Source organism: Oscillatoria sp. CS-180 (assembly GCF_028330965.1).
Lineage (GTDB): Bacteria > Cyanobacteriota > Cyanobacteriia > Phormidesmidales > Phormidesmidaceae > Halomicronema.
The window spans coordinates 57,672-114,631 of record NZ_JAQMUB010000032.1; the positions used below are offsets into that span (position 1 = coordinate 57,672).

General features: G+C 49.4%; 55 protein-coding genes, 1 tRNA gene and 1 pseudogene (2 of these 57 cut by a window edge). 31 read left to right on the forward strand and 26 right to left on the reverse strand.

Annotation, left to right across the window (positions count from 1 at the left end; genetic code table 11):
• On the reverse strand, nucleotides 1–920 hold the 5' portion of the coding sequence (locus tag PN498_RS07185) for an SPFH domain-containing protein (RefSeq protein ID WP_272062042.1). The gene continues 49 nt to the left of window position 1, outside the view; only the first 920 of its 969 coding nucleotides appear in the window; the start codon lies at nucleotides 918–920; its stop codon lies beyond the left edge, outside the window.
• A 66-nt stretch (nucleotides 921–986) separates the two neighbouring features.
• Nucleotides 987–1,409: an NfeD family protein gene (locus tag PN498_RS07190; RefSeq protein WP_272062043.1), complete on the reverse strand. Its 423-nt coding sequence runs from the start codon at nucleotides 1,407–1,409 to the stop codon at nucleotides 987–989.
• A gap of 376 nt (nucleotides 1,410–1,785) precedes the next feature.
• On the opposite strand from PN498_RS07190, the gene PN498_RS07195 reads away from it, so the two are divergent.
• The 7 genes and pseudogenes from PN498_RS07195 to corA all read left to right on the forward strand — a co-directional run bounded on the left by PN498_RS07195 (nucleotide 1,786) and on the right by corA (nucleotide 8,792).
• Entirely contained in the window at nucleotides 1,786–3,582 is a 1,797-nt protein-coding gene (locus PN498_RS07195; protein WP_272062044.1) for a PP2C family protein-serine/threonine phosphatase, read from the forward strand.
• Between the two features lie 116 nt (nucleotides 3,583–3,698).
• Nucleotides 3,699–4,406: a hypothetical protein gene (locus tag PN498_RS07200; RefSeq protein WP_272062045.1), complete on the forward strand. Its 708-nt coding sequence runs from the start codon at nucleotides 3,699–3,701 to the stop codon at nucleotides 4,404–4,406.
• 88 nt (nucleotides 4,407–4,494) lie between these two features.
• Nucleotides 4,495–4,734 carry a hypothetical protein gene (locus PN498_RS07205; protein WP_272062046.1) on the forward strand — a complete coding sequence of 80 codons (240 nt, stop codon included), beginning with the start codon at nucleotides 4,495–4,497 and terminating at the stop codon, nucleotides 4,732–4,734.
• Between the two features lie 141 nt (nucleotides 4,735–4,875).
• A pseudogene (locus PN498_RS28570) lies at nucleotides 4,876–4,986 on the forward strand (HNH endonuclease); the annotation flags it as partial.
• Between the two features lie 205 nt (nucleotides 4,987–5,191).
• Nucleotides 5,192–6,784 carry a carotenoid isomerase gene (gene crtH, locus PN498_RS07215; protein ID WP_272062047.1) on the forward strand — a complete coding sequence of 531 codons (1,593 nt, stop codon included), beginning with the start codon at nucleotides 5,192–5,194 and terminating at the stop codon, nucleotides 6,782–6,784.
• Nucleotides 6,785–7,015: 231 nt separating this feature from the next.
• On the forward strand, nucleotides 7,016–7,477 hold the full coding sequence (locus tag PN498_RS07220; protein ID WP_272062048.1) for a hypothetical protein: 462 nt from the start codon (nucleotides 7,016–7,018) through the stop codon (nucleotides 7,475–7,477).
• A gap of 175 nt (nucleotides 7,478–7,652) precedes the next feature.
• Nucleotides 7,653–8,792, forward strand: a complete 1,140-nt coding sequence (gene corA, locus PN498_RS07225; protein WP_272062049.1) for a magnesium/cobalt transporter CorA — start codon at nucleotides 7,653–7,655, stop codon at nucleotides 8,790–8,792.
• 6 nt (nucleotides 8,793–8,798) lie between these two features.
• On the opposite strand, the gene PN498_RS07230 is transcribed toward corA, so the two are convergent.
• The gene (locus PN498_RS07230) at nucleotides 8,799–9,593 is read right to left on the reverse strand and encodes a Uma2 family endonuclease (protein WP_272062050.1); all 795 of its coding nucleotides are present in this window, start codon (nucleotides 9,591–9,593) and stop codon (nucleotides 8,799–8,801) included.
• 172 nt (nucleotides 9,594–9,765) lie between these two features.
• Here PN498_RS07230 and PN498_RS07235 point away from each other — a divergent pair, with 172 nt between their 5' ends.
• The 4 genes from PN498_RS07235 (at nucleotide 9,766) to PN498_RS07250 (ending at nucleotide 13,347) form a co-directional block, all read left to right on the forward strand.
• Entirely contained in the window at nucleotides 9,766–10,644 is an 879-nt protein-coding gene (locus PN498_RS07235; RefSeq protein ID WP_272062051.1) for a bile acid:sodium symporter family protein, read from the forward strand.
• A gap of 238 nt (nucleotides 10,645–10,882) precedes the next feature.
• Complete coding sequence (locus PN498_RS07240; RefSeq protein WP_272062052.1) at nucleotides 10,883–11,320, forward strand: potassium channel family protein; 438 nt, start codon at nucleotides 10,883–10,885, stop codon at nucleotides 11,318–11,320.
• 49 nt (nucleotides 11,321–11,369) lie between these two features.
• Nucleotides 11,370–12,872, forward strand: coding sequence for a TrkH family potassium uptake protein (locus PN498_RS07245; RefSeq protein ID WP_272062053.1), 1,503 nt, complete (start codon nucleotides 11,370–11,372; stop codon nucleotides 12,870–12,872).
• 238 nt (nucleotides 12,873–13,110) lie between these two features.
• Entirely contained in the window at nucleotides 13,111–13,347 is a 237-nt protein-coding gene (locus PN498_RS07250; RefSeq protein ID WP_272062054.1) for a hypothetical protein, read from the forward strand.
• Between the two features lie 552 nt (nucleotides 13,348–13,899).
• Here PN498_RS07250 and PN498_RS07255 read toward each other — a convergent pair.
• Nucleotides 13,900–14,190: a YkvA family protein gene (locus PN498_RS07255; RefSeq protein ID WP_272062055.1), complete on the reverse strand. Its 291-nt coding sequence runs from the start codon at nucleotides 14,188–14,190 to the stop codon at nucleotides 13,900–13,902.
• Between the two features lie 464 nt (nucleotides 14,191–14,654).
• Here PN498_RS07255 and PN498_RS07260 point away from each other — a divergent pair, with 464 nt between their 5' ends.
• The 7 genes from PN498_RS07260 (at nucleotide 14,655) to def (ending at nucleotide 20,566) form a co-directional block, all read left to right on the forward strand.
• Complete coding sequence (locus tag PN498_RS07260; RefSeq protein ID WP_334312229.1) at nucleotides 14,655–15,293, forward strand: hypothetical protein; 639 nt, start codon at nucleotides 14,655–14,657, stop codon at nucleotides 15,291–15,293.
• A gap of 51 nt (nucleotides 15,294–15,344) precedes the next feature.
• Entirely contained in the window at nucleotides 15,345–16,229 is an 885-nt protein-coding gene (locus tag PN498_RS07265) for a hypothetical protein (protein WP_272062056.1), read from the forward strand.
• A 69-nt stretch (nucleotides 16,230–16,298) separates the two neighbouring features.
• On the forward strand, nucleotides 16,299–17,174 hold the full coding sequence (locus tag PN498_RS07270) for a zinc metalloprotease HtpX (RefSeq protein WP_272062057.1): 876 nt from the start codon (nucleotides 16,299–16,301) through the stop codon (nucleotides 17,172–17,174).
• Between the two features lie 784 nt (nucleotides 17,175–17,958).
• Nucleotides 17,959–18,897 (forward strand): sirohydrochlorin chelatase, encoded by a 939-nt coding sequence (locus tag PN498_RS07275; protein ID WP_272062058.1) that lies wholly within the window; start codon nucleotides 17,959–17,961, stop codon nucleotides 18,895–18,897.
• Between the two features lie 24 nt (nucleotides 18,898–18,921).
• Nucleotides 18,922–19,056, forward strand: a complete 135-nt coding sequence (locus PN498_RS07280) for a hypothetical protein (RefSeq protein WP_272062059.1) — start codon at nucleotides 18,922–18,924, stop codon at nucleotides 19,054–19,056.
• Nucleotides 19,057–19,080: 24 nt separating this feature from the next.
• The gene (cobA, locus tag PN498_RS07285; RefSeq protein WP_272062060.1) at nucleotides 19,081–19,968 is read left to right on the forward strand and encodes a uroporphyrinogen-III C-methyltransferase; all 888 of its coding nucleotides are present in this window, start codon (nucleotides 19,081–19,083) and stop codon (nucleotides 19,966–19,968) included.
• Between the two features lie 31 nt (nucleotides 19,969–19,999).
• Entirely contained in the window at nucleotides 20,000–20,566 is a 567-nt protein-coding gene (gene def / locus PN498_RS07290) for a peptide deformylase (protein WP_272062061.1), read from the forward strand.
• Nucleotides 20,567–20,885: 319 nt separating this feature from the next.
• Here the strand turns inward: def and PN498_RS07300 are convergent, their stop codons facing one another.
• Nucleotides 20,886–21,023, reverse strand: a complete 138-nt coding sequence (locus tag PN498_RS07300) for a hypothetical protein (protein ID WP_272062062.1) — start codon at nucleotides 21,021–21,023, stop codon at nucleotides 20,886–20,888.
• A 259-nt stretch (nucleotides 21,024–21,282) separates the two neighbouring features.
• Here PN498_RS07300 and PN498_RS07305 point away from each other — a divergent pair.
• Nucleotides 21,283–21,365, forward strand: a tRNA-Leu gene (locus tag PN498_RS07305).
• Nucleotides 21,366–21,441: 76 nt separating this feature from the next.
• On the opposite strand, the gene PN498_RS07310 is transcribed toward PN498_RS07305, so the two are convergent.
• Nucleotides 21,442–22,830, reverse strand: coding sequence for an alkaline phosphatase family protein (locus PN498_RS07310; RefSeq protein ID WP_272062063.1), 1,389 nt, complete (start codon nucleotides 22,828–22,830; stop codon nucleotides 21,442–21,444).
• Between the two features lie 77 nt (nucleotides 22,831–22,907).
• Between PN498_RS07310 and PN498_RS07315 the strand changes: the two genes are divergently transcribed.
• A complete protein-coding gene (locus PN498_RS07315; protein WP_272062064.1) occupies nucleotides 22,908–23,300 on the forward strand; it encodes a HEPN domain-containing protein in 393 nt (130 codons plus the stop codon).
• The gene (locus tag PN498_RS07320; protein WP_272062065.1) at nucleotides 23,254–23,622 is read left to right on the forward strand and encodes a nucleotidyltransferase domain-containing protein; all 369 of its coding nucleotides are present in this window, start codon (nucleotides 23,254–23,256) and stop codon (nucleotides 23,620–23,622) included. The genes PN498_RS07315 and PN498_RS07320 overlap by 47 nt, the downstream gene beginning before the upstream one ends.
• Nucleotides 23,623–23,712: 90 nt before the next feature.
• Here the strand turns inward: PN498_RS07320 and PN498_RS07325 are convergent, their stop codons facing one another.
• Both PN498_RS07325 and PN498_RS07330 read right to left on the reverse strand, forming a co-directional pair.
• Nucleotides 23,713–25,143: an AAA-like domain-containing protein gene (locus PN498_RS07325; protein WP_272062066.1), complete on the reverse strand. Its 1,431-nt coding sequence runs from the start codon at nucleotides 25,141–25,143 to the stop codon at nucleotides 23,713–23,715.
• A complete protein-coding gene (locus PN498_RS07330) occupies nucleotides 25,136–26,491 on the reverse strand; it encodes an AAA-like domain-containing protein (RefSeq protein WP_272062067.1) in 1,356 nt (451 codons plus the stop codon). The genes PN498_RS07325 and PN498_RS07330 overlap by 8 nt, the downstream gene beginning before the upstream one ends.
• Nucleotides 26,492–27,005: 514 nt before the next feature.
• Between PN498_RS07330 and PN498_RS07335 the strand changes: the two genes are divergently transcribed.
• Nucleotides 27,006–28,346 (forward strand): 2Fe-2S iron-sulfur cluster-binding protein, encoded by a 1,341-nt coding sequence (locus PN498_RS07335; protein WP_272062068.1) that lies wholly within the window; start codon nucleotides 27,006–27,008, stop codon nucleotides 28,344–28,346.
• 231 nt (nucleotides 28,347–28,577) lie between these two features.
• Here the strand turns inward: PN498_RS07335 and rpsD are convergent, their stop codons facing one another.
• Together rpsD and rpsN are read right to left on the reverse strand one after the other, a co-directional pair.
• Nucleotides 28,578–29,186, reverse strand: a complete 609-nt coding sequence (gene rpsD, locus PN498_RS07340) for a 30S ribosomal protein S4 (protein WP_272062069.1) — start codon at nucleotides 29,184–29,186, stop codon at nucleotides 28,578–28,580.
• Between the two features lie 177 nt (nucleotides 29,187–29,363).
• Nucleotides 29,364–29,666, reverse strand: a complete 303-nt coding sequence (rpsN, locus tag PN498_RS07345) for a 30S ribosomal protein S14 (RefSeq protein WP_272062070.1) — start codon at nucleotides 29,664–29,666, stop codon at nucleotides 29,364–29,366.
• A 163-nt stretch (nucleotides 29,667–29,829) separates the two neighbouring features.
• Here rpsN and petL point away from each other — a divergent pair, with 163 nt between their 5' ends.
• A complete protein-coding gene (gene petL / locus PN498_RS07350; protein WP_272062071.1) occupies nucleotides 29,830–29,931 on the forward strand; it encodes a cytochrome b6-f complex subunit PetL in 102 nt (33 codons plus the stop codon).
• A 30-nt stretch (nucleotides 29,932–29,961) separates the two neighbouring features.
• Here petL and PN498_RS07355 read toward each other — a convergent pair whose 3' ends face one another.
• From PN498_RS07355 to PN498_RS07365, 3 genes are all read right to left on the reverse strand, one after another.
• Nucleotides 29,962–31,242 carry an O-antigen ligase family protein gene (locus tag PN498_RS07355; RefSeq protein WP_272062072.1) on the reverse strand — a complete coding sequence of 427 codons (1,281 nt, stop codon included), beginning with the start codon at nucleotides 31,240–31,242 and terminating at the stop codon, nucleotides 29,962–29,964.
• On the reverse strand, nucleotides 31,229–32,674 hold the full coding sequence (wbaP, locus tag PN498_RS07360) for an undecaprenyl-phosphate galactose phosphotransferase WbaP (protein WP_272062073.1): 1,446 nt from the start codon (nucleotides 32,672–32,674) through the stop codon (nucleotides 31,229–31,231). The genes PN498_RS07355 and wbaP overlap by 14 nt, the downstream gene beginning before the upstream one ends.
• Nucleotides 32,675–32,979: 305 nt before the next feature.
• Complete coding sequence (locus tag PN498_RS07365) at nucleotides 32,980–34,119, reverse strand: glycosyltransferase family 4 protein (protein WP_272062074.1); 1,140 nt, start codon at nucleotides 34,117–34,119, stop codon at nucleotides 32,980–32,982.
• A gap of 249 nt (nucleotides 34,120–34,368) precedes the next feature.
• Between PN498_RS07365 and PN498_RS07370 the strand changes: the two genes are divergently transcribed.
• Nucleotides 34,369–35,532 carry a DegT/DnrJ/EryC1/StrS family aminotransferase gene (locus PN498_RS07370; RefSeq protein WP_272062075.1) on the forward strand — a complete coding sequence of 388 codons (1,164 nt, stop codon included), beginning with the start codon at nucleotides 34,369–34,371 and terminating at the stop codon, nucleotides 35,530–35,532.
• Between the two features lie 91 nt (nucleotides 35,533–35,623).
• Here the strand turns inward: PN498_RS07370 and queG are convergent, their stop codons facing one another.
• The 5 genes from queG to PN498_RS07395 all read right to left on the reverse strand — a co-directional run bounded on the left by queG (nucleotide 35,624) and on the right by PN498_RS07395 (nucleotide 39,689).
• Entirely contained in the window at nucleotides 35,624–36,571 is a 948-nt protein-coding gene (gene queG, locus PN498_RS07375) for a tRNA epoxyqueuosine(34) reductase QueG (protein WP_272062076.1), read from the reverse strand.
• 27 nt (nucleotides 36,572–36,598) lie between these two features.
• Nucleotides 36,599–36,979 (reverse strand): hypothetical protein, encoded by a 381-nt coding sequence (locus PN498_RS07380; RefSeq protein ID WP_272062077.1) that lies wholly within the window; start codon nucleotides 36,977–36,979, stop codon nucleotides 36,599–36,601.
• Nucleotides 36,980–37,238: 259 nt separating this feature from the next.
• Entirely contained in the window at nucleotides 37,239–37,715 is a 477-nt protein-coding gene (ispF, locus tag PN498_RS07385; protein WP_272062078.1) for a 2-C-methyl-D-erythritol 2,4-cyclodiphosphate synthase, read from the reverse strand.
• Between the two features lie 228 nt (nucleotides 37,716–37,943).
• Nucleotides 37,944–38,657: a tRNA (guanosine(37)-N1)-methyltransferase TrmD gene (gene trmD, locus PN498_RS07390; RefSeq protein WP_272062079.1), complete on the reverse strand. Its 714-nt coding sequence runs from the start codon at nucleotides 38,655–38,657 to the stop codon at nucleotides 37,944–37,946.
• 321 nt (nucleotides 38,658–38,978) lie between these two features.
• Complete coding sequence (locus PN498_RS07395; protein ID WP_272062080.1) at nucleotides 38,979–39,689, reverse strand: RNA polymerase sigma factor; 711 nt, start codon at nucleotides 39,687–39,689, stop codon at nucleotides 38,979–38,981.
• 344 nt (nucleotides 39,690–40,033) lie between these two features.
• On the opposite strand from PN498_RS07395, the gene PN498_RS07400 reads away from it, so the two are divergent.
• On the forward strand, nucleotides 40,034–40,582 hold the full coding sequence (locus tag PN498_RS07400) for a glyoxalase-like domain protein (RefSeq protein WP_272062198.1): 549 nt from the start codon (nucleotides 40,034–40,036) through the stop codon (nucleotides 40,580–40,582).
• Between the two features lie 126 nt (nucleotides 40,583–40,708).
• Nucleotides 40,709–41,305 (forward strand): 5-formyltetrahydrofolate cyclo-ligase, encoded by a 597-nt coding sequence (locus tag PN498_RS07405; RefSeq protein ID WP_272062081.1) that lies wholly within the window; start codon nucleotides 40,709–40,711, stop codon nucleotides 41,303–41,305.
• Between the two features lie 108 nt (nucleotides 41,306–41,413).
• Here PN498_RS07405 and PN498_RS07410 read toward each other — a convergent pair whose 3' ends face one another.
• The 4 genes from PN498_RS07410 to PN498_RS07425 form a co-directional block, all read right to left on the reverse strand.
• Entirely contained in the window at nucleotides 41,414–43,189 is a 1,776-nt protein-coding gene (locus tag PN498_RS07410) for an NAD+ synthase (RefSeq protein WP_272062082.1), read from the reverse strand.
• A 189-nt stretch (nucleotides 43,190–43,378) separates the two neighbouring features.
• Complete coding sequence (locus tag PN498_RS07415; protein WP_272062083.1) at nucleotides 43,379–44,125, reverse strand: NUDIX hydrolase; 747 nt, start codon at nucleotides 44,123–44,125, stop codon at nucleotides 43,379–43,381.
• Nucleotides 44,086–44,703: a nicotinate-nucleotide adenylyltransferase gene (locus PN498_RS07420; protein ID WP_272062084.1), complete on the reverse strand. Its 618-nt coding sequence runs from the start codon at nucleotides 44,701–44,703 to the stop codon at nucleotides 44,086–44,088. The genes PN498_RS07415 and PN498_RS07420 overlap by 40 nt, the downstream gene beginning before the upstream one ends.
• 95 nt (nucleotides 44,704–44,798) lie before the next feature.
• On the reverse strand, nucleotides 44,799–46,160 hold the full coding sequence (locus tag PN498_RS07425; protein WP_272062085.1) for a nicotinate phosphoribosyltransferase: 1,362 nt from the start codon (nucleotides 46,158–46,160) through the stop codon (nucleotides 44,799–44,801).
• 355 nt (nucleotides 46,161–46,515) lie between these two features.
• Here PN498_RS07425 and PN498_RS07430 point away from each other — a divergent pair, with 355 nt between their 5' ends.
• Complete coding sequence (locus PN498_RS07430) at nucleotides 46,516–47,403, forward strand: 4-hydroxybenzoate solanesyltransferase (RefSeq protein WP_272062086.1); 888 nt, start codon at nucleotides 46,516–46,518, stop codon at nucleotides 47,401–47,403.
• Nucleotides 47,404–47,422: 19 nt separating this feature from the next.
• Here the strand turns inward: PN498_RS07430 and PN498_RS07435 are convergent, their stop codons facing one another.
• The 3 genes from PN498_RS07435 to PN498_RS07445 form a co-directional block, all read right to left on the reverse strand.
• Nucleotides 47,423–48,865, reverse strand: coding sequence for a hypothetical protein (locus PN498_RS07435; protein WP_272062087.1), 1,443 nt, complete (start codon nucleotides 48,863–48,865; stop codon nucleotides 47,423–47,425).
• A gap of 162 nt (nucleotides 48,866–49,027) precedes the next feature.
• The gene (locus tag PN498_RS07440) at nucleotides 49,028–49,780 is read right to left on the reverse strand and encodes a precorrin-2 C(20)-methyltransferase (protein WP_272062088.1); all 753 of its coding nucleotides are present in this window, start codon (nucleotides 49,778–49,780) and stop codon (nucleotides 49,028–49,030) included.
• 23 nt (nucleotides 49,781–49,803) lie between these two features.
• Entirely contained in the window at nucleotides 49,804–50,478 is a 675-nt protein-coding gene (locus PN498_RS07445) for an L-threonylcarbamoyladenylate synthase (RefSeq protein ID WP_272062089.1), read from the reverse strand.
• 84 nt (nucleotides 50,479–50,562) lie between these two features.
• Between PN498_RS07445 and larC the strand changes: the two genes are divergently transcribed.
• Together larC and PN498_RS07455 are read left to right on the forward strand one after the other, a co-directional pair.
• Nucleotides 50,563–51,909 (forward strand): nickel pincer cofactor biosynthesis protein LarC, encoded by a 1,347-nt coding sequence (gene larC / locus PN498_RS07450; RefSeq protein ID WP_272062090.1) that lies wholly within the window; start codon nucleotides 50,563–50,565, stop codon nucleotides 51,907–51,909.
• A 117-nt stretch (nucleotides 51,910–52,026) separates the two neighbouring features.
• The gene (locus PN498_RS07455) at nucleotides 52,027–53,097 is read left to right on the forward strand and encodes an S-layer homology domain-containing protein (protein ID WP_272062091.1); all 1,071 of its coding nucleotides are present in this window, start codon (nucleotides 52,027–52,029) and stop codon (nucleotides 53,095–53,097) included.
• A 181-nt stretch (nucleotides 53,098–53,278) separates the two neighbouring features.
• Here PN498_RS07455 and PN498_RS07460 read toward each other — a convergent pair whose 3' ends face one another.
• The gene (locus PN498_RS07460) at nucleotides 53,279–54,301 is read right to left on the reverse strand and encodes an adenosine deaminase (protein WP_272062092.1); all 1,023 of its coding nucleotides are present in this window, start codon (nucleotides 54,299–54,301) and stop codon (nucleotides 53,279–53,281) included.
• A 1,186-nt stretch (nucleotides 54,302–55,487) separates the two neighbouring features.
• Between PN498_RS07460 and PN498_RS07465 the strand changes: the two genes are divergently transcribed.
• Together PN498_RS07465 and PN498_RS07470 are read left to right on the forward strand one after the other, a co-directional pair.
• Nucleotides 55,488–56,327: an FAD binding domain-containing protein gene (locus tag PN498_RS07465; protein WP_272062093.1), complete on the forward strand. Its 840-nt coding sequence runs from the start codon at nucleotides 55,488–55,490 to the stop codon at nucleotides 56,325–56,327.
• 117 nt (nucleotides 56,328–56,444) lie between these two features.
• Nucleotides 56,445–56,960, forward strand: partial view of a molybdopterin-dependent oxidoreductase gene (locus PN498_RS07470; RefSeq protein ID WP_272062094.1) — the beginning only. Its footprint extends 2,244 nt past the window's final position; the window shows 516 of its 2,760 coding nt (coding positions 1–516); the start codon lies at nucleotides 56,445–56,447; its stop codon lies beyond the right edge, outside the window.

Below are 56,960 nucleotides of genomic sequence, written 5' to 3' on the forward strand. Positions count from 1 at the left end.
CCTTCTAGGGTTGCCGGAATGGCGCGGGGATCCATGAACATAATCTTGCTGCTGTCGCTAGCACCAATTTGCTGGCCCATTTCTAGGTAGTTTTGGGCGAGTAGATACTGGAGGGCGTCTTTGGCTTGAGGATCGGAGCGCAGTTTGTCCGCAATAATTGCCATCGCCTCAGAGGTGGCTTGTGCCCGCAACACAGCTTCCTGACGAAAGGCTTGAGCCTTTAGGACGATCGCTTTTTGCTGGGCCTCAGCATCAAGAATGGCGGCTTTTTTACCCGATTCGGCTGACAAGACTTCGGATTCTGCCTGTCCCCGAGCACTGTTCACGGCAGACTCTCGCTCTCCTTCGGAGGTTAAGATGGAAGCCCGCTTGCGTCGTTCTGCTGCCATTTGCAGTTCCATTGAATCCTGCACGGCTTTGGATGGCATGATGTCTCGCAGCTCGACCCGGGTCACTTTCACGCCCCAGGGATCAGTGGCAATATCCAACTCACGTAGCAGCGACTCGTTAATTTCGGATCGAGCCGTAAACGTTTCGTCTAACTCCAATTTGCCCATCTCAGATCGAATCTGAGTCAGGACTAGGTTGACCATGGCTGCCTGCAAGTTTTCGACCTTGTAGTAAGCCTTTTCAAGATCTACAATGCGCCAGTAAACGACAGCATCGACTGAAATCGAAACGTTGTCCCGCGTGATACAGGACTGGGGCGGAACATCCAGAACCCGTTCCCGCACGGTTTGCTTAAAAACAACCTTGTCCACAACGGGCACGATGAAGTTTAACCCTGGGGTCAATTTCTTACCGTTGTATCGACCCAGAGTCTCAACCAGAGCTTCATCGCTCTGGTTGACGATTTTGACCGCACTGGCAGCAACGCCACCGCCTAATGCCAGTACGAACAGAAAACTCAAGGGGTTCATATTGAAATCCTCTAAATTCGGATGAAATGTCGTAACGAATGAAACGTGAATTAACCCGCGATCGCCCTAGCGAATACTGTGTTCTGGCATGATGAGCAGCGTGGTTCCCCGTCGGCCAATGACGATAACAGGCTCATCTGCGCCAATGATGGCTTCACTATCTTCACAGCGGGCTTGCCAGGAATTGCCTTCGTATAGGACTCGTCCGGCTTGGCCGGGGGCGATCGCGGTTAGTGTTCTGGCTTCGGTTGAATCCGCCAGGATGTAAGGAGTTTGCTTAGGCACAAACCGCTTCAGTGCCCAAGTTGCCAACACAGACAGCACCATCCAGACACCAACTTGAATGCTGAACTGAGGCACGATCAACGCGACCACAGCAACGGCTAAGGCGCTCACACCCAAGGTCGCTTCAACAAAAGCAGTGGGCAAAAACAGCTCCATCAAACAGAGCACGGCACCAACAATCAGCCAAAACAGGGGAAGACTCATAGCCTACTAAACGAAAAAAACTGTGAAGTTGCTGAAAGATTACCCAATCGCTGACAGAAAGATCTTCAAATTCTAAGTTCTGCTTTCCTGAAATTTAGCCGACACGCCTTGAAAGCTCCATTTTTCATCCGTCGGCCCATAGAAAATCTGATGCCAAAGAAGAAGGTAATGCTTCGTAACTATGATGGCTTTGTTTTCGTCGCATTATCTACAATCAGCACAATTCATTTAGGTTTGTCAGGGCTGTTTTCCCCGGTTCCTGCTCACCTTGAGCCGAAACCAACGAGCGAATCATCGAAAATCCACTAGGATTAGGCCAAGCAGCCCCGGTGCTAAATACGGGCGATGTTGTGATTGGAGACAAACGAACCAGGAAATGATGAGTGCTGAGCGAGTAGGGTCTCAAACGCGAGTATGTCTCTGGGTAATGGGCGCAGGTGCCGATACTGTGCCTGAAGGTGAAACGGTGGGCGATCGCTACGAAGTTATCGCGCCACAAATTTGGCGAGATCTGACTCCAGATAGTCCGCCTCAAACACCTGACTCCATTCCAGACACGGTGCTGCCCTATCTCAAAGCTCATCATCAGCGTCTACACGTACCTGGCATTTACGACGTAGTGGTTCACAGGGGAAAAGCACCTCTAATACTGCTTGAAAATGCCCCGGTGAATGCTCGCTCTGGTGAACTGTATCCCACTTTGTTGGAGCAGTGGGGGCGAGTCTCGTCGGTGCGTCAGATATCATGGCTATGGCAAAGCTGGCAACTATGGCAGTCTTTGCAGCCGTTGGGGACGGCAGCCAGCTTGCTAGACTTCGACATTGTGCGGGTGGAAGGTTGGCGGGTGCGGTTGCTGCAACTGATATCAGATCCCAAGTCCCCTTCCTTGAAGGATTTGGGACGACACTGGCAGAGGCTGATTGAAGACGCTAGACCCACCATCGCTACAGCCCTTTCTCAGGTCTGCGATGCTTTGATTTCTGGCTCAATGTCGCCAGAGCAGTTGACGATTGACCTGAACTATCTGCTGCTGAAAGAGTCAGCCCAGCAGCGTCCCCGGTTGCGGATGGCCGGAGAAACCCATCCCGGTCCCAACCAGTCGCGCAACGAAGACGCCTGTTATCCAGAAGGGGAGCAGCCCGAAATTCCGACGCCCCGAATTGCCATTGTGTGTGACGGCGTCGGTGGTCATGAGGCGGGTGAAGTCGCCAGTCAGATTGCCCTGCGAGCACTCCAGCCTCAGCTTCAGGGACTCATAGCGGAATCGGGACGAGAAGAGAACGCAGTGCCACCCCACGTCGTCGCCCAGCAGATTGAGGCTGCCGTTCGGGTCGTTAACGATTTGGTCAATACGCAGAATGATCTGCAAAACCGGAGCGATCGCCAGCGCATGGGCACCACGATTGTCATGGCGCTAGTGGTACCACAGCGGCTGAAAACACCGCAGGGGTGGATTCAGGTTGACGAACTGTACCTAGCTCACGTCGGAGATAGCCGCGCCTATTGGATCACGCCGGACTATTGCCATCAGCTCACCGTTGACGACGACATTGCCGGACGGGAAGTTCTCGGCGGTCGTGCGTTTTACACAGCTCTTCGTGATCGCCCTGAAGCCGGAGCACTGACTCAGGCGATCGGGACACGGGGGAGTACCTATTTGACCCCTCACGTTCAGCGATTTCTTTGGGATGAAGAAGGGGTGTTGCTGCTGTGCTCCGATGGCTTGAGCGACAATCAGCAAATTGAGTCCGCTTGGGCCAACTACATTGGCTTGATTACCAAACACATCATTTCTTTGCCGTCGGCGGTTGCCTCTTTGATTGAACTGGCAAACCAGAAAAACGGCCACGATAACGTTTCCGTCGTCTTGGTACACTCAAAACCCGCCCTGGACGGTGCTTACACCACAACACCAGATCCTGAGGCAGCTTCGTCGGAAACACCTGAAGACGACTTGACCGATGCTTCTAAGGCGCTGCTCTATGGCGAAGAGGAAGAAGTTGCTACTGTAGGGACTAACACTTCTGAAGGCGCTCCCAGAGCTGCTGTTCCTCGCTGGTGGGTAATCACAGTAGCGATCGCGATCCTCTTCTTCGCTGGTGTCGCCGGATGGTGGGTCGCAGGTCAGATAGCACCTACTGAAGAATCCAACGAAACAGAGCTATCAGAGTAACTTTTGAAGATGGGAAAACCCTAGCTGGCATAAGATCAATTTTGTTTGAAGAGGTACTGGATGCAGAGTTGTCTGCAAATGTTTGTCGTAAATGACTGCTTCATGGCCACCCATTAATGAACGAAAATATCGTCAATTTTTTATATGGGGCTTTAGGTGGCGGCATTGTAGCAACAAGCTTTCGCATTGCAGAGACCTATATTATTGCTCCTCGCTTTACCCAGTCGATTGACGCGAAGAAAAAGCTATTTGCTTACGCCAGACCTCTGAGCTATGCCTGTTATGAATTGAACTATCGCCTTGATGCAATTTCAATTAAAATAAATGCTTTCAATGAAACCAGAAATTCGCTCAGGATTTCTCCTAAAGAGGCTAGTTCAATCGATTGGTTTACTAAGGAAGGCTATTACGTCACGTCAACGGCTTATCTGATCGCAACGGTTTCCTGCTGGATTCAGCTCTATGAAAGAGACGTCGTGTTTCTCCAATTTGGTCGTTCATCCTTAACCAAATGCTTTTTTGAGCTCATTGAAAACTTTAAGAATAGTCTTTCGTCTTCTGGTAGTATCCTTTGGTTCCACTATGTCAATGGTATTGGAGAACTGTTAGTTGCTGAAGCAGGCGATCGCCCAATGAATTTATCAGAATTTACCTACAAACTCTATCGAGATGAATTGTTTCGCGACTATTACGATCAGCTTTTTGTCTTCATCAATCAGATGGCAGAAGGACAACATTTGGAAACACTTAAAAATACCATTAACGCCATAGCTGAAATCGAAGCCTTTCTGGTTGAAAACAAAATTACAATCGCAATGAGCTGAACGCTCATCCAACCGTGTCTTGGCTCGTGTCTTTGAAGAGAGATATAAATTTCTGAGGATATATTCTGAAGCCTACGGAAGCAGGAAAATGGTTGCAGTTCTCAACAAGCCCTCGTCCCTAGTTCATGAAATCCAGCTTGAGAGAGTTGGAAGTTGGAAGTTGTTTAAGTTCAGTCAATCTCTTCAGTTGAAAATGGAAATGCTTCTAGAAAAGAAGAAAACTGAGCAAATAACTCTGGACGAAGTTGCTGAATTGGATGCAATTGGAGAGCTAGATCGTATCTTTACTCACATTAATGCAATGCTTGCGGCTCAAGATGCCGATTAACGATGAACTCAAGCAGTCTATTCGGAGACGCGCTAACTACGTCTGTGAATATGGTCATTCTCCAGAACAGTTGAGCGCCAATCGGTTTACTGTTGATCACATTATTCCAAAGTCCATAGGGGTTCTGATACGCTCGATAATCTTGCGCTTGCTTGTCGGCGTTGCAATGAGAGGCGCTACAATTTTGTCGCAGGAGTTGATCCAGATACTCAAGAAATTGTTCCTCTTTTTAATCCTCGTCAGCAGAAGTGAAAAGAGCATTTTTTGGCTAAGGCAAGGCATTGTGATTAAAGGTATTACGGCAATTGGTCGTGCAACCTGTGTACGACTTGATCTAAACGATGATCGTTGTCCGGAGAACGATTCTATTCAAGGAACAAGGCGATTTTGGGTAAAGACTGGGTTACATCCACTAGCAGACGACCCATACCAGGATTAAGGTTTTCCCAATCTGGAGATGACACTACGTACTACCGATCATGCTTGTGAACTGTCCACTCATTCGTCCACGCAAGCTCAAAACGACTATGTAGAAAACTCTGAGCGCTGGCCTGATTTCAGCCACTTCGATGTCATTATCATTGGCTCTGGAATAGGTGGTCTGGTGACGGCGACCCAATTGGCTGCCAAAGGACTGCGGCCTCTTGTATTGGAGCGCTATTTAATTCCAGGGGGCAGTGCAGGTTACTTCGAGCGAGACGGTTATCGTTTTGATGTTGGCGCGTCGATGATTTTCGGTTTTGGGCAACGGGGAACCACCAACCTCCTAACGCGGGCATTGGCGGCGGTCGGCAAACAGATAGAGACTGTTCCCGATCCGGTACAGGTTCACTATCGGTTGCCCAACGGACTCGACATTCGAGTGCACCGAGATTACGACGCCTTCCTGACCGAACTGGGCGATCGCTTCCCCCATGAACGCCAAGGCATCCGCCGCTTCTACGATGCTTGCTGGCAAGTCTTCAACTGCCTAAACTCTATCGAACTGCTTTCTTTAGAAGAACCTCGCTACGTTACTCGGGTGTTTCTACAGAATCCGCTGGCCTGTCTGGGACTAGCGCGACGATTGCCCGCTAACGTGGGTGGGTTAGCACGACGCTTTCTCAAAGACCCAGAACTACTGCACTTCATCGATATGGAATGCTACTGCTGGTCAGTGGTTCCTGCCGACAAGACGCCGATGATCAATGCGGGTATGGTGTTCAGCGATCGCCACTATGGTGGTGTCAATTACCCTAAAGGCGGTGTCGGTCGGATTGCTCAAACACTGGCAGAGGGACTGGTGGAAGCGGGTGGCTACATTCAATATCGCTCCCGGGTCAAGCGCATTGTGACGCAAGCAGGACGGGCGATCGGTGTAGAACTGGCCACAGGAGAACGTTACACTGCTGACCGAATCGTCTCTAATGCAACTCGCTGGGATACCTTTGGCACGCTTTTAGAGCAGCCGTCCCTCCCCTCCGTAGAACGCCGCTGGCAGTCTCGCTACACCCAAGCCCCCAGCTTCCTGAGCTTGCATTTAGGCGTACGGGCTGATGTGATTCCCCCCAACACGGACTGCCACCAAATTCTGCTGGAGGATTGGGCCGACTTGGAAGCCCCCAGCGGCACGCTGTTTATGTCGATTCCGACGCTGCTGGACCCCAGCTTGGCTCCTTGCGATCGCCACATCATTCACGCCTTCACGCCTAGCTGGATGACAGACTGGCAAGGACTTTCAGCTAACGATTACGAACAGCAAAAGCAAGCGATGGCAAATCAAATCATCGAGCGATTGGAGCGTATTTTTCCTGGCGTGAAGGAGGCGATCGATCACTGCGAAATTGGCACCCCACGAACTCATCGCCGCTTTCTGGGGCGGGCAAACGGCACCTATGGTCCCATGCCTCGGCATAAGTTACTTGGATTGTTGGGAATGCCCTTCAATCGCACCCAAATTCCTGGACTTTATTGCGTTGGGGATAGCACCTTTCCTGGACAAGGGCTGAATGCTGTTGCGTTTTCAGGATTTGCCTGTGCCCATCGTATTGCTGTTGATCTAGGAGTTTAGTCAAAGTCAAAAGGAATTGAATCCTTAGTAGCGAGCATTTAGCGTTTGCAGTTTTCTCAAGCTGAGTGCTACAGCTACAAGTGGACCCTCAAAACTCTCCATTCAAATTCTTTTCAGCAAGCTTTTCGACTTTAGAGCTACTGTAGAGTGGGAACGCCGTGCCTTCATCGATCAATTCTTAGATTCATCTATCGTCAAGCTGTTTGAGACGTCAACTCTACCGGAGAGCTTATGAGGTTTGCGGCTCGGCTACTTACACCAACGATTATTGGCCTTCAATTACTATCGGTTCCCCCAGCCACTGCTGCTGGACCCTACACCGATCAGCTTGCGAATTGTTTGATTAGTTCCGTTACCGAAGACGATACAACTGCTTTAGTGCAGTGGATGTTTGCTTCCTTATCGCTCCACCCAGCCGTAGCGGAAATGGTACAGATCACAGATCAGGACCGAGCACAGCTCAACGCAACAGCCGCCAGTGTCTTTCAGACCCTCCTTGTTGAATCCTGTAGTTCACAGGCTAGAGAAGCGATCCGCAATGAAGGATTATCATCATTGGAAACCAGTTTTGGACTTTTTGGAGGAACGATTGGAGGCGAAATAGCCTCGAACGCTCGCGTTCTACAAGGTTTATCCGAAATCGAAAACTATCTAGACATTGATCCTATCGTGGAAGCCTTAATGGAAGAATAGCCTAATATTCTTACGGCCAAAGCGGATCGCTCTCAAGTTCAATAGGCATTTCGAAGGTGACCCTTTATTCTCAAGGCAAGGACAAAATGGCGGTGGCATGGGTAGAAAGCACAAACAAGGGATAGCGAGACAGGTCAACAGCACACCTAGCCCAGGCAAAATCCAGTTTTCCACAATGAACCGTGACTCGGAAGCGGATGACTTTAGCTTGGTGGATTACAACTATAGTTTGCCGGGGAGTGCACCAGGAACTCTCAATATTCCCGATGATGCTGAGCCGACGGAACTGGTTCTCATCAGCTATGACGCTAAGGAATCTGTTCGTAAAGAGCTAGAAACTCCAGAAGACTGTTTGCCGTATCTAAAAGAAGGTAGGGTGTGCTGGTTGGATGTTCGAGGTTTGGGAACAGAGGTAACCTTACGGAAAGTTGGCGGAATTTTCGATTTGCATCCCCTCGTTTTGGAAGATGTGGTGAATGTGCCTCAGCGCCCCAAGCTGGAGTTCTATGAAGATCATCTTTTGATGATTGTGCATATGGTGCGTCCTGCTAAAAAGGGGCACGGGTTTAGCCCGGAGCAAGTCGGGTTTGTTATGCGGCATCATGTGCTGCTGACGCTACAAGAAGAGAGTTTGTGGGACTGCTTTGAGCCAGTGCGCGATCGCCTCCAGCGTAACCTGGGTGTCCTGCGACAACGAGGTGCAGGCTATCTGGCCTACACTCTTTTAGACACTATTGTCGATGGTTATTTTCCCGTGTTGGAAGACTATGGGGAGTATATTGAAGTGCTAGAAGATGAAGTTGTCGCTCGACCCACGCGGAAGACATTAGAGAAAATTCACGATTTGCGACGAGAATTGTTGATGCTTCGCCGCTATGTTTGGCCTCAGCGGACCGTTGTCAATAGCTTGATTCGAGACGGCGGTGATTTCTTAACCCAAGAAAACCGGATTTATCTTCAAGATGTTTATGACCACATTATTCAGATCCTAGACATTCTAGAGACCTATCGCGAGGTGTCTTCTAGCTTGATGGATGTCTATCTGTCGTCCGTCAGCAATCGGATGAACGACGTTATGAAGCTTCTGACCATCATCTCAACTATTTTTATTCCTCTCACCTTCATTGCAGGAATTTATGGCATGAATTTTGATCCTAGTGCTTCACCGTTCAATATGCCGGAACTCAATTGGTATTGGGGCTATCCGGTTTGTCTAGGTACGATGGGGGCAATTGCGATCGCGCTATTTATCTTCTTTTGGCAACAGGGATGGTTCGAAAATTTCTCAGCTCCCCCTTCTGAAAGCGATGGCTGAGGGGTCCTAAACAGTATCAGGATCGACCCCCAATTCCCGTAACCGCGCGGCTAAGCGATTGGCTTTTTCCTGTGCCTGCTCTGCCTGCTGTTGTGCTTGTTCTGCCTGCTGTTGTGCCTGTTCTGCCTGCTGTTGAACTTCCTCTGTTTCCTGCTGGGCTATTTTTGCAGCTTCGGTCGGGGTCGGTACAAGTTCACCGTCGGGTGTGAAAAGTCGCAGTTTACTTTCACGGATTCCCAAATAGAGGTCTAGCTGCCGGCTCCATAATTGACCCGCATCGTTGGGTGCGATCGGCTGATATTCGCCTGCCATTAAGACAAATCCTGCGAACTCCAAAGTGTCTGGATCAATCCAAAAATATTCTGGCGTGCGAAAAGTATCCTGATAGATCTGCTTTTTGGTCGTGCGGTCTGCCTTGGCAGTGGAATCAGATAAGACTTCAATAATGACGTTGGGATACTTGCCGTCCTCTTCCCAAACGACCCAGCTCTTACGGCTACGACGTTCGGTATCTAGCACCACAAAAAAGTCAGGTCCTCTAAAATCTTGATTCTTGATTTGCTTAGGGCTGAAGTAGATAGTTAGATTTCCTGTGGCAAAAAAATCGTTTCTGTCTTGCCAAAGCCACTCTAGGCTTGTGATTAGCAGCAACATTTGCCGCAAATGTAAATCTGTTTCCAAGGTTGGCTCGTCACTATACAAATCGCCAGGGGGCACCGCAATATCTGGAATTGCGGGGATTGTCTCAATATCTGAGGCTTCGGCGGAGGCAGTAGACGGAATGTCCTTTGCAGTTACCATGACGAACGCATGTACGCATAAAAATAGTGAGTTTATTCTAACGTATGGCTTACAGGGCACAGGATAAAAAACTCAACATCAGAATACCCATTAAGCGGTAGGTTTTTAAGGGACGTTACTGGTCCCAAGAACGGTCATAAGGTGCTGTCGAAGTTAGGGAGTGCAGAGAGCAATGGAATCAAGTTTTTTAACCACCGTCTTTCTACCCTTGGCCTTATTCATCATCATGTTGGGGATGGGTTTGAGCCTTACACTGGCTGATTTCAAGCGCATCTTGGTTGAACCCAAGGCTGTTCTGCTGGGGCTAGTGGCCCAATTAGTTGTACTGCCAATAGTCGGCTTTTTGCTGGCAAGTCTTTTCCCGCTTTCACCCGAGTTAGCAGTTGGCGTGATGATTTTAGCTGCCTGTCCTGGTGGTCCGACTTCAAATCTGGTGACCTATCTGGTGCAGGGAAACGTTGCTCTATCAATTACGCTTACTGCCATCAGCAGTTTGGTTACTGTCTTCACCATTCCTTTGATAGTTAACTTTGCCATGCAAAGCTTTATGGGTGAAGCAGTTGCCTTACGACTACCATTCCTAACAACAGTCATCCAAATTGCCGTAATCACGCTCATTCCAGTGATGCTGGGCATGGTGCTACATCATTACACACCGCGCTTTGCTGCCACAGTTGAGCAGTGGGTTAAGTGGCTGTCACTGTTCTTCTTAGCATTGATCATTGTGGGCTTGCTAGCTAAGGAACGTGCCAATGTTGCCAGCTTCTTTCTGCAAGTGGGCTGGGTTACCCTCACCTTGAATGTTGTCACGATGGCTTTGGGATTCGCGATCGCTGCTCTAACCAAATTGGACATCTCCAGTGCCAAATCCATCACCGTTGAAGTCGGTATTCAAAACGGCACCTTAGCGATCGCGATCGCCAGTGCCCCAACCTTTCTCAATATGCCAAGCATGGCGATTCCAGCCGCAATCTACAGTCTCATCATGTTTGCCACGAGCGCTGTCTTTGCAGGATTAGTCAGACGTCAGCAAACCACAGTCAGAAGCTAAACATTAAGCTGCCGCTCCATATGGGATGTTGTATTGGACCTCCTTAGTTATCAGCATTTGGCTGAAGATAATTAGAGGTGCAGCATCTGGAACTGTGGGATTTGATACGGCTTTAGCCAGCTGGCTTGCCGTCTTGTCCTAACGGAACTGACAACAGCTAGGCCTATATATCCTTTTGCTACTAAATATCTACCTTTTTCGATATGCCGCTGAATAGGACGGTGCGATATGATTCGCCGTGCATTCTGCAGAATTTCTTGATCCACTTAAAAACAATGTCATGTATCTGATTGTGATAGGCGCAGAGGTCGAGGGTCGCCGATTTATCGAAATGGCTGTCGAGCAGGGGCACGAAATCACCTTGATAGAGAGCAGTGAGGAAAAGGCACGTCAAATCCTTAAAGAGAACGACATTCGTGTTTTGCATGGAGACATTGCCGACAACGATATCTTTAAAGAAGCTGAGGCAGCGCGAGCTGATGCGGTGGTGGCTTCCTCCTATGACGACTCTAAAAACTTGATGGCAATGGTGCTAGCTCAGGAGTATGACGTCCAAGCTCGCATCAGCCTTATCAATCAGAAATCACACAGCAAGATGTTTGAAAAGCTGGGTGTCAAAGCACTCAGCGATCCGGCTGGAGTTGTTGCCAGTCGGTTGCTTGAATTCCTGCGCTGATAATGGGTTTAGACAGACTGGGTGGTGGCAAGCGGCTTTTAGGGGAAACATGGATATTCAGATTGGAGCGGTCAGTCGCGACATTAGCCGATTTTTGCTGATTCCAGTAGGCATGGCACTGGGGTCGCTACCTGTGTGTCTTCTTAGCCAAGAGTGGTTTGCTCTTGTCCCCTTTGTGATTACAGTTCTGAGCGGAGGGGCACTCAGTTTCCTACTGTATCGCCTTGGACACAAAAGCCACGATGCATCTTTACCGCAGGTCTTTATCAGTGTTGCCCTGGGCTGGGCCGTTGTCGCTATTTTCGGCGCTTTGCCTATTTGGCTCACAGCGTTATCCGTTGGTGCAGAAGCGACACCAACACTGGCTTATTTTCAAAATGGTTTGAATGCCTTGTTTGAAGGTTTTTCGGGCTTTACCAGCGCTGGGTTGACGATGGTAATTCAACCGAGCAGATTACCTGTCAGCCTTCAGTGGTGGCGATCGCTCATGCAATGGGTAGGGGGCGTCGGCGTGATTGTACTAGCGTTAGCTCTGATGGAACCGACTCAAAGCCAATACGTGCTTTATCAGGCTGAGGGACGGCAGACTCGCATTCGTCTAACTATCGGTCGCACGGTACGTCGAATTTGGATCATCTACACAGGCTATACCGTCGCCAGCGTTATCCTATTTCGCATCTTCGGCATGACTTGGTGGGAAGCCCTTAACCACAGCATGACTGCCATTTCGACTGGCGGCTTTAGCGTTACTGATGGCAGCATGGGAGCCTACAGTTCTGCCATCAAAGTCACCATCATTCTGGTGATGATTTTAGGTGCGATCTCGTTCAACATGCACAACCAGCTTCTCGTCAGGCGGCAGCTATTGGCCCTTTGGCGAGATCAGCAGCACTTTTTGCTAATCGTGCTGTTGATTGTGGGATCTATGCTGGTTGCGATCGAGCACTACCTGACAGTGGGTCAATTTGCTTGGGTAGATACTGTGTTTCAATGGGTCTCGGCGCTTACGACCTGTGGATTTAGCAGTCAGTCCATTCAGTTTTGGAGTAGTGGCAACAAGATTTTACTCAGCATCGCTATGATTCTTGGGGGTGCTGCCGGATCTACTGTAGGCGGACTTAAGCTAGAGCGAGTTTTGGCCTTGTTTGAATCAGTTGTTTGGCGGCTTCGAAGAATCAGTTTGTCTCCCCGTCAGATGACGCTGCGACACATCAATGGCCCACCGATGAAGCCAGAGCAGGCTAGTCGGCAGATCGAAGATGCGACTGCCCTCACACTACTCTGGATTGGATGCATTGTTATCAGCGTTCTGGTTCTGCTGCGGTTGGTTCCAACGGAGTACAGTTTGAGCGACGTTATTTTTGAATCAGCGTCGGCTTTGGGGGCTGCTGGATTGTCCGTTGGCATTACTGGACCGACGCAACACTGGCTTGGCAAATGTGTGTTGATCTTTTTGATGTGGATGGGGCGTTTAGAAATTATTCCGGTGCTGGTCTTGCTGTACGCTCCTTGGGGCTACCTGCTTGACAGTCGGCGATCGTGGTTTGGATAGTGCCCCAATAAGCTGAACCGTTATGTGAATTTCGATTCCATATCTAAGTTTTTGCTGCATGAAAGTGAAATTGCGGTTATTGTTATGCAGCATCAGTATCTTCGAGATTGAGAGAGGCGATCGCGTGGACCATCGAATGACAGGCAGAATCTCTTTGCCCACAACACGTCGCAACATGACCTAAGTCGCAAATTTGCTAAGCTTTTCCACAAGATAATTGCGTAGAGAAGGCACAGACATGTTTTCCTGGCTGCGCTGGTCTGATCGCAACGATGAATGGATTGAGACGTCCGAAGAGGCCCTTTACCAAGAACGTCAGCGTGTTGAACAGGCTGAACAGCGGGCCAAGCAAGCGGAACGGCAGGTGTTTCAGGTTGCTCGCAACTTGGCTGAAACAGGGATGGAGCCAGTGGAAATTGCGACAGTGACTGGACTGACCGTTGAGCAGGTGCGATCGCTGCTAGCAGACCCTTGAAGACTAACGCAACTTCGGCTTCGCGACGTTAACGAGTAAGTCTCATCACCTGTAAAGTTGACGTCAATCACGTCTTGCTCAAAGAAAGTGGAATACTGTGATTTTTAGGGGAGCTTGATGTGCATCAACAGCTCAGATTTAATAGCCTTATCACGTAATTAGGTTGTACTTTTTCCGCAAACCGGACAGCGTTAAATGGTTCATCTCTAGTGTATTAAAAGATATTTTGATTTCGCTTTTAGCCAGATTATCTAATTCAGATACCATAACTAAATTTGTGGGGTCGCGTTTATGCTTGTTCATCGATTAACTGCCGTTGTCGTAGTTGCTGTATTGTCTACAGTTTTGCGAACAAATCTTGTTCCGGCTGTTGATCGAATGGTAGTCCCAGCCGAAGGTAGCTTTTCGATTCTGTCTGCAAACGCTCCAACTAACGTTCAAACATAATCGGAAATCGGTCGTTTTAAATAGTCAGAAGGAGGAGTTTTCATTCAATGAAAACTTCTCCTTTTGCTTGCCTTGTTGAGATATCTAGAGATTTTGCAGCGAACACTATTCAACATCAATTACGGCAACGTCAATGTTGTTGGGTGTCGCAGCGTTGTTCTCAACATTTTCGTCACGCTTATTTATACGTTCCAGAAAAAGTTGGGAGATTTCTGCAAAAAGCAGTGTTGCGATCGCAGCATCATCAATCCAACCAATGATGGGAATGAATTCTGGTGCAATATCGATAGGTGAGATTAGGTAAAGCAAAGTTCCACCAATCAAATACCACCGATACTTTGGATGCCGCATTGTAGCTTTATACCAGTTGTAGAAAGACTGCACAAAATTATCCATGGGAGCGAAAACCTTCCAGCTGCTTCTCTTTCTATTCTCCCTAAAAATGCCTTGATCTAACAGTGTAGAAAACTGACGCATTTATGGGGAGAACCGTACAATCAACAATTTACAAAAATAGAAGAGTTGACCTCTCTGGCGATAGATGTCAACTCTACACTCGGTGCTGTAATAACAGGGTATATGGGTCAATGAGCATTTTCTCACTTGTTCTTTTGCACCATATAGAATGATTACTTTAATAATTCGTGCAGGGAGTGATCGATGGTCTACAAAGAGCCTTGTTGTTCTATTTCAACAAAGATAAAGTGGTTTTGTCTTTTTTTGGATTGAGATAAGCAGATGGAGATAAAGGTGCTCTTTATCCTAGCCTTAACCCTAAAGCTGGCAAAATGCTGAAGTAGGTCGTCTTAGATCACATTGACACTTGTTCTTTTTTTGATCATTGATTTTAGGGAACTTCTATGAAAGTTATTCGTTGGCTCAAGTCATTTATTCCCCTTACGCTTGTATTTTTGTTGGTAATAACAGCCTGTACTTCTGCACCCTCAAAGTACGATGAGGTCCAGAAAGACACGACTGGTCTTAAGGCCCCTGCTGCGGTGGAAAAAGCCGCTGAGGCAGGCGGAACTTTTAACCAATTTTTTCCAGAGTCAGACGGTAAGTATCAGGTTGTTCCATCCCAAGAGAAGAAAGGGTTTGCAGAATATAAGCTCAAGCGTGACGGTGAGACCTTGGCGATGTTGAGCATCAACGACACCATCAGCTTGCCTGCAGCGGCAGCTAAGTATGAAAACTCAGCAGACTCTATTGCTGGCTTTCCTTCTGTACAGCAGGGGACAACGGCGACAGGGCTTTTAGTCAATGGTCGTTATCAGGTCAAAGTCCTGTCACGGGCTCAGTCCTTCTCTGCTGAAGATCGAGCGGCATGGCTTGAAAAGTTTGATCTCCAAGGACTATCTAATCTAGAAGCTAATACGAAAGCGTTTCGTCGCGCTCAAAAGAAAGCGGCCCCTGTGATCACTCCAACCCCACCCCTGGTCAAGAAACCTGTTGTTGAGCCGGAAACGGTTCCAACACTAGTTCCTCAACCCGCTGGCTAACAGTGTCGTCCTTTGAATATTACGAGTACCGCTCAATTTTAGGAGACCATTGTGAGTAAGAAAATCTACGAGAAAGTAGACAAGCTACCCAAAGGCGGCCTGACGGTGATGGCCCTCAACTCTTTGGACAAGCTTGTTCCAGGGAAATGGGAGAACTTAGTCGGGTTTGACAACACCATTAAGACGGTCACAGGCGAAACAGACGAAGCAATGGTGCAGGCGATTGGGGAACGGGCGATCGCCCTCTTCAATGACAAGTCTCAAGGCTATCAGCGGGCGTTGTGGCTATACGAGTCAGTCGATTCTGCTTCCGGCTTGTTGGGCGCAGCGGCAATGGCAAATCGTATCGGACAAGATACCTTCTTGGGCTTTTTGAAGAACCTCACGCCTAAGCCTGAGAAGGCCCAAACGATTGATTTGGCCGTAAAGCTGGTAACAGAGGTGGTTGCCTTTTGTCATATCAACGGCATTCCGGGAGACAGCCTGGGTGATTTTCTCTCTGCCTTAGGTGACTACAGTGGTGAATCGCTAACACGAATGGCAGCATTGGTTTCCTTTGATGGTGTGATTCCTCTAGGTGCTGACTTTAGTGCAAAGGCTCTCAATAAAGTTAAAAGCATGGGGCCTGCCGATTTGGACAGCAATCAAACGTTTAAAGGAGTCAAAAAAGAGATTCCCGGTGATAGCTCCAAGAGCAAGCTGGCCTTTATTACCGAAAGCTTTGAGTCAACGCAGGGCTGGATGGACAAGTTTGTTAGCCAAAACGGGATCACCCAAAGCAAGCTGGTGGACAATATGGCGGGCTTTGTCGAGGGATCCAAAAGCAAACTGGACTATTTAGGAGCATTTCTGGATGTTTCCGTGAAGTACTACGAGCATACGGGAGTCCAAACGCTGGCAAGACGCTTAATTGAGCGGGCTGTTGCCGAACTTTAAAGTTGTTTATCCACTTTGTTGATGCGGAGTGGATAAAGCAGACCTGAAAACTTTGGGAGGGCGATCACGATGAATCAATTCAAAACACTAGCACTACTGGCACTGCTATCTGGCTTGCTGGTCGGTATGGGCTATCTATTGATTGGTGGTACGAACGGAATTTTGATCGGACTGGCGTTAGCAGCCGTCAGCAATTTAGGTTCCTGGTATTTCTCGGACAAAATTGCCTTAAGGGCTTACCAAGCTCAACCTGTGAGTCGTCAGCAGGCTCCTGCCCTCTATGCCAGCGTCGAGAAGCTGAGTCAGGCTGCCGAAATTCCTATGCCAGATGTCTACATTATTCCGACTGAAGCCGCTAATGCCTTTGCAACGGGCCGCAATCCTAACAATGCGGCTGTCGCGGTTACTCAAGGACTGATGAACATGCTGACTCAAGAAGAGTTAGAAGGGGTGTTAGGACACGAGCTTTCCCATATCATCAACCGCGATACGCTGACTCAGGCAGTTGCAGCGACAATTGGTGGAGCCGTTTCATCTCTGGCGTACATGGCTCAGTGGGCAAGCTATAGCCGTGGGGGACAAGGCGATCGCCGAGGAGGAAACCCATTAGGCTTGCTGCTGGCTGTCTTTTTGGCACCCTTGGCAGCCACGTTGATTCAAATGGGCATTTCTCGTACCCGTGAATTTGCCGCCGATGCCGGTGCTGGGCAGCTTACTCAAAACCCCCGGGCTTTGATGAGTGCCTTACGAAAGCTTGAGAAAAGCGCGCAAGTGGCTCCGATGGGAGGAAATCCATCATTCGAGCCGATGTTGATTATCAATGCGTTCTCTCGTGAGGGACTATCTAATCTCTTTTCTACGCATCCGTCTACTGAGGAACGGATCGAGCGGTTGGAAGCTCAAGCTCAAGGGCTTCTGCAATCTACACCCATCCTCAATCGTTAGAGTGAAGCTGCAATTGGCGCGGCTAAAATAGCGATCTGTGTAGGTTGGTGTCGAACACAGTTTATGCTGTGTCTTCTCTGATGACGATACAGCCGTCGTCAGTTTCTTTAGGGCAACACGGCAAGTTATCAGGTTGTGAGTTAAGCACCTGGATGCGATTAGGTGCATCAGCTTAAATGGCAAAACCGTAAGACAATCGAAGACTTTAGAGGACCTGAGTTCAAAGGCTTTTTGCCATTGTTTGGGAAGATTAGTTCTTCGTTGGGAATACTTTTGCAACAGTTGAGACTGTTTCCGTTGGGATAGCGCACCCGTCTGCATCTCCCCACTCTGGATGTTGAAGTCAACCATTATTGAACTCAGAGATTGGGAGAGTATTGTCGGATTTAATAGCGTCAGAGGACTTATGCCTTTCAAATTCCCTCCTGTTAGGGTAGTGTTAGGATCTAATCCGGTGCTGGTCAAGAGGAGTTGGCGATCACAAGGGAGATCTGCGGAATGCAGACTGACCAATGTCATCAAATGATCACGATTGAGACCATAAAAGCTACCTCCGATACAACATTTGGGAAGAGCTCTCTATAATGTAAAGTTCAGTTGCGAGGGGCGGAGGAGTCATCTTCTCTGCCCCCTTGTTGTCTAATCAATTCTTTGATTAGACGGCGAGGCTGATCTTGATGCTTTGATGGTCCGGTTGATCTGATTTGATGAGGCTCAGAGCCTGATGAATAAGGGTTGTGCCTCCCTGTGGATGCAGTCATTTAATGAATCGAGGGTGAATATAATGCGCACTGCATATCTACTGGTTTCTCATGGGAGTTCTGATGCACGTCATCAGGCCGGTTTGTCGCGCCTTGCTGACCGTATGCAACAGCAACTCGCACGGCTGCGGAAGGATGAGTATCGGCTCGCTACAGGCTCCTCTCTGCAAAACTATTTAAACTCGAACAATACTCTGGTTGGCTTTGCTGAAGTCAATTCCAGCTTTGCAGAGCCTTTTCCTATCCGCTCTTTGGGATTGTCTCAGGTCGATGTTGCTGAAGTCCCAATCGTTGGCACAGCTACCTTGGAAGCGAATGTAACTCCTTTATCTGAGCAAATCAGAATCTTTGCCCAAAGCGTTGAAACGAGAGGCATTCGGCAGATTGTTGTGGTGCCGCTTTTCCTGCTAGCCGGTGTTCATGTCCGGGAAGATCTGCCCCGAGAAATTGCTGCTGCTTGTGCCCTGTTGCCTGCTCGGGTGCGGCTGATTTGTACGCCCTATTTGGGCAGTCACAACGGCTTTAAGCGCTATGTCGCTCACCGCTTAGCTAAGACCGATGCTGAACGGTGTGTCCTATTGGCCCATGGTAGTCGTCGCTCAGCTGGCAATCGAGCTATTCAACAACTCGGCACCATTCTGGATACTGATGTGGCTTTCTGGACGGTTGCACCAAACTTGGAAACTCAAATTTTTGACTTGGTGCAGCGAGGGTATCAACGACTGGCGATCGCTCCTTATTTCCTTTTTCCCGGCAGCATCACGGACGCTATCACCCGACAAACAGAAGCCGTTGCCGAGCGGCTTCCCCAACTCTCTCTAAGACTATTAGCTCCTCTAGGAACTGATATGGACTTAGGTAGAGCCGTTGCTGAACTGGCACTCACAGCGCCTCGGGGTTTACCCAACGTCAACTGGAGTCAATCTTCTTTATTAATAGCCGAGAAAGGCATAACCGCTTAATATTTTCTTGAGCTTGCTGCTGCTTTGATTAAGCTGCTTCAGGAAAGCTTGACTGGGCAATGGGCTGAAGGTGCTGAGCAGCGGTTTGAACAAGACGGTTTGCAGGCCACATTTGGGTCAGTAACTAATGACACTGTCCTAATCGGGCAGCACACCTAGACTTACAGGAAAAGGAACACTGATATGACGGATGCTTGCGTCGATCTGGAGCGCGATCGCTTACCCGGCAAGGTATACCTTGTCGGAGCAGGCCCTGGAGATCCAGGACTATTTACCCTTAAGGGTAAAGCTCTGCTCGAACAGGCCGATGTCGTTGTTTACGATGCTTTGGTGAGTCCGCCTATTCTAGGTATGGCCAATCCGGCTGCCCAGCTGTTGCCGGCAGGAAAGCGACGGGGGTATCATTCATTGTCTCAAACAGACATCAACCAGCTTTTGATTGCTCAAGCACAACAGCACAAAGTTGTTGTGCGTTTAAAGGGCGGCGACCCCTTTGTGTTTGGTCGAGGCGGTGAAGAAATGATGGATCTAGTGGCGGCTGGCATCCCAGTGGAAGTTGTGCCGGGAATTACGGCAGGCGTCGCAGTGCCTGCCTATGCGGGCATTCCTGTGACGCATCGGGAACTCAGTTCCAGTGTGACCTTTGTGACAGGGCACGAAGCGGTCGGCAAATATCGGCCTGAGGTTAACTGGCCAGCGATCGCCCAAAGTTCTGAAACTATCGTTATCTACATGGGGGTTCATAATCTGCCTAACATCGTGACTGCGTTAGTCAAAGCTGGTTTGGGTACTGAAACGCCTGTGGCACTTATCCGTTGGGGAACCCGTCCCGAACAAGATGAGTTGATTGCTACGCTGGCAACCATAGAAGATGAGATGAAAGCGACTGGATTTGCCGCGCCCGCGATCGCCGTTGTTGGTAATGTCGTCAATATGCGTCAGATCTTAGAAAACTGCCGTCCCAGTACAGCCGATGTTGACTATTCCCAAGACTTTACGCAGTCAAAATTGCCGAACCGTATTGCTGCGACGAGGGGAAACACCCTTGCTACTATGGATTTAGAACAGTAGACACTATTCACATCCACATTTTTACCTCTCCATGACTGCGACTATCCAGGTTGAGAAGAAGAAGCTCAAGAATCCACCGCTCGATATTCATACCCTAGGCGATCGCGTTTTGCGACAGCCTGCCAAGCGAGTTGCCAAGGTTGATAACTCAATGCGGCAGCTGGCTTACGACATGCTGAAGACGATGTATAGCTCTGACGGTATCGGGCTAGCGGCTCCGCAAGTGGCAGTCAACAAGCAGCTGATTGTCGTTGACATTGATCCCGAAAATTCCACCACGCCGCCGCTGATTCTAATCAATCCGAAAGTTATTCGTACAAGTAAAGAGCTTTGTACTGGGCAAGAGGGCTGCTTGAGCATTCCTGGTGTTTATCTAGATGTGGTTCGCCCCAGTGCCATTGAAGTCAGCTTTAAAGACGAAAATGGTCGTCCTCAAAAGATCAAGGCGGCTGATCTACTTGCCCGCTGTATTCTCCATGAGATGGATCATTTGACTGGGGTGATGTTTGTAGACCGCGTCACTAATCAGCTTGCCCTTACGCAGGAGCTTCAGAAGAACGGTTTTTATATGAAGGATGTCAAAGAAGTTGATGGCTAGTACACTACGGTAGAAATAGGCTCATCCTTCAAAACATTGGGAAAGCTTATTTGTCCTAGTTTTGAAATCTGAATTTTGCATTTTGCATTCTACATAGCGGTACTAGTCCCTTGCGTCGTGTCCTCACTCTGCGCTAGATAAAAGACATTTCAGAAAATTCTTTTCAATTTGGGGAGATTTAAGCATTGTGTGGACACCAAAAAGCGGGCTATTTCTACTATGCTCTTGCCTAGCTGCCATTTCAGCCGTTGCGGCTATCTTCGAGCTGTCAACGGGTGAGCCTGACTGGGGTACAGGCCCAACTAGCCTGCTAATTGGCTTAGCTGTTCCCCTGGGAGTAGTCTTTTTCTATGCAGCAGTGCGCGATGCTAGAGCCAACATGTAGAGGTTGTGTAAAGCTGAGGCGATCGCACTTAGGATTTTGGGCGATCGCGCCCTTCACCGTTTTCTTTGTCATAGCTGCGGTACCATTGCTAAACGCTAGTCATCGCCTGCAGGATGGTTTCTTCCTTCCGCGTCTATCCTTTAGCTAGAGCCGTTATTGCTTAGCGCTTAGCTACTCTATCAGAGCAGGTTTCAGCCCCTAGCTGATCAATTGAGAACGGGCGCAACCCTGCTTGAGCCACAAGGCTTTTAGAATTAATTGATGATGCGCCCAGGGAATCTGAGCAAAGGTCTATTCAATCGGGATACTGTTCGATACTATAGATAGGCACGCGGATGTGGCGGAATTGGTAGACGCGCTAGATTTAGGTTCTAGTGTCCTCGCGACGTGAAGGTTCAAGTCCTTTCATCCGCATTATTGATGTCGAATTATCTACAGCTGTAAGCTCTGTCGTCTGTCAACCGAATGAGTGGCGCGGAGGCAACTGCAATTAAATGTTCAAGATTTTGCCTCGAAGATTTTTGGGCGACTGAATGTCGTATCGATCAAGGAAGGTTGGCAAGATGTCGTAGAGTTGCGCATCAGTGATGACCTGGCCGTTTTTAGGCAATCGCGGATCGTGGAAAACCATCAGACCAAAGGGGGCATGGTTGGCGTCGTCGGGTCCGGTATCGTTTTCAACGGTGTAGAGATCGCCAATGCCGACACTGCCGACAGATCGCCAAGCGAGGTCATCAAAGTAGACGATTAGATCGGGCGCGCGGCCTCGAACCTTTTGATAAATTTGCTGAGGTTTAAAGATTTTGACGTTGAGCGATTGTCCAGTAGGGGTCGTCAATTGAGATAGCTGTTGGCTGAGTTCATCTCGCAAGCGTTCGTAGTCCATCATCGAGATGGTGCCTTCCGGCTCTCTACCCTTTACGTTCAAGAAGATGCGGGCATAGTATCCGCCTGCGCCCCACACTTTGGTTTGGCTCCAGTCTACGGAAACCTTATCGAGGGGCAGCGGCTCGGTTGGTGCCTCTTTGAGGGTTAGGTAACCGTTGGCAATGAGCCATTCATTGATGCAAATGCCCCCCATCAAAGGTTGAGCACCGTGGTCTGAGACGACAAGTACGGCGGTGTCCTCGTCGCAATGCTGCAACAGTTCACCAATTTGCTGATCAACATGGACGTAATAGTCATGAATGGCGTTAGCAAAAGGTGAGTTTGGCTCGTACTGCGGATGGTGAGGATCCATTGGTTTCCAAAAGGCGTGGTGAATGCGATCAACGCCCATATCGACCAGCATGAGAAAGTCTGGCTGGTCCTGAACAATGAGCTTTTCAGCCAACGTGAATCGCTGATCACACAGCTTGAAGAGATTGTCGAGAATACGGGCTTTTTCGTCGGAGCGAAAGTTGGGCACATCCATCATGAAGTCGGGCATCCAAGCTCGGATCTGCTCGGCAAGCTCGGGAGGATGCGTAAAGGGGACGTCCGTGCCTGGGGTGAGAAAACACGAAACCAGGCTGCCGTTGATAGGATACGGGGGGGAAGTACCGGGTACACTCAGTGCCGCCACTTTCCAGCCGGCTTCTCCTAAGAAATCCCATAGGCGCGGAAATTTGACTGCACGTCCGTCAGAGATGCCCATGCTGTGGTAATCGCGATCGCGCCGATTGCGAAACCCATAAATTCCCAACTCACCGGGATCTCGCCCCGTCATCATGCAGCTCCAAGCGGGTACGGTAATGGCGGGAATGCTGCTCTCCAATCGCCCATAGCTGCCTTGAGTCATCAATCGATTCAAGTTGGGCAGGTCCTGTCGCCAACGCTCGAATACCAGCGACGGTTCCATACAGTCCAGTCCGATGATGAGTAAGCGGGGAGTCGGCATTACACGAAAATTTTGACGGTTTGTGCCTATTCTAGAGAACGGAGTTTGTCACCGACCTCCAAAAATGAGTAGAAAATATGGCAAATCGTTCTCAAGATTGGCTCAATCAAGCTCAACGGGATTTACAGCAAGCGATCGCCTCTGAAGCTGCATCACTTCACGAATGGGCTTGTTTCGCGGCTCATCAAGCCGGTGAGAAAGCAATCAGAGCACTTCATTTGTCATGTGGACAGGAGGCCTGGGGACATCTGCTATTTTGCTTGTTATCTGAGCTTCCTCCCAGTCTTGAGGTCCCTTCCTTGCTGCTAGAACAGGCGAGGGTATTGGATAACTTTTATATTCCGACTCGCTATCCAGATAGTCACCCCGAAGGCTCTCCCTTCGAACACTATGGTCCCTTACAGAGTCAAGAGGCAATTCGTTATGCCCGTGCGATTTTTGAATTCGTCGATTCTTCGATGGCCGAGTAAGAAACAAGTGGACGGTGCTCTGAGACAATGGGTTTTAGAACAGGACGAATGCTTGGACGACGTTATGGCCCTTGGCTATTTCGGTTCCTATGCACGAGGAACCGCAGGCAAAGGCAGCGACTTAGACGTTGTGGCAATTCTCACAGAGAGCCATTTACCCTTCCATCAAAGAAGCACACACTGGAATTTTTTATCTATTCCGGTTCCTGTTGAGGCCCAAATATACACCAGGGCAGAGTGGCAGCAGCTTGCAGTCAATCAACCCCGCTTTTACAACACTCTACTTCAGGAGACCGTTTGGATAATTCCACTCTCTCAGTGATGGATAAGGCTGCTACGGGCTTCGTCGTTAAGGCCTAGAAGCAATTTTGTCCAGTTTGCAAAGAGCTAGGATTGTGCCCATTCTGCTCCTCTATCTCAGCAGACTGATCAGTAGGGCGATCGCTGATATCAGCAAACAAAGCCCCAAGCTTAAGTAGCCCAACCAAATAATTCGAGTCGCTTTGTGTTGGGCCTCGGCCAGCATCTGGTTAGCCTTTTCTTGGGCTTCTAGCTCCATACGGACCATCTTGGCATCCCACTCTTGGCTAGCAGACAAAAAGCGATAATCCAAATCGCTGAGGCTTTTGTCTCCTGCCCACTGGAGTGCTTCTTTTAAGGCTTGTCCCATCAACAAACGGGACTCATCTTGAAAATTGGAGGCAACCCAGGCATTGAGCGTTTCTGCATAGGGGCGCTGTCTTGAGAGGCAATCATGAATCCAATCATTGTCAAATACTGAGGCATAGATGGGGTTAGTAATCCGTAGCAGTCCCTCTTGCTCGATCGCGACTCCCGATAATTTTAAATCCGCCTGCTCTTGGCTGCCGTCTGCTTTAAGCCCCCCGTGTGTTCGTACCTGCTGGTAAAGGCTCAGCAAGCGACCTGAACGCTGTGTATTAGCAGTGAGGCGATCTCGAATGGTCCGCAAGTGCTCTGGATCATCCTGGGCTTCCCAGTTGTGAATGAGACGAGAGTGGACCAAATGACTGACCGTGGCAGCCTCACTGCCTGCTGAAATGAGACGGTTGGCAAACGTACTGCGTAATAGACAGCAAACTTTTTGAGTGAGGAATGGCTGTCCACCTGTCCAGTTCAGGACTTCAGTGAGGAGAGCTTCAGGTTGCTGAGCGATCGCAGTTAGTCCGGTAGTAAGGGGGGCTGCGTCGGATAATGAGAACCGCGATAGATGAATGGCTTGACCAATATTAAACGGCGTTTGATAGTCCTTTGTGACCAGATCGCGAGGCGTTGCTGCCCCAAATAGTGCCCACGTCAACCGCCGATAAGCCGCATTCTCTGCCCGCTCGTTGTAGCAAAACCGTACAAATCCAAAGAAATCGTCTATGGAGAATCGAAGTTCGCGTAGGCTATCAACCTCGTCTAGAAAAATGAACAGTGGTTGTCCCACTTCCTCACCTAGCAACACTGTCTCAATGAAATGCGCAAATTTTTGGATCGGCGGCAACTCTCCTAACTCATGCCACCAAGCGGAAACATCAAACCGTCGGCGAGACCCCAACTTACGAACCAAATCAAACATAAGGCCCTGATACCACTGCTCCTGGGTTATGTGGTCGCTACCCAAACGAGTCATGTCAACGGCAGCACACTGACCCTGTCCAGCCGCCTCCAACCGATAGCGCATCCGCAGCCGTAAACTCGACTTACCCATTTGTCGTGACGTCAACACGTAGCAAAACTGGCGATTTAGCAGTGCGCTATGGAGAACTCCGTCGGCAGGTCGTTCGACGTAGGTCGGATCATCAACCGATAAGCTGCCCCCGACCTGATATTCATACATAGGATGACGAGGGCTCGGTTGGTAGAAAATCGTAGAAATATCGCTGATATAGCTCGCAGGCTGGTGAGGCTTGATTTTTGTTGAGAGTGATGAGTCCTAAACTCTCTAACCGATAGGCGGTAATGGGTTCCAGGGTCACAGGGTGGGGGGAACGGACGACAATTTGAAACGCAGTTTGCAGATCGGTATGAAGATATAGAGCTGCTAAGAGTTCTCGCAAGTGATCGCTGTAAATGCCGGATTGGGTGGGTGCTTCTTCGATAAGTTGAGCTAGCGTGATATCGTACCGAGCTAAGGCATAGAGGGCTAACCTGACTAAGCCGGGACGGCAACTCACCATGTGTAAGAGCGATAGCAGACTGGCTTTGTTGGCATCCTTTTCAGCCCAATTTATGCCGTGGCGTGAGGCTAGCTCTTGGACCTGTTCTAAAGAGAAGGAGGGGAGCTTGATCGGCAGTCCGACGTTAAAAGGCGATTGGTTAAGTTTTAGGGGCACATAGACGTCTGTAGCATGGGCAAGCACCCAACGAATTCGCTGCCAACTGTTAAACTCTCGGGCATCTTCATACCAAGTACGCAGCAAAGGCAGAAATTCAGAAGAGATTTCAGGATATTGGAAGAGTGCGCTCATTTCGTCTAGTGCAATGACAATGTCCCCCTCAACTTGCCCTAGAACATAGTCTTCCAAATAGGCAGAGCAGCTTACTTTACTGCCGATCGCGGGATTCCAATAGGTGTCCAAATTAGGCTCAATCTGCAACTGATAGCTGATATTGGCACAAAACCAGCGTAAGAAGGCATCTAAGTTTTGATAGATGGTGCGATCGGCCCGATTGAATCTGAGAGACACGCTGCGGAGTTGATGCGCTTGTCCGTGGACAACAACACGACGAAGCAAAGAGGTTTTTCCCATCAGGCGAGGTGCTTTAATACGGACTAAACTACCGGGTTTGAGAACCTCTGAGAATGCTCGCTCTTCAATCGGTGGACGTTCAACATAAAGCTGCGAGTGGAGTGGCACTGGTCCGCTAGGAAACTCTAGAATAACGGGTGTATTGTTAGCGATGAAATTTCCTGCAGATCGATTGGCATCGCGATTACGAGCATATCGTCTGAGAACAGCTCTGATATTGCTTTTGGAAATTTTTTGATTTAGGGTCTCCGACAGCATCTGCCAAAGGCGAAAACCCACATCTCGAATATAGTTATGCTCGTAGCTACAATCCTCCGCAATTTCAGCATAGGTTTTGCCTTCCCAGACCTGGCTGAATACGGTTTCCTGTAGATTTGTGAGCGAGTGATTGGGAAGTAGCTCATCTAGTAGAGCAAGGGCTTCATCAGCTTCCATAGCAGGTTTTGAGGGAGTTGCAATAATTAAAGTAGAGGTTGTTAGGGTTCAGTATTGCAGGGATTCTCAGAAACTTGATGAAACACTGACTTTTTCTGACAGTCAGCCGTTCTGAAGCCCCCTTTTCCTAGCAACCCATGCTTGAATAACCAGCTATTTCAGGCAGACTAGTCGCAATTGCTGGTGCTAGCGTTCTGTAAATAAACAGGGGTAATTATTCTAGAGAGCAATATGAACGATAGCTCTGAAAAAATCACCTGGAAGCTGATTTAAGAACCAAATATGGCTTTTTCGTAATCAGATGCCGTTTGTGAACGAGAACTGAAAATGATCTCCTGCTCACGACTTTACAGCATCCAGTGACTTCTATTTAGTTACTTCTTTAGCATTGCCAGGACCAGCCTATCAGCTTGAACTTTCTTTTCCTTAAGCTTCAACTAAGCTGGCCTTTCTACTATTAGACTGCTGTCATTTCATACGGCTTTCTTAAACCCAATCGCAAGGACTCTTTTCGATGGTCGATATTCTTGAACGCATTCACAATCCCCTTGCTCGCAGTGCAACCGCCGCAGTTGTTGGCGCTTCAGCCACCACAATCATAGCGGGAGGTTTGCTCGGCCTGTCGCTACTAGATAACCGTCTGGTCAACAAGTTCAGCATTTATGCTGGAGCAGCAGGGGCAGGAGTAGGGGCTCTTTTCGGAGCAGCGGTCAACCCAACGACTCGGAAAGCGCCTAAAACCGCAGCAAAAAGTCCAAAGCAAAAGGAAGGCTGGACAGACTGGCGAGATTTTGTAGTGGCTCGTAAAGTGACTGAAAGTAACGAAATTACTTCGTTTTACCTTAAGCCTCAAGATAGCGGAGCGTTGCCAAGCTTTCAGCCTGGACAGTTTTTAACGATCAAACTGGACGTACCAGATCAGCCACGTCCTGTCATTCGTACCTATTCTTTGTCGGATTATTCAGTATCACCTGACTACTATCGTTTGTCGATCAAGCGCGAAGGGGCCCCTAAAAATCAGGATGTGCCTCCGGGGATAGCGTCCAACTTCATGCATGACCAGATTCACGAAGGGGCAATCATTCCTTGTAAGCCACCAGCAGGAAAATTTGTGCTAGATGTACAGCGCGATCGCCCAGCCGTTCTCATCAGCAACGGCGTGGGAATCACACCGATGATTAGCATGGCAAAGGCTGTCGCAGTCACAAACCCTAACCGTCCCATTTGGTTTTTGCACGGTGCTCGAAACGGTGATTTTCATGCCTTTCGAGAGGCACTGTTAGCGATCGCACCCAACAATCCCAATTTCACGGTTCATTATCGCTACAGTCGCCCTCGCCCTGATGACGATGGCGGCTATCACAGCACTGGCTATGTCGATGTTGATCTCGTGAAGTCTTTACTGACTCCCCGCTTTATGGCCTCAGATGCGGAGTACTTTCTTTGTGGGTCGCCTAGTTTTATGGACTCGTTACGAGACGGTTTAGCAGAGTGGGGTGTTCCTAGAGAACAGGTCTATTTCGAATCTTTTGCCAAACCGGTGTCGCAAGCAAAAACAGCTCCTGCCGTAGCTACCGAAACGGATGGAGTGGTGGAGACAGCTGAAGTCGTTTTTGCCCAGTCGGGTAAGACGGCCCAGTGGTCAGCAGACGATGGTACGCTACTGGAGTTTGCCGAAGCGCAAGGGCTTAGTCCAGACTTTAGCTGCCGCGCCGGTATTTGCCTAACCTGTATGTGTCGCGTGAAGGAGGGCGAGGTCGCCTACGAAGAACCTCCGAGCGGAACGCCAGATGACGGCCATGCTCTAATTTGCGTGGCTAAACCTCGTGCAGGGCGAGTGGTGTTAGATGTGTAGAGCTTTGCCCATAGCCCTACCTGATGGCCTATAGCTATCACCAGTTCTGCTAGGACAAGGCGGCGAGCTATCTGACCATGCCTTCAGCACCGGACTGTTGTTGGGTGTACAAGCCTAGATGACTAACGCTATAGTCTTCTCATTGTCTAGATCACTAAACCCCTTAAGGCAATAGCCCTAAGGGGTTTGAATGCTTGCAACAGATTGCTTTAAAGCTGTTTGAAAACGGGATTATGCCTTCCGAGAGTAATACTCAACCACCAGCAGTTCGTTGACGTTGAGAGCGATCCATTCACGCTCGATAATGCTGTTTACCTTTGCCGTCAGCTTATCTTTATCCAATTCTAGGTGAGTCGGCACATTCGCTAAGCCAGGAAATTCTAGGTTAGCTTCTACCATCTTTTTGGATGCTTCGCGATCGCGCACAGCAATCACATCGCCCGGACGACACTGATAGCTAGCAATGTCCAGCACTCGACCGTTTACCGTGATGTGACCATGATTCACAACCTGACGCGCTGCTGGAATGGTTGGCGCAAATCCTAGACGAAAGACGGTATTGTCTAGGCGCATCTCTAGCTGCTGTAGGATGACCAAGCCTGTCGAACCGCCAGCCCGTCGTGCTTTTTTCACGTAGCGGATAAGCTGCTTTTCGCTGACGCCATAGTTGAACCGCAGCTTTTGCTTTTCCTCAAGTCGAATAGCGTATTCTGTCTTCTTCTTGCGAGCCTGACCGTGCTGTCCGGGGGGATACGCTTTGCGAGGCGCTTTACGCGAAAGGCCTGGCAGTTCACCCAAACGGCGAACAACTCTAAGTCGAGGTCCTCGATAACGAGACATAGGGTTCTCCAATAAATAGATGTCATCAAGTTGCCACCCCCGCATCTAGGGAAAGGGGTTTGTACTAAACCAGGAGATGGTGGCGAAGCTCCCAGTCGGTAATTAAACAACGTTGCCGACAAAGCACTCATCCAGCACAGGCATGAAGTGCAACAGGATGTTTCGCGGCGCTTGAGACTACCAGCTTGACTTGACAACGCCAGGTAGAAGTCCTTCATGGGCCATTTCACGCAATTGGTTGCGGCATAGACCAAAGTCACGATAATAACCTCGGGGGCGGCCTGTCTTCCAACAGCGGTTGCGGAGACGAGTCCGTGAACTTGCCCGAGGTAGCTGCTGAATTTTCCGATGAATTTCAAATTTGGCCTGTGGGCCTTCAGCCTGTCGGAATTCTTCTAAAAGGGCTGCACGCTTTTCAGCGTACTTAGCCACAAGTTTTTCGCGCTTGCGCTCTCGCGCAACCATGCCTTTCTTAGCCATGTAGTTTGTGTTAGGTCAAGTTTTTCACAGTCTTTAATAATAAAGGAATGAACTAGAATCCGCAATGTCGTCGAAAAGACAACTTTCACTTCATTCTGGCCTCTCTGGATAGCAGAACATGATTGAATAAAGAGCATGGACTGTGTCTTTAGGAGGTAAACCCATGAGTGTAGGTGGCGCGATCTCGTTTGTTGTCATGCTAGGTGGTGGAATTGCAACCGCTATGGTGCTCTACTTCGGCTTACGTGCTGTCAAGCTGATCTAAGCATTGACTAGGAGCATTTGACCGGAAGGCCTAGCTGCGGAGCAATCGGCTGAGTTCTGGACCTGAATAGATGACGCCTAGACTCAGCCATGCCAACAAATTGACACGGGCTTCAAATAAAGTGATGTCAAATAGCGAAAAGAGCGTGATGCCTAAGAAGCACAGGTAATAGCCCATCAGCAGCGCATAGGCGTTCGGCTGCTTTTGTAGTTTGAACAGTGCTCGACACCCTCGATAGCAGATGAAGCTGACAGTAATGGTAAATAGGATGATAACTGGCAAACCTGCTTCAGATGCCAACATCAGCCAAAAATTATGGGCGTGAGCAATATAGTCGTAGCCGGGCACCTCACCGTTATATAGCAGTTTGTAATTCCCCAGCCCTTGACCCCACAAAGGACGATCGCGAATCATCTGGAGTGCCAGTTTCCAGACCCATACTCTGGGATCATCCGTGACCCAAGCCCAAGACAGGGTGCGCCCACCAATGCCAAATTTCAGGGTTGAGACGACAATAAGAGCAATCCCCAATAGCCCCAGCGACCGCACCCAACGACTCGTTCGCATCACAAAAAAGCTGACCAATAGCACCAGTGACGCTGACAAGTAGCCGTTGCGGGAACCTGAACAAAACAGACAGACCAAGGTCAACAAGATATTGACTGCCAAAGCGTAGCGATAGGCAGTCGGCAAGCGACCCAATGTCTCGCTGTCCTTGGGTCGTAAAAAGACTAGGCCAATATTCAATCCCAGGACCATGACCAGAAAGCTGGCTAGCGTATTGGGATCATCAAAGAGAGAAAAGGTACGGGGGTTGTTGACATCCCCTAAATACAGCCAGTCGATCCAGGGCAGATAGGTTGACGATTCGACGAGTGGAATCCGCTTCAAAGCGTATTCCACAATGCCGATGATGTTGAGTGGCACGGTTGCGGTAACCACTGCTAATGCCCAGTGATAAATTTGCGGCCAGGGATTAGCCGTTTGCCTTAAATAAAGAACCAATACGCCCCAGAACCAGAAAAAAGGCAGAAAGTGGGTCAGCTGCAGATAAGCTTCACCCGGAAAATTAGCCAATCTGGCACCGACAACCATGAGGAGGGCGATCGCCAAAAATCCATTGCGATAGAGCAGTTTAAACAACTGTCTTGGATAAAAGTAGGTTTGCCACAAGCACAGCAAAAAAAAGCCTATGATTCCGGCAAACATCGAATACGGATAAGGCAAAAAGCCTAGAGATAGGGGCAGGGTAATGCTCCAGAAGATGGCACCCTGATCTAGCCTTTGCGATCGTGCGTCAGTATGCGCCATCTCCAATCAATACCACCCAGATAGTTCTCAATAGGATATAGATGTCTAACCAAACAGACCAATTTCTAACGTAATAAGCGTCCAAGTTAACCCGTTCTGAATAGGTAACATCATTTCTACCGGAAACTTGCCATAGTCCGGTAATTCCTGGAGGAACTCGCTTATATAGCTCAAATTTATCAGCATAATGATTAATTTCGTCATCTACGATGGGACGAGGCCCAACCAAACTCATCTCCCCCAATAAAACATTCCAAAGTTGAGGAAGTTCGTCTAAGCTCGTGCGTCGAAGTAGGCGTCCCACCCGAGTAATTCGCGGATCGCTTTTTAGCTTACGTTCTTGTTCCCACTCATAGCGAAACAAATGATTTTTAGTGAGGTGTTCTTCTAAAACTTCGTCAGCATTGGTCACCATTGACCGAAACTTCCAGGCAATGAAGGGGCGTGCGCCTCGACCAAGGCGATGGTGACCATAAAAGATAGGACCAGGGGAATCTAGCTTGACGGCTAATACGATCAGCATAAAAAGAGGCAGCGTCAAAATCCCCAGGATAATAGTGAGTAAATAATCGAGCGTAGCCTTTGTTAATCGTGGCCCTGGGAGTAGCAAACGCTGCCGAATTTCCAACCCCAAGATACCGCCCATATCGGTAGCGCTGACCCATAAACTGGCAAATCCAAACAAGTCAGGAATGACTAGCAAGTGGGGAAAGGTATGACCATAGCGTTCTAGAATTGCCAAGAGCTTCTCACGAGGGACCCCCGGCATGGCAACGATCGCATAACTCACATGGCGCTCTCGGGCTAAATAGGGAGCGATGGAGAGTTTGCCGACGACTGGAACCGATTCCAAAGCTCCCTGTTTTCTAGGGTCGTCATCAAGGACGGCGATCGGCTTTAAGCCCAATCCTGGCTGACGTTTCAGCGTACGAATCACCAATTCACCAGTTCTGCCAGCGCCCATCACAACCACTGGAAATCCCCACCAGGGAAAGGGCGAGACTAACCTACGAATACTAATACGAGATAGCCAAACTCCGATCATCGACAACAGCCAGGCCATCAGAAAGATGCCTCGGGAATACGTTGTACCCTCTCGGAACAAGAAAATGATGGCTCCCAAAGACATGTAGAACAGGGTTGTCGAGAGACAAATACGACGGAGTTCTTCAACCGGGCTTAACCCAACAGCAGGGTAAAGATTAGCGATGACATAAATCACCACGATCGCGCCGAGCAGAGGCCAGAGGTTCCAATACAATACTGGCTCAAACTGCCCTCCTAGGGCATAGCGAACATGGACACTGATAAAGCCTGCAGCTATGAGACCCAAGACGTCTGCAATCACCAATGGGGCAGACGTTGAGAGCGATCGCAGCGAAAAAGTCAGCGGTACATAGGCAGGTTTAAGAAGCTGAATCAAAGGTGTCATAACTACAAAAGCACGCCCGCATCACCACATGTCTAGGGATAAAGGTATCCCAATCCTGTAGATTTAGTCCCAAAGTCAACGGTCAATGTCTGTGCTCCGTCGAGCTACGATTCGGATTGATTAGGTTTTGCGTGTCATAAGCAGATTACGACACTATGCGCTCGAAGTCAGGTCAAAATGCATTCTCATTCTTAACCCGGATCAACCGTCGTCAAGACTGCTTATTGCCGTCTTCTAGACATGACGCTGATCTCAGTAGGTTTCGTTCCTGATTTAACCAGGATGATACAAGCCAAAAAAAACTCTCAGCCGCCCAAAAAAACGTCTTCAACTCTTTGGGCTTCTTGAAACTGTTGCCAGGCGTCCTGTAGAAAGCAGTCAAACGTTTGGCGAAAGTGAGCTTCGGAAAAGGATTTCGCTCGGTGTCGAATTGTACAAGCGTCTGCCAAAGAACTGGTTGCGAATGATTTAATTGCGCTCACCATTGCCTCAACAGTTTGATCGGTAAACAAAAGCCCTGTTTTCCGATCAAGAACTGTTTCGGTAACTCCACCTCGCCCATAGGCAATGACTGGGGCACCTGCTGCCTGAGCTTCCACGGGTGTAATTCCAAAGTCTTCTTCAGCCGGAAAAACAAACGCTTTGCAGCGTTCCATGTAGTCAATGACGGCACTGTCAGTCTGATAACCCAGAAATTGAATGTTGGAACGTGCTATTGATTCTAGCCGTGCTCGGTCAGCTCCATCCCCGATAACCACCAGCGGTAGCCCCAATTGGTTGAAGGCTGCAATGGTTAGATCAACTCGCTTGTAAGGAACAAATCGCGAAACGGTGAGATAAAAATCCTCTCGGGGACGATCAGCGCGGAACTGATGCACCGCAACAGGCGGATAAATGACTTTGGCCTGCCTACGGTAAGTTTTTTCTATCCGACGAGCAATGAAGTGAGAATTAGCGACAAAATAATCGACTCGATTAGCTGTGCTGACATCCCACAGTCGCAAGTAATGCAGGATTATTCGCGTCAAAGCTCCTTTAATCCCACGCTTTAGTCCAGCTTGTTCCAGGTATTGCCACTGCAAATCCCAGGCATAGCGAATGGGAGTATGCATGTAGCTGATGTGCAGCTGATCAGCTCGGGTAACCACTCCTTTTGTCATTGCATGATTACTCGAAATAATGATGTCGTATTGGGAGAGATCGAACTGTTCGATCGCGATCGGCATTAGAGGCAAGTATTTCCGGAAATGTTTTCGCGCTAAGGGTAGTTGCTGAATAAATGAAGTATTAGCGCTCTTGTTTTGAATGAACGATCGCTCATCGGGTGCTAGAAAATCGACCAGACTAAACAGATCTGCGGTGGGATAAAGATTCAGCAATTGTTCAACCACGCGCTCAGACCCCGCGTAAGTGTCTAACCATTCGTGAACAATCGCGATTTTCATAGCTTTCAGGACAGGTGGGATGATTAAACGATACGCTCAAACAGGCGTCAAAGAATAGCAAACAGAGACCAGGGTTTTTAGGTTGGCTGACGCCTTCAAGATTAGCGAAAGAAGATTGCTGTGGTGTTGTAATGCGCTCTGCACAGGGGAGATACAGCGACGTGCTAAAGTTTTTGCGGCAGGTTATTTCAAAAGCTCAGGAGGCATCTTTTCTGAGCAGGTGTGTGAACGGAAAGCGAGGCAGTTAGCGTGAGTCAAAATAAGGTTCCTATTCTAGATCTGAAACCTCAATATCAAGCCATTCAGACTGAAATAAAGGCTGCTGTCAACCGAGTTTTAGAGTCTGGACAATTCATCTTGGGTGAAGAGGTTGGCAACTTTGAATCGGCAGCAGCGGCGTACTTAGGGAGCAAGCATGCAATCGGGGTTAACTCAGGCACAGATGCCCTCATGATTGCACTAAGAGCCTTAGGCGTAGAACCGGGTGACGAAGTTATTACGACACCGTTTAGCTTTTTTGCCACAGCAGAATCGATCAGCAATGTTGGTGCCAAACCTATTTTTGTTGACATTGATGCGGCTTCCTTCAACTTAAACCCTGAGCAGATTCGGGATCAGATTACAGATAAAACCAAAGCGATTTTGCCTGTGCACCTATTTGGTAATCCGGCTGCCATGGCGCAGATTTTAGACATTGCAGAAGCCCACAATCTCAAAGTTCTAGAAGATTGTGCTCAGTCCTTTGGCTCTGCTTACAAGGGTGACTGTATTGGCTGTGATGGAGGATGCCAGGACGATGTTCGCAATTCCATTACAGGTCAACGGACTGGTGCGATCGGGGATGCCGGAGCGTTTTCTTTTTTCCCCACCAAAAATCTAGGCGCTTACGGGGATGGTGGACTGATAACAACTAACGATGATGCCGTGGCTGAGTTGGCTCGTAAGCTCAGAATTCACGGCACGTTGAAGCGCTACCACAACGAAATGTTGGGCTATAACTCTCGCCTCGACGCAATTCAGGCGGCCATTTTAGGAGTCAAGCTTCCCTATGTAGATAAATGGAATCAGCAGCGCCGTCAGGTGGCCGATACCTACAATCGGTTATTAGAAAATGTTCCAGGTATTGTTACTCCAGCCGTAACAGCAGGACACGTTTTTCATCAATACACGCTACGAATCTTGAACGGCAAGCGAGATGCGGTAAAAGAGTACCTGGCCTCTCAAGGCATCGGCGCCATGGTTTACTATCCGGTACCGCAAGATTGTTTGCCCGTCTATCAGGGACAGTTCCCCACCTATCCTGTCAGTGAACAGGTGGCGAAAGAGGTTCTCAGTCTACCCATGTGGCCTGAACTAGAGGAAGCAATTCAGGAACGGATCGTGGCGACGTTGAAAGACGCGATCGCCCTCTAAATCTTTTCTTGCACTGTTGCTCAACGTCGCCACTGTCGTCTGCTTGTCTGGGGAAAATGGCTCATGGGTAAAGGACTACCGTTAATGAGCGTCAGCTCAAACGTTGTCGTGCCGCTTTAGCATTCCTACGCCACATCTCCGGCTTGATACGCCGCAGAGCCGATGCTGGAAATCGCCGATTCCAGTCGGCATCCGTTATAGTCTCTAGGTCATCTAGCGTTGGAGCCACGTTCTGAGGATAAGGTTCAAAGTCTACGACATCTGTCGCTGTGGCAAAGCGCTGATTCCAAGGACATACATCCTGACAAATGTCACAGCCTGCAACCCAGCCTTCCAGATGGTCAACAATATCAGGCGGCAGCATATTGGCCCGATTTTCAATCGTGTGATAAGCGATGCAGCGATTGGCGTCTATTACCTGAGGAGAGACGATCGCCTGTGTGGGGCAGGCCTCCAGGCAACGAGTACAGGTGCCGCAATGCTCCGTGTGGGGGACGTTTGGCGTCAGCTCAATGTTGATCAAAATTTCGCCTAGAAAAACCCAAGAGCCGTAATCACGGGTGATCAGGTTGCCGTTCTTCGCAATCCAACCAAGCCCTGCTTGCTGCGCCCAAAACTTATCTTGGATGGGACCCGTGTCGGCATAAAATCGCGTTTGAATGCTGTCGTCGTGCGATCGCAACCATTCAGCCAAAGCTTTTAGCTTCTTCTGCATGACTCGGTGGTAGTCCCGTCCCCAGCCATATCGAGCAATCTTGCCATGATGATGGTCATTAGGTCTTTGGTGGGGTGTGTAGTAATTGAGGGCGACACAAATGACCGATCTGACATCAGGCATCACCTTGGTGATGTCTTGGCGCTTTGGATTGGTCATCCACTCCATATCTGCATGAAGCCCCTGCGCCAGCCAACGGTCGAGGGCCGCGTTTCTTTCCTTAACCGCAGTAGAATCGCTCTGGACTCGGGCAATGCCAACCTTGTGAAACCCTAGGCTGAGTGCCTGCTGTTGGATGAGTTCAGACGTAAGAGAGGAGGACATCCGCCTACAGCAATATGGGTGCGATCGCTAAACGGCCACCAGCAAGCTCAAGTCAGCATCAGACCGTACCCAGCGAGTTTCCACTGAAGTACATCCATCCACACTTCTAGCAAGCTCTGCTAAATGACGAAGAACCGCTTCGTTCGCGACAGCCCCTTGCAAAATGATGACTCGTCCACGTTGGTTGACGGATAGGCGGCTTAAATCGGTAGCGGAAAAACACTGCTTGAACTGCACTTCAACTCGTTTCTTCAAGCCGTAGTAATCATATTCACCATTGACTCCTACTCGCTCAGGAGGAATGGATTGAAACCAATCTGGAAAGGTGTTTCCCCATTTCAGACGAAGTCCACTACCACTCTGAAATGCCCTTCCGAACGGCAGTTGTTGATCGCGATAGACGCTCATACTCTGCAACCTTGATCCTTTCAAATCGAGTACCCTGTTTGACCCACGCTATCAGCGTCCATGCAGAGGCTTTTTTCAACAGCTACAGCTCTGCAGAACAATCCAACCAATACTATCTTTACTATGTAGCATGTTAAGTTAACTAAAAATTTACAAATAAAAACGTATCCTAGAAAACACTTACTTATCCATGATTCCACTGAGAATAGAACCCACAAGGGATACAAAGATCTTTTCACTTTGTGAAGCCTCCTGGAAATTACTGAGAAAGCAGGGCCACAGCATAGGCTGCAATGCCTTCTTCTCTTCCAGTAGGACCCATTTTTTCATTAGTAGTTGCCTTGACGCCAATCTGTTCCGGTGGAATGTCTAAGGTTTGAGCAAGCGTTTCGCGAATGGCAGCAATGTGAGGCTTCAGTTTTGGCCGCTCGGCAATCACAACACTGTCAATGTTTACGACGGACCAACTGCGATCGCGCACCATACCATAAACATGCTTAAGCAGCTTTAGACTGTCAGCGCCGGCCCACTGAGGATCGCTCGGCGGAAAATATGTGCCAATGTCACCAAGACTCAATGCCCCTAAAAGAGCATCCGTAATGGCATGAGAAAGCACATCAGCATCGCTATGACCCAACAAACCAAAATCGTGTTCAATCTTGACGCCCCCTAGAATTAAAGGACGATCCGGAACTAATCGATGAATATCATAACCATTGCCTATCCGTATGTTCATTCTGTTTTAAGTGTTATTTTTTACTCCTGAATAAGGTTCTTGAGGGGATACGTAATATTCGTTTTGTTTGAGACAAATCAGTCAATATCTCTCGCCCTGCCCGTCTTGAATCCGTACGTTTAACGTCGAGAGCTTAACAAGAAAACAACCCGCAGTCCCTGATGGGAAAGACGGTTATATAAGCGTCATTCTATAAATTAATCATAAAGAACTTCTGCCCACTGTTCATTAGGAATTTTGGCGAGAACACCACCGCTGATATAAGTCGGGACGTCGCTGTTGTGTTCTGTCAATTTGCTGATCTTTGCGCCACTGGGCGATCGCCGCATGGTTACCTGAGCGTAAGACTTCCGGTACGTGCCAGCCCCGAAATTCTGCTGGGCGAGTGTACTGTGGATAGTCCAGAAGATCCGTTTCAAAGCTCTCGAACTTAAGAGAATCAGTCTTGCCCACAGTGCCAGGTCGCAAGCGGACGACTCCATTAATCAATGTTAATGCCGGAATTTCACCGCAGGTCAACACGAAATCCCCTAGGGAAACTTCTCGGGTTACTAGATGCAATACCCGCTCATCCACGCCTTCGTAATGACCGCAAATTAGAATGATCTGGTCGTATGCAGTGTTTAAGGTTCGAAATAGGGGTTGAGACATCGTTTCTCCCTGAGGAGTCAGGAGGATCACCTCGCGGCGTGGCAAAACGGGGAGAGATTCAACAGCAGCAAAAATGGGTTCCGGCTTCATTAACATGCCGACTCCACCCCCGTAGGGTTCGTCATCTACCTTGCGATGCTTGTCTGTGGCGAAATCGCGTGGATTAACGAGATTGACCTGAGCAATTCCTCGTTCTAAGGCTTTGCCGAGTAATCCTGAGCAGAGAGGCGATTCAAAAAAGTCAGGGAATAAGGTGACAACGTCGAATCGGAGAGAAGCAGCTTGATTCATTGCGGCGAAGCGCTAACAAAAAAGGAAAGGTAGCAGAAAGGTAGAAGGAAGGCGTTGCTGATCAGTGGGATGATAGGCTCCCCCTCACCGAGGAGACATTGCTTGAAGCCCTTAGATGGGGGATTTAGGAGGCCACGAGTTAGGTATTGGAGTTCATCCTTAATTTACAACAGCAGACGAACTCGGCCTCTTGGTCGTCTCAATTCTGGTCTATTCGACTGCTTTAGCGAGCTTAAGATAACTCTGTAAAGGACACTATCAGATTATTCAGCGACTAGGAAAGCAGGGCCTGTAATATTGCTTTGTATTCTCCAGTCTCGATCATTCGTCTGGCCCTTCTGAGACAGGCACAGAGGCTACGAGACCAGACAAGGGATCGTCAGCTTCGCCCTCTGGCAAGGTGCCAACATAAATTGCCTGAATATCATCGGGCAAAGCAGCTTCAAGGTTTTTTGCCGCCTGCCGCAAGCGAGCAGTAATTTCTGCTGAAGGGATGCGTTCGCCTTCCGCCTGCAAATAAGCGGCAATGCGCGTGTTGCTCCAGCGAAACGTTTGGGCCATGACTAAGATAAGCCGCTCTAGAGGAATAAGCCGATCCAGTGCCCGTTCCACGTAGCACCAGAGCGGAGGAGACGCCTGTGCCAACGAGTAATGGATGTCTTCAACCTCCGGTAAGTTCGCCTGATTAATGCAGAGAGCTGTGACGTTGATGAGCCAGCTTTGTAAGGAGAGCGATCGCTCTGATGCCCCCTCCTCCGAATTTGTTGATTGTTCAGCGGGTAAATCCAACCCACTTAGCTCGTTGAGAATATGACGCCAAGTGAGAGCAAACAAGTATTCAGCCTGAACGGGTGAACGGGCGGAGTGACTAATCAAACTAAAGACAACTGGACTGTAGCGGCAGAAAATGGCCGTAAAGTATCGGCCTGCTTCCGGTTCTGCTTTGAAATGGTGCAGCAATTCGCGATCGCTTAGATGCCCAAGCTGCTGGACGATAGTGTGATTGCATTCAGGAAAACTGGGGATTTGCACGATTCGGGATGACCGGAAGAAAGGTTCCTCAACAAATTGCTCTTAATATAAGCACAGTTTTCGAACAGACAACCGATTTTTTATAAAATCCCCCTTTCTACCTGCATTCTCTAGTGTGGATTGCCAGAACTAAATCCCATGTCCTGAGATGCTCGCAAACGATTACCTGATGGTTTTGCCCTGGTTTGCCAACGAGAAATTCACCACCCTTACGGTTTGCCCTTGATAGACTAAGTAAAACGTTAAGGTGGGAATCCTTGCCTTAAAAGAATGACTATTGCTTGAGTAATTTTATTTGTTTCTGATAGAAAGTGAGTATTGTAAGCGTGTTCTGGAATGATTTAATGCCGATGCTGCTTGGATTAGGACTCCCGATTGACGGCCTACTTTCGACTCAGGGCATCATGGTCATGCTCTTGGTGGGATATGCCGGGGCCATGTGGATGTTCCTAAGCAGTGCGCCTAAAGTTCATACCGTGATGGTGTCGGATTTAGAAATCGCTCGTCGGTTCTATGAGGGGATGCTGCAAATGCAAACAGCCGAAGTTCCCCTCCATTATTACTACAACTATGAGCAGACGCTGGGAACGGCTTCAATCGATCCGGTTTTTTCAAGCAGCATGGCAACAACGCCCCAGTCCTATGGCCCTTCTCCCGATGGGCTTTGGTATCAGCTGAAGAAGAATACGCAACTTCATGTGGTGAGTGGGGCCAGTCATGGTCATCGCGATCGCCAGCGCCATGTCTGTTTTGACCACGATTGCCTAGAACAAATTTTGATGCGCGTGCAAACCCGTGGCGTCCGCTATAAGCTGCGCCGCGACAGCCCCCTTAACTTCCTGGTCAAAGACTACGAAGGCCGCGTGATCGAAATGGCCGAAATCTCTAATTAGCGGAGGGTGGTGTTTCTCAATCGACCACTTGTTGGGGCCATATTGTGACCATATGAAGAAATGTAGCCCGCATTCCTTAAGCCTGTGAATCGGTTATCATTCGACAGCTTCACTTCCTATTGCCAAATGTCACTTTCCGCTCAGCTCGATTCACGCCATCCGCACCAACAGGAAAAGGCCGATCTTCGGCGGCGATTGTTAAAAGCCAGACAGGCTATTCCAGAATCTCTATGGCGGCAAAAAAGCGATCGCATTTGTGCCCATTTGCAAACCTGGCCCGGCTTCCAATCTGCTCGCTGCATTCTGGCGTACTGGAGCTTTCGTAACGAACCCGATCTCGGTTCCCTGATGGATTCTCGACGCCTGTGGGGCCTCCCTCGCTGCGATGGCAAGCGATTAGCCTGGCATCAATGGCAAGGCTCTCGGTTTCTTCAGGCCGGACGTTTTGGGATTACAGAACCGGTTGCCCACGCCCCCACTATTGATCCTGAGAGTGTTGATCTCATCCTTGTTCCGGCGGTTGCCTGTGATGTGACGGGCTATCGTTTGGGCTATGGCGGCGGCTACTACGATCGCATGCTTAGCCAACCCCAATGGCGGCATAAACCGACCGTGGCGATCGTGTTTGAATATGCTCGCCTGCCCAAAGTGCCCAAAGACGCCTGGGATCGTTCCATGCAGGGCATTTGCACGGAAGCAGGACTCTATCTGCGAGAACGGTGACAAGGCCAATAGTTAAGGTAAGCAAAAAGGCCGAAGGATAAAGGCAGGAGAATGAATTGAGCATGCGGTAGGGATTGCTTTTGTCTTTTATCCTACTTAATGCTTTTGCTATGGCGCGACAGAAGTGGCTTTGCTTCGTGCTGTGCCCAGTTGAGCAATGTTTTGGGACCAGCGACTCGCGATCGGCATGCGCCATTCAGTGCCAAAGGCCCGGTTGGTCACTTTTAAGACAGGGGGAGCTTGGCGGCGCTTGAACTCAGCGCGACACATTAGCCGAATGACTTTGTCCACAATGGCTGGATTATGACCTGCGGCAACGATATCTTCGACTGCCTCGTGTCGCTGAACGAGACGCTCCAAAATGTCGTCCAAGATGTCGTAACTCGGGAGGGAGTCTTGATCGACCTGTCCGGGTTTCAGTTCTGCACTGGGGGGTTTGGTCAGAATATTGGCGGGAATGACGGGATCCGTTGTTTGGGTCGGTAACTTTTTATCGGTCAGCACACACTGAGGATGCTGATTTAGCCAGTGACAAATGTCATAAACCCGCGTCTTGGGGACATCGGCAATCACCGCTAACCCACCGTTCATATCTCCATACAGGGTGCAGTAGCCTACTGCCATCTCGGACTTGTTGCCTGTGGAGAGCAAGAGATGACCGAACTTGTTGGCGATCGCCATCAGCAGGTTACCTCGAATCCGCGACTGGATATTTTCCTCAGCTACCCCAAATTCAGTGTCCGCAAATAGTTCATCCAGCGTTTGATCATAGTCCTTCATCAAGGCACCAATTTTCAGCGTCTCACCGCGAATACCCAGGTTACGGACTAGCTGCTCGGCATCGCTGATGGAGTGCTCAGAGCTGTAGGGGGATGGCATGAGAACGGCCAAAACGTTTTCGGGTCCGAGGGCAGCAGCGGCGATCGCCGCTACCATCGCTGAATCCACCCCGCCACTGAGACCAATGACGGCCTTAGTAAAGCCGCACTTACGAGCATAATCCTCCACCCCCAAAACTAGCGCCGACCAAATCTCTTCATTGATGTTGGTGATTCTGGATCTCGTGGTTGACGGTTCGAAATCCTGCGATCGCAAGTCGTAGTTCACCATGATGACATCAGCCTGAAAAGCACTGGCCCGACTCATCACCGACCCCCTGCGGCCCATAGCAACGCTGCTGCCATCAAAGATCAGATCGTCGTTCGCTCCTACCTGATTGGCGTAGAGAATGGGAACGTCGAATCGGGCAGCACTGTGAGAGAGCATGGCTTCTCGGATCTGCTGTTTGCCAGCGTTGAAGGGTGAGGCTGACAAGTTCACAATCAGGTCAACCCCTGCCTCTTTCAGCAGGGCAATGGGGTTATTGGGATAGCGGCGCTGTCCCCAAAACTGTTCATCATTCCAAAGGTCTTCACAGATGGTGACACCGACGTGGATTGTCTTGCCGTGCTCTACAGTGAGTTGAAAATGGTTGACTGCTCGTCCGGGTTCGAAGTAGCGATCCTCGTCAAAGACATCGTAGGTCGGTAGAAGTTGTTTATGGAAAACTTGCTTCACCTGTCCTGCTTCTAACCAGGCGGTACTGTTGAACAGCGGTTTTTCGCCGCGATCGCTAGCGCCCTCATTCGGTTCTGCAAATCCGACTAGGACTGCGACTCCTGCAGGAATCTTTGCCGCCAAGTCCTCTAACACTTGGCGCATCCCTGTGATAAAGCGAGGGCGCAGCAATAGATCTCGCGGTGGATAGCCGCAGAGCGACAGTTCGGGTGTCAAAACTAGCCGCACCCCTTGCTGAGCCGCTGCTTGCACCGCCTGGAGGATTTGATCGGCATTCTGGGTAAGGTCGCCAATCGTGGGGTTGAGTTGTGCGATCGCAATTTTCATAACAGATAGGGATAGAGATAGAGGATATTGAGACGTCCATAGGGGCACTTCTGATGGTTTATAGCCGTCGCTGGTTTCGTTAGAACAAGACGGTTGAACGATTCGGCTATACTTTCAGCGCCTGGATGCTAGTAGGCGCATAAACAGAGGTCTAAAACTATCGTTTCAAAATTTCGAGAATTGTGCAGGCTAAATAAACACCATTGGTTTGTCCTTTAGCAGCTCAAAAGCATCCGCATCAAAGCGATAAAGACTGGCCGGTCGTCCGGCTCCACGAGAGGTTTTGGCACCCGTATCCTGTAGGAAACCGAGCTTTAACAAACGCGCTCGAAAGTTGGAATAGTCTGAGAAGTCTTCGCCCAGCACAGTGACGTAGAGCTGATACAGGTCGCCCAACGTGAACAGTTCTGGCAGCACGTCGAAAGCAATGGGGCTATATTCCAGCTTGTTCTTGAGGCGCTGATAGCCGTAGGCCAGAATCTCGTTATGGTCGAAAGCAAGAGTCGGTACTTGGGTCAGAGGATACCAGGCGATTCCGCTAACGCCATCGGCAATGAGTTCTGCTTCGGCTAAACGAACGAGTGCAAAATAGCTCACCGACAAATACCTTACTCCGAATGCATTATCGGACTCGCGGGGATCGCGATCCGGTCCGCCGAAGGTATAAAGCTGCTCAAGATACAGGTTCTCAACTCGGATTTTTTCCGACAGGACTCGATACGCTGCGTCCTCTAGGGATTCTCCCTGCCGAACTAGAGTTCCTGGCAAACTCCACGACCCAACATAGGGATCGTCATGGCGCATGACCAGCAGCACCAGGAGTCGATTTTGCGCCGTATCCACCGAAAAGATGACATTGTCGACACCGACCTTGAAGTCAGCGAGACAGTCTTCTTCTAGGAGATGGGCTGCTTTTCTTTGGAGCTTTCCGGGCATGGGTACAGGTTTTTTTGATCGATATAGGCTCTGACTGCAGTTGGCAGAGCATCAACATCTTCCGTTTGACGAAAGTATGTAGACGAGACGTCAAACGTTTCAGGGATATTGGCTATCTCTACTCTGCCCCCCTGCCGCTGCACTTCCATCAAATCATGGTTCGACAAATCGTAGCCAGGTCGGGGGATGACTAAAATGCTAACGATCTGAAAGAGGTCTCTCGCTTTGTACCAGCGGGGCAATTGACGGATCAGGTCAGAGCCAACCACTAGGGTCAGTTCAGCGTGGGGCCAGCGATCGCGTGCCTGCTGAGCACTCACCAAACTGCGAGAGTGACTCAGTTCTTCGTGTAAAGCAATTCGGCCCGCAGGAGCGTCAATATCCCGAATCATCAATCTCAGCATGGCTGCGCGATCGCGCAGCGGACTTTGATGCTCCTTGAACGGATTATCGGCAGCCCAAACCGCCACCTGATCAAAGCGGGTTGATAGCCATCGCAGGATCTCACAATGCCCCCGGTGAGGCGGATCAGCGCTGGTACCAAAGAGAGCAATCTTGAAAGAGTTGGTTTGCTGCATAAAGGAGATGAAATGGTAAGACCAGGAAATCAAATTAGGGATCAGAAGACTGGGAAATCATTGGGTAGGATTGTATCCTTCCCCCTTAGAACAAATTAAGTTGCAACAGCAGTTGCGGTTCGAGTAGATTGAGTCAGCTCAGCTAAGGCAGGAGTGATTTCAACGGAAGCGGAACTTGGTTCTTGCACAACTCGTATCTCCTGAGGAAGGGACTGAACGGAGCGGGTCGTGCGTTGAGCAATGGCCGATAGGTCATCTAGCTCAGTGATCAAGCTACCGTTTCGCATCACGGGCTGAAGCAGTGGACAGGCTCCGTGATTCTGGGTTTCTGTAGCTAGACCGAGAGAATCTTTGATCATGCGATCGCCTTCGTATTGACGAAAAACTTGCTTTTTCCCTGGATAAGTCAATTTATGGGCAGACTCCTTCATGACTGGAATGCCGTCAATATCGACTAGCTTATACACACCGTTTACGGGCGATCCTGTCACCAAACGGGTGCCCAGACCGTAACCGTCGATGCAGGCTCCTGCTTGCTTCATCCGAAAAATTTCATATTCGTCTAGGTCGCCGCTGGCAAAAATCGGGACGTTAGGCAGAATGTCTCGGACTTGCTTGGATAACGCGACTAAGTCTCCTGAGTCTAGCCGAACACCGGCGAGAGCGGCGTGATTTTGATGATGGCGCTCAGACAATTGACGAGCGGCGTTGAGCGTGTCGTAGGTGTCGATAAGCAAAGGTGCTCCTGGAAAATAGCGATGAAAAGCTGTAAATGCTTCGTCTTCGCTGCCTTCGGTCGCTGCGATCGCCATCACCAGTGCATGGGCCATAGTGCCCGTTGGTTTCTGACCCAGCTGTAGCGCCGCAAAGACGTTCGAGGTGGCATCGAGTCCACCTGCGATCGCTGCCCGCGCAGCCCAAACAGAAGCTTGAGGACTGAAGGCTCGTCGAGTGCCAAACTCTAGGAGCTTTGCTTCTGGTCCAGCCATATCTCGTAAACGTGCCGCACGAGTCGCGATTAGCGTCTGATAGTTCAGAGTATTCAGTAAATACGTTTCAGCGATCTGGGCCTGCCAGAGAGGAGCCTCTATCCGCAGCAGGGGTTCATTGGCAAAAACGGCTGTTCCTTCAGGGACTGCCCAAACATCCCCTGTGAACTGAGCATTGTGTAGAGTGTCCCAAAAGGATGCAGGCACCTGGTCGAAGATGCCCGTTGCCTGTAGGGATGATAGGTGGCGATCGTTGAATTGAAAGTGTTGCAGATACTCAACTACTTGAGTCAACCCCATCGCGATGAGGTAGCCAAAGTTATTAGGAAGTCGTCGAGCAAACAGTTCAAAGCTAGCTCGCCGCTGATCCATCCCTTCACCTATGTAACAGGCGCTCATCGTCAGTTGATACAGGTCCGTTAGCAGGCCATAGTCTTCAGGCGTAACGAGTAAAGGCGAAAGCGTCATGGAGAACCTTGAATGACTTATGGTCATATTAACTATAATTAGGGCAAGTGTCTCGTCCTTCGTCATGACTTCATAAAGCCTTGTCGCAGGGGTGAATCATTTCGAATAACGGTAAGCTCTGCCACGGCTATAGCGGATTCAGTATTAATGGTGACTCGGCATACGGGATGCCTCATCGTGATATAGAAGGGAGAATGAGGTAGATATTAGAGCCTTAGTGCGGATGTGGCGATCGCAAATATGTCGGTTTTGACGGATATCAAAGAGAGTATTTTTGGTAGAAGTCAATATTTCCTGAGATGGTTTCTTGCTCCCAACGGGCTATGCTGAAGAATAAGAAAAGTTTTGCATTGCTATGGAAACGCCGCCTGTAACTCGCCCAGAACCCATTTGGAAGGCCGTTTTTCGGTTGATGCGTTGGGATAAGCCAACCGGACGATTAATTTTGATAGTGCCAGCCCTATGGTCACTTTTTTTGGCCGCCCAGGGAAAACCTCCCATCGGATTATTAGTGGTGGTGGTGGTGGGAAGCCTGGTAACCAGCGCTGCGGGGTGTATTGTCAATGATCTGTGGGACCGCGACATTGATCCCCAAGTGAAGCGCACTCGCAATCGACCTTTGGCCTCCAAAGCACTGTCTGTTCGCATCGCGATCGCCCTAGCCCTAGTGGCTTTCCTCTGCGCCTATGGCCTCACGTTTTATCTAAATCGCTTGAGCTTCTGGCTTTGTGTTGCCGCAGTTCCAGTCATTGTCTTATATCCCTTGGCTAAGCGAGTATTTCCAGTGCCTCAGTTGGTGTTGGCGATCGCCTGGGGTTTTGCGGTTCTGATCCCTTGGGCTGCGGTTTCTGGCACCCTGGAACTGTCGACTTGGCTGCTGTGGGGAGCTGTTGTTCTGTGGACGCTAGGCTTTGATACCGTCTATGCCATTCCTGATCGCGAGTTCGATGCTCGTTTAGGGGTGAATTCCAGCGCTCGTTTTTTTGGCCAGCGAACGCCCTTAGCAGTCACAGCCTTCTTTCTGGGAACAGCCGTTCTGTTAGTCATCCTGGGTGTTGTGATGTCCCTTGGATTGCCATATTGGATCGCGGTTGCGATCGCGATCGTTCTCTGGGGGCGTGAAGGCTACCTGCTCGGTCTCTACAATCCACCTCCCTCGTTGTACGGGCGAATCTTCCGGCAAAATGTGCTGCTGGGCTTCATCCTTCTAGCAGGAATGAATCTCAGCTTTTGGATAAGCTGAAAGCTATCGCTTGAGCCATTTAGTCTGCCTCTTGATCGGCTTCAGGGGTTGGCAGTGGCTCAAAAGACGGCTCAGTTTCAGCAGTAGGGGGCACGATAGAGGGCGCTTCATCGGCTTCCTTGAGCGGTTCCTTACTCGCCGCGTCAGATTCTTCTGGCTCTTGAAGGGCCTCGGCACTTGTTGACTCAGGTGTATTGCGACCTAGATTGACACAGTTCTCAGCATCGTATTCGACCAAAATTGCAAACTGATAACCCGTTAAGGCATTCACAGAGGAAAAGTCTAAGGTTTGGATATACTCGACCGCCTGATTGTTAAAGCCTGGATAACCCGTACTACGAAGCACTTCAGGTTTATCTAGAAGGGTACCGTTAGGTCCAATCCAAGCACCAACCAGCCCGGGTTGAGGTGCTTCCGTCAAACACACCCCTTGACTGTGATCAATCGTCAATTCAATGGGCTCTTTGACGATGTCCGCCGGTGAATTCTCGGCGGCATCGGCTGGCCCTTCGGCAGCATCAGGAGTCTCTTCATCAGACACTTGACCCTGCTCGGTAGGCGCAGTTTCTTCAGCCTCATCCTCCGTTTCTTCAGCAGCATCAGCCATTGCTGGACCTTCACTGCCCAACGCCTCAGCATGAGTTTGACCTACCTCTAGCCAAGCCTCTCGTTGCACATCGGATTCTTCTTGAGCAGTTCCTGTCTCGTCGTAAGTGTACGCTAGCAGGGTTTCTTCAAGATTCATGACCTCCGTGGGATTGGTGTCAGGCAAAGCCGCGATGTTTTCTGAAGAAGCCTGCCCTTCCGAAGTATCAGCCGTCGCATCAGAACTATTAGCTTCTAGATCAGCTGCACTGCCATCAGCTGTGGCTTGGTCCGTTGCTGCTGCATCCGCTTCGTTCTGGTTAGATGTTCTGCCGCCAGAAGACGTTCCTGAGTAATCTCGCAGGCGAGATTCTAGGTTGGTCACGCCGAAGGGGATTCGTTGGGTATTGACGGATCGTCTACGGGTTAAGGGTGAGGATGATCCCCGTGCTGTTGGAGAATCACCGGCGGACGATCGCAGCTCATCACCCTCTATCAGAGGAGACAGTGACTCCAGATCGTTGAACGTATCGAAGCTATATAGAGAGCCAGAAAAATCAGGTAAGCGCTGCTGCTCGGCTGCGGAAAGTTCAATCAACGGAACATCGCGTTGCTCAGCTTCTGGCTCGGGTTGGATGAGATCATTGAAGGCTAGACCCTGAAAAGTAGGGCTGGCGGCAAACAAAACGCTGTGGAATCCGATCGAGATTGCTCCTGCCAGCCAAGAAGGATGCAGGAATCGGCGAAAGTTCCGAGCCTTAGATGGCTGATCTTTAGATGGTGGAGTTTGAGCAGAAACCATAAGCGCGATCGCTCCCCTTAAACCAAGTCGCAGTATAGCCGTTGCCAATTCCGTCAGAACAAGACGGTGAGCCATCTGGCTATGCGCTAAGCACCCAGATGCTATGGGTGCATAAGCCTAGATGGCTAAAGCTATGATTATCGTAGACGCAGTAGCCCTAAACGTGTTTCCTGAAGGTGCAGGGTGTGTAATTATCTGGTCAAGTTTACCCTGTTGTTTACTCTTATTCTCGCCTCGTTAGCATCCTAAAGCTCGTATTTCATCCGTGGGTGCCACACAGTTGATGATAAGCAGGGAGAAATAAGGTAGTTCCAAGTCAGGGTACTGGTTTAGGTCACGATAGATTTGCTCATCGGGTTGAGTGGCCCGAACCACTACACAACTTTTCTCTAAAAGATTTCGCCGGTGCAAAATTTTCCAGGCATCGGCATAGACAGACGCTACTTTCATTAACACCACAACGTCGGCTTGATCCAATACCGCTTCTAGCTCGGACATACTATAAAGAGCCGGTAGCACCATTAGGCGCTGAGTCAGCATGGTCAAAGGAATTCCTAGCGTAGCCGCTGCTGCTAGAGGTGAACAGACACCAGAAACCGTACGAATCGGTGCTGCCGAATGCTGCTGCTGTAGCGTTTGCGCCAAGTATGTGAAGGTGCTGTAGAAACTTGCGTCGCCTTCAGTCGCGAACACCACATCCTGTCCCTGAACGAGATATTGCCAAACTTGACTGGCCGCTTTATCCCAAGCCGTAGTCAGGACCTTCTGATCGTGAACATAGGGAAAGTAGAGGGGAAGCTGTACTTGATGCGATCTCAAAAAGTCAGCCACGATCGCTTGAGCAATGCCCGATTTGCCACCCCGTCCGGCAGGAAAAGCCACTACCGGAGCCGTTTTCAGCAAACGAACTGCCTTGAGCGTGATCAACTCCGGATCTCCGGGGCCAACTCCAACACCCCACAGGGTGCCTAACCTGTTTGCCATCATCATCTAAGAATAAAATCGCAGATCTTTTAGTGCGTAGACAGGACGCGCTCCTCAGCGACTTCGATGCCCAAGTCAACAACGTGCTGCCATCCTAATCCCCGACGGGTAATGGTCATCTCTTCAGGCTCAGTCAAATTGAGAATAGTCGAGAGGCCGTAACCCAAATCCCTATCGTCATCCACAATCAGATCAACCTGAGGTCCTACGAAGTCGAATAGCTCGGCTTTAGAAGGGATTGACGTTTTCTGAGCGTTCATCAACGAGAGTGCCGAAGTCGAGATGATGGGATTCCCTAAGGTCTGGATAATGTCAAGGCAAATTTGACAGTCAGGTACCCGGATACCAGTGGTCTTCCGCTTGGGACTCATCACCAGTTTGGGTACCTGCTTCGTCGCAGGTAAGAGAAAGGTATAAGTGCCTGGAATTAGATGTCGAATCATCCGATAGGCCGGATCGCTGACCCAGGCATACTCAGCAATGTTCGATAAAGAGCAGCACATAAATGTGAGGGGCTTATCGTTGCAGGTCTGCTTGAGCTGTCGGACTCGCTGCACTGCCGATTTCACCGTCAGATCGCACCCGATCGCGTATACAGTATCGGTGGGATACAGCATGATTGCCCCCTGCTGCAGGGCATCGCGAACAGCCGCTATCTTCCGAGTTTGTGGATTTTTAGGATGAATTTTGTAGAGAGTCGCCATTAGGGCCTCCTGTCGCGATCGCAAACAGCCTTTGGGCTAAGGTCTTCATTATGAAAGAGGCTGGCAGGGGCCAGGGAGACTTTTATGAGAACGTTAGCTTTCTGGGATTGTCCGACGGGGCTTTCCGGTGATATGTGCTTAGGTGCATTGGTTAGCGCAGGGGTACCGCTGACCTATTTACAAGAGAACCTGGCACAGCTCAACTTACCGGAAATCGTTGAACTCCAGCAGTCCGTCGTTCATAAAAATGGTATCGCAGCCACCAAAGTGGATGTGGTCCTACCGCATGAGACGGATGCCGCCACCGTTCATCCGCCTGTGCGTCATCTGCATGACATTAAGCAAATCATTACATCAGCGAGCTTGCCCGAGCCAGTTGTGGCCTGGAGTTTAGCGATCTTCCAGCGGTTGGCGATCGCAGAAGGCTCCGTTCACGGCATTGCGCCTGAGACCGTTCACTTTCACGAGGTCGGCGCAACGGATGCCATTGTCGATATTGTCGGCACTTGCTTAGGACTGAACTGGCTCGGCATTGATGAATTGCACTGTGCCCCATTGCCAACTGGAGGCGGTACAATTCGTGCTGCCCACGGTCGTTTGCCTGTGCCCGCTCCGGCTGTTCTAGCACTGATGATGATGGCGCAGGTGCCCATCTACAGTACGGGCTTGCAGGGAGAATTGGTGACTCCCACAGGAGCGGCGATCGCGACGGAACTAGCCACTCACTTTGGCAACCCACCCTCGATGCGATTGCACAAAGTTGGATTGGGTGCAGGGAACAAGGACTTTGCCCTGCCCAACATTCTGCGCCTGTGGATTGGCGAGGCGATGGCAGACTCGGCGCAAAAGCATCCCCACCCTGTCCCTCATGGGCACCCTGCCCAGGAGGTTACCCCGCAGTCGCTCTCCCATAAGCACGATGGCAGCCATAACAGTGCCACGCCTAATATCGAGCAGCGGCAGGGAATAGAAATGGTGACTGTTCTAGAGACGCAGGTTGATGATTTGTCGCCCCAAGCGATCGGTTATCTGTACGATCGCCTCTTTGAAGCGGGGGCTTTGGACGTGTTTACCCAAACCGTCATGATGAAGAAATCGCGTCCGGGTCATCTGATTACGGTGATCGTGTATCCACCACAGGCAGAGAGTTGTGAGCGTGTGTTGCTGCAAGAAACCACGACACTCGGGGTTCGTCGCATGATGCAAAATCGTCTCCGGCTCCGTCGTGACGTTATTCCTTTGGAGACGCCACTTGGCACCGTACGCATGAAATTAGCCTTTCAACCTAATCAGGACGTTCCCTTTAAGGCGCATCCAGAGTACGAAGACTGCGCTACGCTGGCTCGACACCACCAGCTTCCCTGGCGCGATGTGCACAATCAAGCTCTGTGTCATTGGCAAAGACAGGAGAGTAAACGAGTGGGGGAGTGAGAGGACTGAAAAATTGGAGGATTTGAGAGATTCTTAACCAACTGAGGGTGAACGATTGACCTGATGGCAGTAGGATGACCCTATATCGTTTTCTTTTGATGTCACATTTTTACGATCATGGTCAATCTGCCCCCTGACCCCAACGATAGACAGCCACCAGAAGCATTTCGCGACAAGGATGAGGCGATCGCGGTGGCGATCGCTTTTCTGGCTGTTGGCACCATCCTGTTTTGGGGATGGACCCGTGGTCAAAGAACGTTTGTGCCTGCCGCTAACCTGCCTCAGCTATTAGAGGAACCGCTGCTGGAAGATGGCGCGCTGTCGGATGAGGCGATCGAAGAGGATTCAGTGCTCGGACGTCCCAGAACGTTTGATGCGCCAGTAGATACCCCACTTGAAGATGCTGAGATCCTGGAGGACGATACCGTTTCTAGAAGAACGGTCGCCGATGAAGACATTGATACAACTCTAGATTTAGATGATGAAGGTGTTGCGCCTATCGTCCAGGAAGATTTAACTGCGGAAGATGTTGAAGTTCCTGCTGAGGAGGCGACTCCCTTTGAAGAAGATTCGGTTGAAGCTGAGGTGCTACCGCCTTTAGATATCTCAGACGTCGCAGAAAATTACTGGGCATATCCCTATATCGTCACCTTGTTTGAAGAGGGGCTGCTGCCTGATTTACCTGAGGGTGAACTGCGGCCTGACCAACAGATGACTCGGGCCGAGCTGGCTGCGCTGCTCAACAGTTCCTTTGTGCAGAACGAGCCGGAAGAACGGGATTTGGCCTTCGAGGACATCTCAGATACTTATTGGGCAGCCGATGCAATTCGCCATGTCGTTGATGCCGGATACATGACAGGCTATCCAGACGATACGTTCCGGCCAGATGAATTAGTGCCTCGTTATCAGGTACTCGTAACCCTAGCGACGGGTCTGGGTCTTGCGGATCCGGCTGATCCGCAAGCCGTTTTGAATCGCTATCAAGGGGCAGAAGAATTGCCTGAATGGTCTTTGGGACAGGTTGCGGCAGCCGCTGAAAACAGTATTGTGGTAAATCACCCTGAACCTCAGGCATTGGCACCTCAGGAACCGGCTACCCGTGCAGAAATCATTGTGATGATCTATCAAGCGCTGGTTGAGCAGGGGCGGGTTGAGGCGATCGCATCCCCCTTTGTGGCTCCTGAGTAATGGGTAAGCCCTAAGCTTGTGTTGGGACGCGATGTATCGCGTCCCAGTCAGTAGGTCTATCAGCCTCCTCAAGGTTTTGTCCCGCTATGAGGGGATCTTTGAGAAAGAATGTACCGCTGGTGGGGTGTTAATAGCGCAGCGTAACGCACTATAGTCGAGATTTTTATTGTTAGAAATCTCTTCAACTCGTCAGACGGAGTGATTTAGCTGCTACATATTCATCCAGTTCATCAATTAACTTTTGTTTATTTTCTGGTGATAGAAAAGAGGCCTTGAAGGAGTTTTTCGCCAGCTGATAAAGCTCGGTCTGGTTCAAGTTCAAGGCGTCTGCTGCCGCTTGATAATTTTCAGCAACATAGCCACCGAAGTAGGATGGATCATCTGAATTAACCGTGACGCATAGCCCGCGATCAAGCAGCTTTTTCAAGTTATGCTCTGCCATTGAGTTAAAGACTTTTAACTCAACATTAGAGAGAGGACAAACCGTCAGCGGAATTTGTTTTTCGGTCAAATAATTGATTAAGTTTGGATCTTCCAGGCTGCGAACACCGTGATCAATACGTGCTACGCCCAGAAGATTAATAGCTTCCCAAATGTATTCTGGAGGACCTTCTTCTCCTGCATGAGAAACGGTTAAGAATCCCTCAGCCTGAGCTGCTTCAAACACCTTTTGAAACTTTGAGGGAGGGTTGCCTTGTTCAGCAGAATCCAAACCAACGGCAACAATGGTGTCTTTGTAAGGAAGGGCTGTTTTGAGCGTTTCCATGGCTTCCTCAGCACTCAAGTCTCTTAAAAAAGAGAGAATGAGCTGAAATGACATATCAAGTTTAGCTTGAGCATCTACTAAAGCCTGATAAATTCCCTTGTAAACCGTTTCAAATTCTATCCCTCGTTGAGTATGGGATTGCGGATCAAAGAAGATTTCAGTATGTCTAACGTTTTGGTCGGCGGCTTTCTGGAGGTAAGCCCAAGTCAGCTCGTAATAGTCTTGTTCTGTTTTTAAGACTTGGGACCCTTGATAATAAAGATTGAGAAAGGATTGCAGATCGTCAAAATTATACGCGCTCTGAATTTCTTCGACAGAGGCATAGGGTAACTCAATTTGGTTTCGCTTAGCGAATTCAAACATCATTGCCGGCTCTAAAGTGCCTTCAATGTGAAGGTGTAGCTCGGCTTTGGGAAGTCCTTGAATGAATGGGTTCATCTTAAGCTCCAATGTCTAAAAGATATCCGGATTAATGGCGAGAACGTAGGTCATCGTTATGAAAGTCATCACCCCTGCCCAAATCTCTAAAGATTGGTTTGCAGTTCAGAAAAAAAACTGGCAGACCGTCACCATTAAGTAGGTACGGATAATTAATTTGAGGTAAAGATAAGGTCGGAACACAGTTTCCAGTCGTTTTTACCTCGGTTTATTTAACCCCAGACTACTTAGTCGTTAATTCTGATGAGTTTGTTGCTTAGGTCGAGGTTGCTAAATGATGCCAAATTATTATTTTCCTCACGCTAAAATTAGCCCTCAAACTAGCCTCGAAACTCCCATGGTTCTGACGCTCCTGATACAGTCTTAATCACCCTTGATTAGTGAAATAATAGTCTCTAATAAAGCCAACACCCCACTAGAGGCGCTATTCTAGAATCGAAAAGATTTTAACCTATAGGAATTATCTCTTGAAATTTCTATCTTTGGACACATCAATAATCTCCTTCTATAGATTTATTGACAAGACGGTGACTTTATTCTCCCAATCTATCTCGGATAAGGACCTGCTTCTGAAATATTTTGAATTGAACTTTTGCAGTTGGATCGATGCTGATAGATAGATCATGAACACACAATCATTTCTATGGAAATTAATACGCTCCTGATCTAGCCCTAAAAAGGCCAAAAGAGATTTTGCAAATGATTAAGATCCTACAAGAAGCGATGGAACGCTTACAGTTAAAATGAGGGTGCTAGCGATAATAAAATCCGCAAAATCGTAACTGACGATACAGAGGTGGTTGAGCGCTTTTGTTAGCTTTACTTGAAATTTATTTAGTCAAAATTCAGCTGGAGGCGATCGCAATTAAGTGATCCACCATTACGAGAAAGCTGTTCTTAAGATCATAAGTTGCTTCAGGTAGTAGCTTGATTTCTATAGCCTTGACGATGATGACTGAGTTGCAGATTAATATTTAAAAACGTGGCAATGAAACCTGGTTTTGGAGAACTGAAGCGCTCGCTAAGATGTGAATTCGTTTGTGGATTAGTGGGACTTGCGATCAATGAATTGAATGGGTTGACTAATAGTATGTCAATTAATGGTGCTGATCAGTAAGGAGTGGTTCTGTGTTGCGGTTTGGACGCTAGCGTTTCATCGGGTCTCGTTCAACTTTAGGGTGGGGTGATGGATTTATATACTGTGGAAGCCTACTTAAAGCCTCAGTCTCTGCAAGAGATTAACTGGCAGCCTGGATATGCCTTGCTAGCGGGTGGAACGTGGATTTTTAATGAACCCCAACCTCATATCAATACTCTAGTTGACATGCAGCAGTTGGGCTGGGCCGAACTGGAAATTGCCAAGCGGGGTTTGGGCATAGGTGCAATGTGTCTCCAAAATACGCTTTTGGACTTTTCGTTTCCTCAGGATTGGACAGCGGCGGAATTGCTTAAGGATGCCGTACGGGAATTAGCCTCGTTCAAACTGTCCAATGAGGCGACTGTCGGCGGCAATATTTGCTTGGCTTTGAGCGCTAGCACATTTGCTCCAGTAACCGTAGCTCTGAATGCGAGCTATGAGATTTGGTCTCTTCAGGGAGAACCGCGTATTGTCAAGGCATTAGATTTTCAACAGGCACCTCAGAGGACTATCTTGCAGCCAGGAGAGGTTTTAAGGAAAATCTGGATTCCTGCAGAAAACTTGACGGGCTGGCAAACGAGTTTCAAGCGAATGGCCGTCTCGACGGCGGGGTATGCGATCGCAACCGTCGCATCGGCTTACAATGAGGCCACTCAGCAGCTCCGCTTTGGTATTGCTGGAAGTGTTATGGCACCCTGCCTGATCGAATTTGCATCGCCTCCCAATGAGACAGAATTGGCGATCGCTCTGGATGCCCAGATTCCATCGCAGCATTATCTAAACAATGACAGAGCTAGCGCCGACTATCGCCGCCACATCACTCAATTCCTTATGCAACGGACCCTGACTGACCTGACAACTGGCGCTCAAACGAGTCGGCGGTTCTGATTACTATCTCAAATGCCTAAATGCAGACCTGATGCGGACCTGCCAAACAATTTGACGATGCGGCTCCATTCGGATCATTCACTCACTTGAGTTATCTTCCCTCCCCAACCTATCGATATGCCAAATTCTTTAACCCTTACTGTCAATCAGCAGGACCGCACAGCTAGCTGTGATCCAGGGACAAGCTTGCTCAGCCTGCTGCGAGATTTGGGATATAAGGGGGTGCATCGGGTTTGTGAATCGGGGGACTGCGGCTGCTGTACTGTGTGGCTGGAGGATAAGCCCATTCATAGCTGCATTACCCCAGCCTGGCGAGCGGATAGCCATCAAATTACCACTATAGAAGGCCTAGGCAGCGAGGGGCTAGCGCCGATGCAGGAGGCTTTTCTAGCAGCGCAAGGATTTCAGTGCGGCTACTGCACCCCAGGCGTGATCATGACAGCCACTAAATTGGACTACGAGTCAGAGACGGAACTGCGAGGAGAGTTGGAGGGCAATCTCTGTCGCTGCACAGGCTATCAGTCCATTGTCGATAGTATTTTGCTGTGCGAGAGCAAGGCGGCCTCTAGTCCAACTCAGCAAAAACAGCTTGAGCAAACCGAGGGGCAAGTTGGGAAGAACATTCCTAAGCAA

Coding starts and splice junctions, on each gene's coding strand:
- PN498_RS07205 (WP_272062046.1), top strand. CDS start 4,495: ATGGTTGCAGTTCTCAACAAGCCCTCGTCCCTAGTTCATGAAATCCAG.
- PN498_RS07245 (WP_272062053.1), top strand. CDS start 11,370: ATGGATATTCAGATTGGAGCGGTCAGTCGCGACATTAGCCGATTTTTG.
- PN498_RS07445 (WP_272062089.1), bottom strand. CDS start 50,478: ATGGCGACTCTCTACAAAATTCATCCTAAAAATCCACAAACTCGGAAG.
- corA (WP_272062049.1), top strand. CDS start 7,653: ATGAACCGTGACTCGGAAGCGGATGACTTTAGCTTGGTGGATTACAAC.
- PN498_RS07365 (WP_272062074.1), bottom strand. CDS start 34,119: ATGAAAATCGCGATTGTTCACGAATGGTTAGACACTTACGCGGGGTCT.
- PN498_RS07410 (WP_272062082.1), bottom strand. CDS start 43,189: ATGAAAATTGCGATCGCACAACTCAACCCCACGATTGGCGACCTTACC.
- queG (WP_272062076.1), bottom strand. CDS start 36,571: ATGTCCTCCTCTCTTACGTCTGAACTCATCCAACAGCAGGCACTCAGC.
- PN498_RS07320 (WP_272062065.1), top strand. CDS start 23,254: ATGCCCGTGCGATTTTTGAATTCGTCGATTCTTCGATGGCCGAGTAAG.
- PN498_RS07330 (WP_272062067.1), bottom strand. CDS start 26,491: ATGGAAGCTGATGAAGCCCTTGCTCTACTAGATGAGCTACTTCCCAAT.
- PN498_RS07420 (WP_272062084.1), bottom strand. CDS start 44,703: ATGCAGCAAACCAACTCTTTCAAGATTGCTCTCTTTGGTACCAGCGCT.
- PN498_RS07400 (WP_272062198.1), top strand. CDS start 40,034: ATGCCGATGCTGCTTGGATTAGGACTCCCGATTGACGGCCTACTTTCG.
- PN498_RS07270 (WP_272062057.1), top strand. CDS start 16,299: ATGAATCAATTCAAAACACTAGCACTACTGGCACTGCTATCTGGCTTG.
- PN498_RS07405 (WP_272062081.1), top strand. CDS start 40,709: ATGTCACTTTCCGCTCAGCTCGATTCACGCCATCCGCACCAACAGGAA.
- PN498_RS07440 (WP_272062088.1), bottom strand. CDS start 49,780: ATGATGATGGCAAACAGGTTAGGCACCCTGTGGGGTGTTGGAGTTGGC.
- PN498_RS07260 (WP_334312229.1), top strand. CDS start 14,655: ATGAAAGTTATTCGTTGGCTCAAGTCATTTATTCCCCTTACGCTTGTA.
- PN498_RS07335 (WP_272062068.1), top strand. CDS start 27,006: ATGGTCGATATTCTTGAACGCATTCACAATCCCCTTGCTCGCAGTGCA.
- PN498_RS07315 (WP_272062064.1), top strand. CDS start 22,908: ATGGCAAATCGTTCTCAAGATTGGCTCAATCAAGCTCAACGGGATTTA.
- PN498_RS07220 (WP_272062048.1), top strand. CDS start 7,016: ATGAGGTTTGCGGCTCGGCTACTTACACCAACGATTATTGGCCTTCAA.
- PN498_RS07455 (WP_272062091.1), top strand. CDS start 52,027: ATGGTCAATCTGCCCCCTGACCCCAACGATAGACAGCCACCAGAAGCA.
- rpsN (WP_272062070.1), bottom strand. CDS start 29,666: ATGGCTAAGAAAGGCATGGTTGCGCGAGAGCGCAAGCGCGAAAAACTT.
- crtH (WP_272062047.1), top strand. CDS start 5,192: ATGACACTACGTACTACCGATCATGCTTGTGAACTGTCCACTCATTCG.
- rpsD (WP_272062069.1), bottom strand. CDS start 29,186: ATGTCTCGTTATCGAGGACCTCGACTTAGAGTTGTTCGCCGTTTGGGT.
- cobA (WP_272062060.1), top strand. CDS start 19,081: ATGACGGATGCTTGCGTCGATCTGGAGCGCGATCGCTTACCCGGCAAG.
- petL (WP_272062071.1), top strand. CDS start 29,830: ATGAGTGTAGGTGGCGCGATCTCGTTTGTTGTCATGCTAGGTGGTGGA.
- PN498_RS07430 (WP_272062086.1), top strand. CDS start 46,516: ATGGAAACGCCGCCTGTAACTCGCCCAGAACCCATTTGGAAGGCCGTT.
- PN498_RS07380 (WP_272062077.1), bottom strand. CDS start 36,979: ATGAGCGTCTATCGCGATCAACAACTGCCGTTCGGAAGGGCATTTCAG.
- PN498_RS07275 (WP_272062058.1), top strand. CDS start 17,959: ATGCGCACTGCATATCTACTGGTTTCTCATGGGAGTTCTGATGCACGT.
- def (WP_272062061.1), top strand. CDS start 20,000: ATGACTGCGACTATCCAGGTTGAGAAGAAGAAGCTCAAGAATCCACCG.
- PN498_RS07230 (WP_272062050.1), bottom strand. CDS start 9,593: ATGGTAACTGCAAAGGACATTCCGTCTACTGCCTCCGCCGAAGCCTCA.
- PN498_RS07255 (WP_272062055.1), bottom strand. CDS start 14,190: ATGGATAATTTTGTGCAGTCTTTCTACAACTGGTATAAAGCTACAATG.
- PN498_RS07425 (WP_272062085.1), bottom strand. CDS start 46,160: ATGACGCTTTCGCCTTTACTCGTTACGCCTGAAGACTATGGCCTGCTA.
- PN498_RS07250 (WP_272062054.1), top strand. CDS start 13,111: ATGTTTTCCTGGCTGCGCTGGTCTGATCGCAACGATGAATGGATTGAG.
- trmD (WP_272062079.1), bottom strand. CDS start 38,657: ATGAATCAAGCTGCTTCTCTCCGATTCGACGTTGTCACCTTATTCCCT.
- PN498_RS07355 (WP_272062072.1), bottom strand. CDS start 31,242: ATGGCGCATACTGACGCACGATCGCAAAGGCTAGATCAGGGTGCCATC.
- ispF (WP_272062078.1), bottom strand. CDS start 37,715: ATGAACATACGGATAGGCAATGGTTATGATATTCATCGATTAGTTCCG.
- PN498_RS07200 (WP_272062045.1), top strand. CDS start 3,699: ATGAACGAAAATATCGTCAATTTTTTATATGGGGCTTTAGGTGGCGGC.
- wbaP (WP_272062073.1), bottom strand. CDS start 32,674: ATGACACCTTTGATTCAGCTTCTTAAACCTGCCTATGTACCGCTGACT.
- PN498_RS07310 (WP_272062063.1), bottom strand. CDS start 22,830: ATGCCGACTCCCCGCTTACTCATCATCGGACTGGACTGTATGGAACCG.
- larC (WP_272062090.1), top strand. CDS start 50,563: ATGAGAACGTTAGCTTTCTGGGATTGTCCGACGGGGCTTTCCGGTGAT.
- PN498_RS07465 (WP_272062093.1), top strand. CDS start 55,488: ATGGATTTATATACTGTGGAAGCCTACTTAAAGCCTCAGTCTCTGCAA.
- PN498_RS07435 (WP_272062087.1), bottom strand. CDS start 48,865: ATGGCTCACCGTCTTGTTCTGACGGAATTGGCAACGGCTATACTGCGA.
- PN498_RS07190 (WP_272062043.1), bottom strand. CDS start 1,409: ATGAGTCTTCCCCTGTTTTGGCTGATTGTTGGTGCCGTGCTCTGTTTG.
- PN498_RS07415 (WP_272062083.1), bottom strand. CDS start 44,125: ATGCCCGGAAAGCTCCAAAGAAAAGCAGCCCATCTCCTAGAAGAAGAC.
- PN498_RS07235 (WP_272062051.1), top strand. CDS start 9,766: ATGGAATCAAGTTTTTTAACCACCGTCTTTCTACCCTTGGCCTTATTC.
- PN498_RS07460 (WP_272062092.1), bottom strand. CDS start 54,301: ATGAACCCATTCATTCAAGGACTTCCCAAAGCCGAGCTACACCTTCAC.
- PN498_RS07195 (WP_272062044.1), top strand. CDS start 1,786: ATGATGAGTGCTGAGCGAGTAGGGTCTCAAACGCGAGTATGTCTCTGG.
- PN498_RS07325 (WP_272062066.1), bottom strand. CDS start 25,143: ATGTATGAATATCAGGTCGGGGGCAGCTTATCGGTTGATGATCCGACC.
- PN498_RS07300 (WP_272062062.1), bottom strand. CDS start 21,023: ATGACAAAGAAAACGGTGAAGGGCGCGATCGCCCAAAATCCTAAGTGC.